Consider the following 43,280-nt stretch of genomic DNA (forward strand, 5'->3'; position numbering starts at 1 on the left):
TAGGCGCTTTCCGTAATACAGATGGAGCAAATAATCATGTGCATCGGCCATCATCTGGTAAGTGGTATGCTCCGTATGGAGTGAAAATATTCTTTTCTCTTTGTTATATATAATAGCCATAAATTAGGTCTCCTTTTATTTTACTGCTCCGTTTGCCACACCTGCTATGATCTGTTTCTGGCAAATAATATAGAAGATCAGAATCGGAAGTAACGCTAGCAGATAAGATGCAAAGGCCAGATTGTAATTTGTTCCAAACTGAGTCTGGAAATTCAACTGCGCAAGCGGAAGTGTATTCTGATCACCGGACATAATTACAAGCGGTGTCATAACGTCATTCCATGTACCAAGGGCTGTAAGGATTGCAACCGTTGCATGCATTGGTCTCATATTCGGGAAGATAATCTTCCAGTAAGTTGTCCATGTCGTGGATCCGTCTACATAGGCTGCCTCTTCCAGTTCAAGCGGAAGATTATTCAGATATCCTGCATATAACATTGTGTTCATCGGAAGATAAAATACTGTATAAAGTAACACCACACCGATCATATTTGCCAGTCCCATTTTTGCTGTCTGTTTTACAAGCGGCATCATCAAAATAGCGAATGGCACGAACATACCACTGACAAGATAAAGATAAATTCCATTATAGATCCGATTCTTTTTCTTGCTTCGTCCAAGTACATAACCGATCAGGGAATGTATCACGATCGATAATGCAATCGTTGTCAGTGTGATAAATAAACTGTTACCGAGAGAATGCCAGAAATCTGTCACCTCCATAGCTTCCTTAAAATTGCTCAGGCTCCAGTGCTGTGGAAAAGATAAAATTCCATGGATATCATTTGTCATCTCAGACGGCTGCTTAAATGCGATCATAACCGTCATATATAATGGGAACAGGATGGTTACAAGACCAAGGATCAACAGAATCGTAACCCCGATATTATATCGTTCCTTTCCTGTCTTAATCCCCTTTTCTTTATATTCTTTTCTGATCTGTCTCTGCGATTTTTTCATAACTGTTCCTCCTTCTTACCCAGGAAATGCATCTGTAATACAGATATCACTACGATTACAATAAAGAACACGACTGCATTTGCACTCTGGAATCCAAACTGTCCGCCACTCATACCATTGTTGTAGATGAGGTAGGAAATAGATTCTGTGCTCTGCGCAGGACCACCCTTTGTCAACGACATGATCTGGTCAAATACCATCAGGAAGTTCTTCATACAAAGAACTACATTAATTGTAAAAAACGGAAGGATCAGTGGGAATGTCAGATAACGGAATTTTGCAAATCCGGTTGCACCATCTAAAGATCCTGCTTCGTATACATCTTCCGGAACCGTCTGAAGACCGGATATATAAATGATTGTATTCATCGCGATCGACTGCCATGCACATACGACTGCGATTGCAAGCCAGGCCATTTTAGAACTTGCAAGCATACTGTTTCCCTCAAAACCGAGCATGATTGCGATCTGTGGCAGAATATAAGTAAAGAAATAGTTAAAAATATAACCAACAACCAGACCGCCTAAGATATTTGGCAGGAAATACAGTCCACGAAGACCGCTCTTAAAACGAATCTTGCTGTTTAATGCCATCGCAAGAATCAAGCTGACAACATTTACGATGATCGTTGTTACTATAGCCAGCTTAAATGTAAAAAGATAGGATGAACCAACTCTTGCATCATGAAAAAGATCAATATAATTCCGAAAACCAACCCACTCATAGCTGCCATACCCACGGAAATTGGTAAAGCTGTAAATCGCACCCTGAATCAAAGGCAACGTGTTGAATGTAAAGAATAATGCTACAATAGGAATTGTGATCAACATAAATGTTCTGGATTTTCCGGACATTTTCTTTTTCTTTTTAACAAACTTCATATCTTCTGTCTTTTTTGTATCCATTTCTATTCCTCCTCTCCGGAATGCTCCTGCTCATATTTGCGAACCTTTGTGATCAGGTCACGATTGTACCGTTTCCATTCCGTATCAAATTTCTTCAAAAACGCTTCTGTATCTCCATCTAACAGATAAGTCTGAATCATTGCATCTACTGCCATCTCAGATGGATAAAAATGATCTTGATAATCTGTCACGATTCCGTTGTCCAGATATTCCCGCATACCGTCTAACATAGATGCAAGCTTGAAATCACCTTTCTTACAAGGTACTGCGTTCTGATTGTCTATATAGTCCTGTACATTTTCATCCTCTAACAGGAAACGGAGGACTTCATAGGCTGCTTCCTTATTCGGACAGTCTTCCATCACGCAGAACTGAAGATCGACACCGGATGTCAAAACCATGTCCTCCTTATTGTTAGAAGACGGGAATACAAATGAATCAATATTGATATCCGGATTTACTGACTGAATCTGCGGTACAGCGTAGCTTCCGATCATATACATTGCCGACTCACCTTTTGCAAATGCTGTACAAGCATCATTATAAGAATATGCAACCGGATTGGCTTCCCCATACTGAAGCAGGGTTTTCATTTCTTCCGCAACCTGAACATACTGATCGGAAAATGTAGTTTCTCCCTTATTAACATCCTTACATACGGTCGGGGATGTCAATGAAGCTACTGCACTGTTCCATGGAGAAAGACAGGTCCATGTATCCTTGTAGCCCATATAAAACGGAAGAATTCCTTCTGCTTCAATCTCATCGCATAATGCAAGAAGCTCATCCCATGTTTCCGGGATTTCCCATCCATGTTCTTCAAACATATCCCGGTTATACAGGATACCGGCAGCATTTGCCACATATGGAACACTGTATGTTCCTTCTGTTGGAATAAATTTCAGGTTCTCACAGATTGTGAGATAATTCTCCTTAATATCTGCCAGTCCATCAAAATCAGAAATATCCATCAACATATCGGCATCAATAAAATTCGAATAATTGATGTCACCGCCAATACCAATGATATCCGGGTTATCTTCACGAACAAATCTGGTCTTCAACACCGTCATTGCATCGTTCGGAGAACTGATCTTCAATTCAATATCATCATGACTGGCATTAAACCGTTCCTCAACTTCTTCAAAATAAGAGGTTGCTTCCGGCTTGTACTGTACCAGTTCAATCACTGTTTTTCCGTCTTTGTTATTCTTGCCACACCCCGTCAGTAAGCAGAAACCAGTCATCATCGTAAGTACAAATAATGGTTTTTTCCATTTTAGCATAAATGCATCTCTCCCTTCTTTTACCTTCTTTATATAACATGCTTTTTTAAGTTATTTTCATTTTAACATATCATAATGCTTGTTAAAATATCGTAATATCGCCATTTTTATACCAAAATGCATTATTTTTGTCTCATTGTTGCATTCATCTAGCATTTTGGTATATAGTAGAAAACAGTAGAGTTTATATCGTGTATTTGTTTTAATTTTAGGAGGTTTTTTTATGCATGAATACCTTTTTTCTATATTTCCAAATGAGAAATTTATAGATCTTGGACTATATCAGTACGGATGGGAACGCTGTACACCGGCTCATCAGTTCGGACCGGCTGCCAGAACCCACTATCTGTTTCATTATGTCATCTCCGGAACCGGACTTTTAATGGCTCAGGATCAAAAAGGAGAGACTAGAAATTATTCGATCAAAAGCGGACAGGGCTTTCTTCTGTATCCGGGACAGATCAGCACCTATATCGCAGATAAGACTAACCCATGGGAATATGCCTGGCTGGAATTTGATGGATTACGGGTAAAAGAAGCACTGGACATTGCCGGTTTCTCAAAAAACCAGCCGATCTATCATGCCACCTCAAAGGAATACCGGGAAATCATGATGAATGAAATGCTCTATATTGCCAAGCACCCAGATGAACCGCCTTTTCACCTGATTGGTCATTCCTATCTTTTTCTGGATGCACTCATCCGTTCCACCTCCTCTACCCGGATGATAAAAACCGGTAAAATGAGCGATTACTATATAAAAGAAGCAATCAACTTCGTAGAGCAGAATTTTCCTTATGACATCTCTATCGAAGATATAGCTGCCTGTTGCGGCATCAACCGCAGCTATCTGGGAAAGATATTTCACAACTCCATTGGCAAAACGCCACAGGAATTCCTGATACACTATCGGATGTCCAAAGCAACAGAACTGCTGAAAATGACGAAATTATCAATTGCAGATATAGGAAATGCAGTCGGCTATCCAAACCAACTGCATTTCTCAAGAGCTTTTAAAAATATATATGGTGTCTCCCCAAAAAACTGGCGGGATCAGAATCACTAATATAGCATGAAACTCCGCAAGTCCGCATAACAGTTTTATTATTGTTCTAAGGTTTGACGTATTTTGCAATGGTAGCGGTTACTTCTTCCATGTCAAATGGTTTTGAAATATGTCCATTCATACCAGAATCCACGGAAGCCTTGACATCCTCCGCAAACGCATTTGCGGACAAGGCAATAATCGGAATCGAACTTGCGTCCGGTCGTTCCTTCTCCATGGCCCGGATCGTTTTCGCAGCCTGATGTCCGTCCATGTTCGGCATCATAATATCCATCAAAATAATATCATAAGTGCCTCGCGGATGATTTTTGAATCGTTCGACCGCTTCCTTTCCATCGGATGCCCGTGTCACAACCATGCCTGCATCCTCCAGCATCACCGTAGCAAGCTCGGCATTCAGATCATTATCCTCTGCCATAAGAACATTGACCCCTGTCAAATCACGATACACCGGTTCTTCTTGCTTTTGATGAATATCCTGCTCTGTCAACTCCAGCGGAATCTCCACTGTGAAAGTGGTTCCAATACCCTTTTTGCTTTCCACGTCAATTTTGCCACCCATCATGTGAACATATTCCTTTGTAATGGCCATTCCAAGTCCGGTACCTTTATATTGTGTTCTGGCACCGCTATCATCTTCTTGCGAAAATGGTTTAAATAGTTTTTTCTGAAACCCTTCACTCATCCCAATACCGTTATCTTTCACAATATAACGGACTATCATATGCTTGTCATCCTCTCCCGGATGACTGCTGATATCCAGGGTTATCATTCCACCATCCTTTGTGAATTTCACAGCATTACTGAGAAGATTCGTCAGAACTTCCCGAATACGTGCAGCATCTGCAAGAACATAGGGATTCTTTGGTCTATCACGGTATACTTCAAACTTCAAATCTCTGTTATAAAGAAGACCTTTCATGATTGCCAGAACATTATCTGTCAGTCCGGTAATATCCACCGGTTCAGGAGAAAACACTGCTTTTCCGCTCTCAATACGACTGAGATCAAGAACATCATTCAACAATGAAAGCAGATGATTTGAGCTTTCCCGTACCTTTTCCAGACTTCCATGAATATCTGCAACAACATTCTGGTGCAATGCAATATTGGTAAATCCAATGATGGCATTCATTGGCGTTCGGATATCATGGCTCATGTTAAGTAAAAATGTAGATTTTGCCTGGCTGGCAGCATCTGCTTTTTCCGCAGCCTCCAACAATAATTGCTTTTGCTTCCGTTCTTCTTCCTTACTTTTCTGGTATATAAAATAGGTGCTCAAACAGATCATCATCAACACCAATCCGACAATCGAGCCACAGATTGCAGAAATTTTTTTTGTTTTCACTACCATGCCATACGCAGACTGCATATCCATTTCCATACAGAATGCACCTACAATATCTCCCGTTCCATCCAGATTTGAACGTACCGGATAACAAGCCGTGAAAATCGGTCCCCAGGTTGTGTCCACAATATCTTGGGAGTACACGTTTTCTCCAGAGAGAGCCCTTTCAATATAGGGAATCATTTCATCCTCTATATAATCCCCAGGATGTCTTACATCCCCGGCATCTGGATCCAAGCCGTCCACTACATAGATCAGTTTTCCCTCTTCATCTCTCGTAGCAATGTAAATATATCTTGTAGAATTCAATGTCCGGATCTCATTGAGGTAGCAGGAAATATCCTTATAAAACTGTGTTTCTTCATCTGAACGATCCTTGATTTGTGAAAAATCTTCCCCTCCAATTTTTCCATCCACCAGTTTATGGACTGCATCTGCACTTGCTCGATCACGGGAGATTTCTGTTTCCAGTGCGGTCTTAGTATAGGCGCTTTGCAGAATAAATGTGTATGCTGCTATAGCCAGAATGATAGACAGTCCCATAATCACAAAGATCTTTCCTGATATTTTTTGTTTTACAAACCGTTTCTTTTTCTTCAAATGTATCTCTTCTTTTATTTTCTTCTCCATACAACTCCACCCTTTCAGAAATGCACACCTGAACATGGCTTTTCCAATATCTTCGTTATAATACTACGCGACATTTTCCGTTGCAACAGATTTTTTACATTTCTGCTTGCTGTCGATATACATTCATGATAACGATGGATATCATTAAACTTCTTCGTGGATGCCCACTCGTCAAGCATATATACAAGTTCATCCAATTTATTGCTCCTTCCGACAGCTATGTATTGGAAAAGGACAAAAAACACCGCCATGTTTCTTCAACATAGCGATGTCGTTTTTAACATTCATATTATTCAGTTGTTGTATCAATCAGCTTAATCAGACAAGCAGGCTGTTTGCATCCAGTAAAAATTCTTTCACACCCATCATCAAATAACCATTCTCATCATAACGAGGTTTCATACTCTTCTCGACAATAATAATCTTTTTGAAAGAATCCTTAGTGCGTTCAAATGACTTTGTTTCCTGCTCATACTTTTCTCTGTTTGGAATGGCATAAGCCGACTGAATATAATATTTCTTACTTCCCAGAGTAGCTATAAAATCAATCTCTCTCTGCACACGCACTTCTTTTCCGTCAGCATCTCTTTCCCTTGATTCCACAGTTCCAACATCTACCTGGTAACCTCGAAACCTTAATTCGTTGTAGATGATATTTTCCATAATATGCGTCTCTTCAATCTGCCTGAAAGCTAATCGTGCATTTCTAAGACCTATATCCTCAAAGTATATTTTATAAGGTGTACCAATATATTTTCTTCCCTTTACATTATATCTTTTTACACGGTTGAGGATAAAAGCCTCTTCCGCATAGCCAATATACTTATCAACCGTTGTATCGCATGTAGTCGTTCCGTGAACAGAATTCATTGTACTGGCTATTTTTCTAGGATTTGTTAATGTAGAAATTCCCGATGCAATTACATCCATTACCTCACCGAGCGCGCCATCATCCTGTACAGAATATCTAAGAATAATATCTCTAAGATATACATTCTTCATCTGTGAAATCAAATAGGTTGACTTCTGTTCCTCAGTTGTCATGAGTGCGACTGCCGGAAGCCCACCATACACAGAATAATCATCATAAGCATCACCTTTTTCGCCCTGCTTAAATGCATAATATTCCGAGAAGGATAAAGGCAGGACATGAACCTCATCTCCTCTACCTTCAAATTCTGTCAATATATCCTTTGATAAAAACTTGGAATTGCTACCCGTAACATAAATATCCACATTACTATTACGAAGGAACCCATTTAATACGGACTCAAATGCACCTAACTTCTGCACCTCATCTAACAAAAGATAATACATCCCATCCCCTTCTATCTGTGGCATTAACCAGTTAAGAAATTTGGAAGGATCTATTTTTCGGTCTTCTTTTTTGTTATCGAGAATAATAGGGTTTTCTCCTATTTTTACTAAATCCTGTGCTGTATCAAAAGCAAATTTAATAATATGATCTTCTGGTATATTTTCACTTTTCAAATGATTATAAAACAATGTATTTAACAGATACGATTTTCCACATCTTCGTATTCCGGTAATTACTTTAATAAATCCATTGTGTTTTCTAACAATAAGTCGCTCTAGGTATACATCTCTATTTATTTCCATCGCAACCTCCATTTAATATTTTTGCCGTATACGGTGCTTTTATTAATTATAGTATAACCGTCTCCAAAAATTTATGCAACCTTTTCATTTAATATTTTTGCCGTATGCGGCACTTTTATTAAATTAACTCTTTTTATAATCTTAAATATCATTCCTATTCTTGATATTCCCACTTCTCCCACATCCGAATGTCGGCGGTAACATCCCTAACATCCCGTAAACATACCATGTTAAAACACACATCCCCCACATTGCCCGGACATCAAATGTTGCGGTAAATCTTCCTATGTTATTTCCCACATCCCATGTTGTTTCTCACTCCTGCAAATCCCGTTCAGATACTGTTTCCGGCACATCTAAAAAATCAAGCACATAATTGTCAAGGAAAACATTTCCCGTTGCTCTTTTGGATCCTTCGATAGCAGGAGTCAATGGTTTCTGCGACAGCATATATCTTTCATAGTATCCGCTGTCAATCTGACGTTCCAATTCTCGTTTGCCAGATTTACCCTCATCAGATGTTATCTCCTTTTTACTTCCTTGGTAAAACTGTACATACTTCTCTATTCTCTGTATATGGTATATCAATCGCACCTATATACCACACGGGAAACACACCAGTCCTCTTCGCCTCTACCAAGTGTAATATTACAATTCTTTACAATTGGGAAACTGTACATAATCCAATTTATTATCCAATTTTGTTAAAGACTTTACCACCTACACTAAATCAGCTTCTAAAAGCTCACATAATTCAATCTCACGTCCACTTAACTTATACTTCAGCAAATTACTAATACGGTCATCACAGGTAATGAAAAATAACTGCTCCATAGTCGCTTTCGATGACATCTGATACTTAAGTAAATCCATGAACACAAGCATATTTACATCATCCATGCATGCAGTCAGATCATCGATAAAATATACCTTCATCTTTTCACGGTCATTTCTTGCATTGATGCCTGCAAAAAAATGAGCCAGCATAAAGACACTAATCTGACCATTACTTAAAATATTAACGATGTTCTTGCCTTTATCATCAACCAACGAGATACCCTCATTCTCCTGAACAATGTTAATTCCATAACTTGAATTAATTCTTGTCAGCTTATTATAGAACTTGCCAAGAGTTGGACCTACCTTTTCGTACTCATCTTTCGAAAGTTTCTCTACAATATCCCTAATGTCTTTTGCTCTCTGAGATGCAATATCTTTCAGCTTCTGAAGTTCTTCGATTTCCGCATCAAGGTTCTGATTCTTCTTATTAGCCTCCTCTAGCTTCTGATTCAGGTCAGATAAAGTCTGATTTGCAAGAATACTATCAATAGAATTGAGCTTTGACACAAGCACATCATAAGAAAAATTCCAAACCTCATAGGATCTGGTAACGAGATTTTTCACCTTTGCATATGTCTGCTGCACCGTCTCATTTTCAAACTCGTAACCTAAAACCGTCAGAATCTGCTGATAAGCATCTCTAATCTCCTGCTCTTTGGATTCTTCTAAAAGTGCACCCTCTACAGCAGCCAATAATTCCCCTACCTTTTCTGAACTCAATTCTTCTACATTGATCTCTTTTCTGGTTTTCTGTAATTTCTTGACCTCATCAAAATATGGCTGTATCTCATCCTTCAGGACTTTTAGATCGCCAATCTCAGTCGCTAATGTTTCCTTTTCTTTATCCACTACAGTTTTTGCGCGATTAATAATTTTCTGATAAAGAGCATCAATCTCTGCCTGTAACGAGGTCTTTTCTACTTCTTTTACACTAACAGTTTCTCCGTTCTGCCTGATATAATCATCGGCTTCCTTAAGAATCAATTTCTCCTCCATAGTAGCAAATGACTCCGAACCACAAACAGGACATCGAACAGCACCATTCTCTTTGAAAGCAGTATCTCTATGTTCAATCACCACTTGTTTATTTGCCGAAAGAGAAGATAGTAGCTTCAGCATCTTATTATTCTTGCTAAGTAACTCAATCTCGTCAGAAAGTTCCTTCACTTTTTTCTCTTTCTCATTAATTGCCTTCTTATCCGCATCAAAATCTGACTGCGTAAAACCTTCATTATCTAAAGCAATCACTGATTCACCATCCTGAAGAATCGTATCCTTCGAAAGAGACAAACTCTTCAATTTTCTAAATTTTATTTCAAGAGTTGTAATTGCATCTGTATTCTTCGAAAATCCAGCTTTCACTGCACGACTAATAGACTCTCCTTTCGTTTCCCAATAAGAAGCAATCTCTTTGATAACAGACTGCTGGCTCTTTAAAGCCTCATTTTCTACAAGTTTAGAAATTACTTCTTTTGCCACCTGATAACCACAGTTTTCCACTTCCGCTTTTTGCTCAGTTAACTCCTCCTTATTCAGACTAGCAATCTCCGTCGTCTCATCTAGATAAAAAATAATCTCAGGATATGAAATTTGCTTCGCATCCTTACGAGCTTTCGCTAACTGCTCTTCATGGGTCTTAATCACTTCCTGCGATACCTTCTGTTTTGACTTATCCTCAATATAGCGGTCCACATCCACAGCAAAAATATCTAGATTCTCCGCAATCTGTTTCTGCTCATCATAGTTTGTAATAAACTCACCAAAGAAATCCTTCATATCCTTTCTCTTTTTGCTTTGCACATTAAATGACTTCTGAACATCACAAAAATGAAAATTATAGAAACTATCTCCTACGTATTCTCGAATAAATTGTTTCGCTATTTCTTCATTTTCATCAATTGTAACCTTAGATACCCTTGGATTTAATTCATCGCTTGTCTGCTCTCTGCAAAGAATTGTCTCCTTTTCTCCGTCAACTAACCAAAGAACTACCCTAACTCTCTCCCTTGTTCCAGCATCTCGGTTCTTTAGAATGCCATCGGTATTGATCTTACGATCAGCATCATTGGTACTCCTGGTATCAAAAGCAGTTTTTAATCTTCCAATATTGCCTGTCAAACACCACTCAATAGCATCAATAGTTGTTGTCTTACCAACTCCATTTGCAGCAGAAAGAAGCACAACCGATTTACCATCAAAATCAATTGTTTTATCGCGAAATCCTCTGAAATTTACCATTCTAATCTTGCGAATAATCATCTTTCCAGCCACTCCTTAATCTTCTCATAATCCTGTACCTCAAAAGACTTATCTAGTACGCCTTCTTTTTCTTTTCTGTTCACTTTTTTCCGTTTCTTTTCCAGCAGTTCCAAAAGATCCTCATTCTCCGGAAGTAACTGACTCAGTTGTTTCATCCGCTCCTCATCTGGTGCAAATGCATCTACTGGAATCATATGGAATGGTAATTCAATAACCTCATCATCATCAATTACAATCTGCTCCTTATCTGCCATATCGCCCTTAATGATGATTTTTCTTGATATCAACAAATTGCCTTCTCTGCTCTTATCTGGAGTATCTTCGGAATAAACAATCAACTGCACAATATTATACTTTAATTTATGAAGCGCTTTTGATTTTCCATTAATAATCGTAAACACACGAATTCGATCATCCCAACAATCGCATAATGAATCAATCTCCTCCAAGTCTCCATCCAGAAGAAAAAACAATTCATCTCTCTGCTCGCTAATGAAAATACTTAATAACTCTTCCGGCTTATGATTTAACTCAAAAAAATCCTCTAGATCAATCTCATATTCAGAAGCGGTATCACCAACGAGAATATCCTTATAGCCACTTTTCTTAAACTCTTCCTGTAATATCATAACTATTCTCCCTCTTTGACACATTGCACAGAAAAGATGCAATGACTGCAAACATCCGTTTTGTCCCACTCACCCTCTCCAATTCCAATACAATCCATACATTCAATATAAAAACTATCTTCTCCAAGATCCACAACCGTAGGATTCTCATTTACGTTTGCCGTACTGTATTTATAATAGTTTTTACCTCGCATAAGTTTGCTATCCGCAAAGAACCATTTTCCAGGTCTTTGTGACATATTCACCATGCGTGCCACAATCCTTCGTTTTACACCATTAAAATCTCCCCCTGCCCTAGGAAGAATCACAGTACGATTTATGCATTTATCTTCAGGAAAATTTAGACAAATATATTCAGTTACCCTCGGAACCATGTAATAAAATGGATTTAGCAATTCCGAATGAGCAGAAATCTCCGTCACTTCATGCACCTTTTCCTGACAAATGTTTAGCATAATCTTCCACAAATAACTCAAAAAATTAAGAAAGTCCCTTTTACACTCGGCCATACAGCGCAATCTATCATCTACAATCGCTCCCTTATAGCCTGCAATCTTGCCAGCTTCTTCGACGCTTAATGTGTTCAATAATTGATACTGACCATCCACAGTCTTACTCATTTCATTTATCCATCGGATTGTATTCTGGTAAATCAAGTTCAACATATGAGTCTGTAGATCTGAAAGATCATTGTGATTAATAACCTCACCATACTCCTCACAAACAATGCTCACCAGATAACTTGCGATTGTCTGTTCCGTCCTCGTCTTGGTAGATTCCGCCATATATTGATCAAATTCTTTTTTATCTACCTTCATCTGATCAAAACAGGGATTAACTAACATGTAACGCCGCTGCATATACGAAATCGCAAGCCCCAGCAGAATCAACTTCCAACACTCATCGTTCCCATCCTTATCAGGATTCGGATAAGCTTTAGCTAAAGCTTCCATCAATTCCTCTTTATACTGATTGATATTCGATTTGTGGAAGATATCACACTTTGTAACAAACTCTTTCAGAGATTTCTCCGAGGCCATCGTTGCAAAAAGTTTTTCCTTCTGTACAGCCTTTTTATTCGATATATAAACATTTTTTCTTAGCCAGGTTTCCGAATCCACAGTATCTGGATAAGTCACTGACTTTGGAAGTTCATTTCCAAGGCCAATATACCTTTTCATCTCATCAAGCGTTGGTTTTTCAACCTTTGTCTCTCTATGAATATAAAGACTCGGGATTGATGTCAAGGTACTATGAAGCATCTGAAGACGGAGATACTGATAATAAAGATCTGTCGAAATCTCTTTCATATTCGGATTTGTGTTCGGATAATACTTCACTTGAATAAACTCAAATGTACCATTCTCGAAAAAAACATCTACATCCTCCAGATATTCTGAGCAGACATACTCGACTTGATTTTTAAGGAGACACATAATGGTAACATAATCCTGAAACAAAAATCCTCTAATCTTACTCGTGGCATCTCTGTCCTTATCACCATCATACATGACTGATAATTTATCTAATTCCATTTTTGTAAACACACTCACGAATCGTTCCCCCTTCTCCTCAAATCCAAAGTCATTAAGCATATTCTTTGATATGTAAACAAAGTCATCTGTTATCAAAATACTGCCGCTATAAAATGAAAATTATGCCAAGCATATTTTATAAAATCACAGTATAAAAGTAGCATAAAGCACTTCTTTGACATAGAATAAAAACATATTTATATACCTTTCATCTCATATGAAACAAGTCCATAGCAGACAATCTAAATGTTTTCCTATATCATCTGATAATATTTTAATGCTTCCACGATCGCATCCTCTTTCTCCTTTGGACACTGTGGCTGCTTCGCATTCCCTGATTTAGGCAAATTATAATTCTCTCGCTCTATAATTCCGCATTTAGCCTTCACCTGGGCGATATTCAATGAAGAAACCTTCATCCCGTCATTATGATCAGCCACATATTTCTTAATTTCCTCATACGTAGCCTTACTCTCCGCAGATGTAATGTCCATCTCATCCATATCAACAGTTACATTCACATAATGCTTCGCTTCATGTAGTTTGGACAAAAGGCATACCGTCTCCACATGTCCTGTTCTCGGAAACTGGTCGACACAGCACACCTTATCCACATGGTATCCGCGGTGAATAATCGTCTCCAAGTCGCGTGCCAGCGAGGTCGGCTTGCAACTGATATAGACGATCTCATCCACACCAAATGCAAGGATTTTCTCCAGTGCTTTCGGATGAATCCCGTCCCGTGGCGGATCGACAATGATCAGATCCGGTTTCTCATCTACAAGGTCGATTGCCTTTAACACGTCCCCGGCGATGAATTCGCAGTTAGAAAGTCCATTTGCTTTCGCATTTTCTTTCGCTGCCTCGACCGCTTCCTCCACGATTTCGATTCCGATCACTTTCTTCGAAACCGCTGCCATCATCTGTGCGATCGTACCGGTTCCGCTATACAGATCGAACACGGTCTTGTCGCCATCGAGCTTCACGCTGCCCCGCATGATATAATCGCGCGCCTTTTCATATAGCACCTCGCAGCCACCTGTGTTTGTCTGGAAGAATGAAAACGGCGAGATCTTGAATTTCAGTCCAAGTATTTCCTCTTCGATGTAATCCTGTCCATACAGAAGCTCCATCCGATCACTCTGCACGACATCGCCCAAAGCATCATTTTCCGTGTACAAAATACCTGCAATACTTCCCGTAAATGCATCGGACTTCTCTAATTCCAACAGCATTTCCACGAACTCCTGAAGCAACTGTTTTACATCAAATCCATATGTGTCCCACTGTGTCGATGTTACCAGATTGATCAGGAACTGCCCATTTGCACGCGACTGGCGCACAACCAGATTCCGCAGGATTCCCTCGTGGCGCATCCGGTGAAAGAACGGCACATTTCGCCCGGAGAAAAACGCGAGTGTCGCCGTGAGTATGCGGCTCCAGTCTGCGCCAATGATCTCACATCCATCGACTGTCAGGATATCATAGAAGCTTCCCTTCTGATGTAATCCAAGTGCTAATGGACCATCCTTGTAGGCGTCACCAAACGTGAATTCCATTTTGTTCCGGTACGCAGTCTGGCTCGGCGAACCAAGGATTCCTTCCCATTCATAATCCTTCGAATTGGAATCCTCCGCCAGAAGCACGCGGTCAAGTAATGCTTTCACCATGTCCGCTTTCAGCTTCAGCTGATTGTCATACGACATCGTCTGGTAGGCGCATCCACCACACGCACCAAAATAAGGGCAGGTCGGCTCTACATCCTCCAGCGGACTCCGCTCTAAGACTTCCAGCACCTTTCCCTCTGCCATACCGCTTTTCTTCTTTGTTACCATATATTTCACTTTCTGTCCCGGCAGGGCACCCTTGATTGTCACCTTGCGCTCATCCACCTGAAAGCTTCCTTTGTTTGGGAAATCATAACGCTCGATGATTCCCTCGCATACATCACCTTTTTTCACTCGACTGTCTCCTCATCATTCGACATACCTTAATTCGTATGTCACTTCATCTTCATCGTCAATTTCCATCACCATATATGTGTAACGGTAATCTGCCTGCCGCGGCTTCGAAATGCTGCCCGGATTCAAAATCGTAATATCGTCTGGATCTTCCTCCAGATATGGCACATGCGTGTGTCCATACATCGCGATATCGCAATCATTCTCCAATGCCGCAAACCGCAGCAGATCCAGCCGCATGTCCACCTGATACAGATGCCCGTGCGTTGCGAAGATACGATGTCCGCCAGCTTCGATCACATTTGCATTCAGAAGCTTCGCATCATAATCGGTATTTCCACGCACGATGTAGCATGGCACACCAGCCAGCGACTCAAGCTCCCGTGCATCCCCGACATCGCCCAGATGAATCAACATCTGGAATTCGCCGATTTCTTCCCGCACCTGCGCGATTGCAAGCTCCACGTTCTCATTTCGCCCATGCGAATCACTCATTATCAAAATCCGCAGCATAATTTCCTCCTTCGAGCCCTAACTACAGTACCTCGCGAATCTTTTCCAAGGCACGTCCACGATGACTGATCTTGTTCTTATCTTCCGGTGCCAGCTCCGCGGTTGTCTTCCCATACTCCGGCAGGAAGAAGATTGGGTCATAACCAAATCCATGTTCCCCGGCAGGCTGATACGCGATCATACCCTCGATCACGCCCCGGCGTGTCGTCACCGTACCATCCGGAAATGCAGCTGCAATCGCGCAGACAAACCGTGCTGTACGCTCCTCTTCCTTCGCATCTGCCAGCGCATCGATGATCATCTGATTCTTGATACTGTATGGTGTATCCTCGCCCTGCCATCTTGCCGAGTAAATACCCGGCGCACCATCCATGTAGTCTACCTCCAGCCCACTGTCATCTGCCAGGACCACACATCCTTCTGCTTCCTTTGTCTTGCTAATCGCCGTTGCTTTGATGATCGCATTCTCCTCAAATGTCTTGCCGTCCTCCACGATATCTATATCTATGCCTGCTTCCTTCATAGACACAATCTCGTACCCACAATTCGCCAGAATCATGCGCACCTCCACCATCTTATTCGCATTACCAGTTGCAAAAATAATCTTCTTCATCTGCCTGTATCTCCTTTTTCTTATTTTTCTTCTATTATTTATCTCTGATTGGAGCTAATCGTCATTTCCTGCTCGCTTTGCTCCAACTTCATTTTTCCAACTACTTTCCTGTTTGGAGCAAACATCCTTATCCTGCTCGCTTTACTCCTACTCCTTTTTTCCAACTACTTTCCTGTTTGGAGCAAACATCCTTATCCTGCTCGCTTTACTCCTACTTCATTTCACCAAGCACACCTTGAAGGTCACGAACACCAAAGCCTGCAGCCAGCATTCATGCAAACCGCAAAAATATGTAGATGCATGTATCTTCCAATCTGTACATGAACTATATGATATGTTTGGAACTTAGAAGTCGTTAGTGTTCTGTACTTCATCAGCAATGCCTGAACACGATGTTCAGGCAAGCTGCCACTGAGCCACGGATGGCGAATTGGCAGCGATTGCGTGTGTCTTCGATAACGCAAATCAGAACACTTACTACTTCTTAGTTTCAATACATTATATAGGAATGTACCGATTGGAAGATACTTGCATCAAACACTATAGCGGCGGTTTGCATAATCACTGCACCCTCTTGTTCGTAAACGCCTTCAAGCACACATTGCATTTCTCACTCGTCTCCGCCCGGTGCCACATCTCTCCATACAAACTGATGTAGCCCTCGCCGTCACTGATATCAAAGCTTGCCGTCCGCTCATCCGCATTGTACTCAATCGCGATCGGATGCACCGCGCCCGGCGTCTTGATCTTCACCACAACCGCATAACGCTCATTGTCATCGAGTTCGATTTCCTCCGGGAAATCCACCGTGTAATACCCGGCATGCTGCATGCTGCCGGACGTCACAAACTCCCGGTTCTTAAACGAGTCCACACCATCAAAATGCCGCACGACACACACTTCAAACTCCGTATCCTTATCCGTCGCATAGAAAGAAACGGCTGCCAGATTCTCATTTTTTCCTGCCTCGTAGACATTGGAAAAATACGCATCCTCCTTGGAGAAACCAAGCTGTCCAACCCAGCCAAGCTTATCCGTCTGGTAGATCTTATCATAATTATCCTTATCTCCAATCCGCGTGTAAACAACCGATTTCCGGCAGATCTTCGTATCATAATAGGATACATAGAAATATCCATCATCGCCGAATTCCTCGCCCCAGCTGTTCTTGCAGATAAAGGCACCGTCGCCCTCCGGCTGGATCGTGAAATTCTCTTTCGGGAAATTATCATCCCAGCCAACGACAACGACATCATGGTTCGGCGTCTCATCACCATCATAATAATACGCCGCATACTCACTCGAATAATACATGGAATAACTGTCCACATATTCCAGCGCCGAATAAATCGATGTCTCGATCGCGCCATACCGGAAAATCGCACTCTTGATCGTCTCGTCCTCACGTCCGTTGATGATCAGAGCCTCCTCCAGATGCTTCTCCGCGGTAAGATTCGGATCACTCATGCCATCGCCATACGGATCATCCTTCTCCAGTACCGGTCCCTGCCAAGCCGCCAGATACGCGATACTCATCGTATGCTCGCCGCCACTGTTCACATCCAGTGCATAACTGTTACACATCGACATGTGATCGACTGAGAAAATATCCTCTTCCATCGGAAGCAGCGTCGTCTCCAGCGCACCAAGCGATGCAAATGCCCAGCACGTACCATATCGTCCCTGATCACGCACCGGTGACACGCGCCCATAATCACGCATATCGTATTTCTCCGGCAATGGCGTCTCATCCGGCAGCCGCGCCAGATCGACCCATTTCTGATCGACATAATAATCAACCTCGTAGTTCAAATATTCTGCGATTTTGTCAATTGGCACCATCAGCTTGTCCTCTGCCTCATTCACATAGACCGCATCTCCCAGCTTTACCTCCGTCTTCTTGTTAACGGTCGCCTTGTCCGAACCCACGGCAAGTGAAATGCTGTTGTCACCCTTCATGATCAGGACATTACCATCCGGATATCGCTGTACCGAGCACAAAAGCAGACTGCGCAGAAACTCACCTTCCACCATCAGATGCATGTTGTCACTCACATAAAATGTATAGCCAAACTCCTCCGTGCTTCCGCCACCAACCGTGATAATCACGTCATCTCCGTTCATGCGGGAACGGATATTTGCCGCAAATGCATCACTGCATGTCGCGAGCGCATCCGACTCATCAATTGTCTTGACAGGATTCCTTCCTAAAAAAAATGTAATTGTCACCAGCGCTGCAACCAGCACCGGAAATATCCAATATCGTTTCAACCCTTAACGCCCTTTTCTATTGTTCTTTCGGCTCCTTATTCTTAGGTGGCTTCGGTCCCATAAACTGATAGAAATAGGACTTGAGCATGCCATTGTAGATCTTACGGTTCCTGTCTGCCTTTCTTCCGATATATTTCTCCGCATCCTCATACGAAGTAATCAGGTACATCGACCAGTCCGGAAGGTTCGCGAAGCTCTCCCCGATTGTCTTATAGAGTGCCGGTAATGCTTCCTTTTCCTCCAACCGTTCACCATATGGCGGATTCGTGATGATAAAACCATAATGCTTCGGATGACGCAGATCCTTCACATCACGTGCCTGAAAATGGATATAATCTCCGACTCCGGCTGCCTTCGCATTTGCCATCGCACATTTCACAATCTCCGGGTCTAAATCATAACCCTGTATATTCATCTGCACATCGCGGCGGATCATATCCTCCGCTTCATCATACGCGTTGTACCACACCTTCTTCGGCACGACCTTGCCCCAGCAATCGGCAGTGAACTCCCGCATCATGCCCGGTGCGATATTGGCACCGATCATCGCCGCCTCAATCGGAAATGTACCGCTGCCACAGAATGGATCGACCAGCACACGATCTTTGTTCCACGGTGTCAGCATCAAAAGCGCTGCCGCCAATGTCTCTGAAATCGGTGCCTTTCCGACAAGTGTACGATATCCACGCTTATGCAGTGAGGTACCAGATGTATCCAGACCGATCGACACCCGATCCTTGAAGATAAACACGCGGATCGGATACTCGTCCCCATCTTCCTCAAACCGCTCCACGCGATATGTCTGCTTCATGCGCTCCACGATTGCCTTCTTCACGATAGACTGGATCGCACTTGCAGAAAAAAGCGCACTCTTATTCGTTGTCGCCTTCGTCACCCAGAACTTTGCATCCCGCGGAAGAAACTCCTCCCACGGAATTGCCTTTGTCCCTTCAAACAGTTCGTCAAAATCCGTAGCCCGGAAGCTACCCATCTTAAGCAGGATTCGCTCTGCTGTCCGGATAAATATATTCGCACGGGCAATCGCGGTCACGTCCCCACGGAATGTGATTCTTCCATCCTCCACGGTCACGATCTCATAGCCCAAATCTAATATCTCACGCTTTAGCACCGACTCCAAACCAAAATGGCACGGTGCAATCAATTCATACATATTTTCCATGCTTGTATTTTTGCCCTTTCTTCCCCTGTTCCGATTTTTGAACATACTTAGTTGTATTGTAAATTTATCTTTGTACGAAGTCAACAAAATCGAACAATTTATTCTTACATTTTGCACATGTAAATTTTACCAAATCCTGCTAATGCCGGGTTTTGGTCAGTGCCCCACGATATCCGGAGATTCCGCCCACCGTGTTGATGACCTTATACCCCTTCTCTGTCAATATCTTTGCAGCCAGCGTGCTGCCTCCCCCGTTTGCGCAATAAACCAATATCACCTTCCCCTTCGGAAGAGAAATATTGCCTGCCTGTATTTCTTCCAGAGGCAGATTTATCGCCATCGGAATGTGACTTTTCGCAAATTCTTCGCTCGTTCGAACGTCAACGATGATTCCTCCATAGTTAAGAGCCTCACTCAGGATGTTCCGAATATTAATATTATGAAATCGCATCGCTCCGCCTCCTTTCTTCTTACTAATAGGATATGCGAAGCGTGGGGATTTGTGTCTACATAAAAAGAGGACCGCTGTGCGGTCCTCTCGGAGGGGGTTTTAGTAACAGTCTGTACTGTTACTTGAATTATTTTTCTGGCTGTTCTTCTGACTATTCTTCATCTTGCTGTTGGAAGCAGTTTCCTTATTGGACTGATTGCTTCCTGTATAATTTGTCTGCTTGTTCTTCTGCTCGTCTGACTGATAATTCTTTCCTGCCATAACTAATCTCCTTTTTGTTCGCAAGTTCCCCTGCTCTTGTAATTTGTTACATAGAGAAGTATACCCAGTCCACAGAATTTCATTCAGCCAAAATCAAAAAATTCACAAACACAAAGCAAGCACAGTTTCATGAATTGCAATCCCTATCACAAACACAGGATTGCATCTACGCAAACGTAAATCGGGTTGTGGATAATATTGATTTAATCGCAGACCATTGGAGCACATCAGCACTTAACGAACAGTGTGACAATTCAAAGAATTGGTACACCGTGAGTTTAGTGCCTGCTATGTGTGGAAGTGAGCGAGAGCGCGTCTGCGTGAAATCAGATATTATCCACAACCCGAACTACCTCTACATACATGCAATCCGTACGTTTTGACAATTTATTGCAATTCATTCAAACTTGCAAACCGATACCCCTCTGCCTTCAGGTTTGCAATCACCTTTTCCAGCGCCCCAGCATTCGATGACGATACGTTGTGCATCAGAATGATTGCCCCGCTGTGATGATATTTATTGAAATGGTCGATCACGAAATCAACACCCGGCTGGTTATTCACATCGAAATCCATATATGCCATGCTCCAAAAAATAGTTTTGAAACCAAGGTCCTGGGTGATTGCCAGTGTCCGTGCGCTATACTCACCGCATGGCGGCCTTAGGTACGGGTCCATCGCATATCCCGTTGCCTCTTTCATATAATCCGCGCATCCATTGACCTCCTGCACAATCTCCTCATAGGACTTATCTGGCATGCATATATGATAGATGGTATGATTTCCCACCTGATGTCCTTCCTCCTTCATTCGTTTCACGAGATCCACATTATCCCGTATGTACGTCTGTGTCACGAAAAAGCACGCAGGAACATCTTCCTTTTTCAAAATGTCCAGCATCTGCTCTGTATATCCATTCTCATACCCACAGTCAAACGTCAGATAGACGACTTTTTCATTCTTTTCTGAAGCATTCTGATCCAAATAATACGCGTCGTATTCGGATATATCGATCGTATCATCACACCCGCTTGGTCCATGGTTCATATCCCGTCGGAACCACCAGGAAAGCTTCGTGTTATTATAATTTTGATATGCTTCTTTTTCCTTCAGATGATTTTCAATCGGGTATGTCTGATACCGGCAGAAAACCTTCCTGCACTTGTCAAACATACTTTGTATCGGCTTCGATTCACTTCCATCTATTTCCGCTGTAGAAGCTCCATATGTAACAACGCAAAAACTGCCAACTACCAGGCAAATCAGAATCCCTGCAAGGCAAACCACTCCTTTCCACCTGCAGCCTAAAACACCAACACACCTTGAATCATTTTCTGTTTCATTTCCTACATTATAGTTTCCCATCAAGAAAAGAACTCTGCCAAAAAGCGATTGAGTGTCTCCTCACTGGCGGCACTTTCTTTCTCCTGCATTGTCCCGCCTGCGGAGTCTTTCCCGGATACTTCCGTCTGTGGAGCTTCTTCGTTGTCAGCAGGTTCCCTTTTCTCCGCCGACATTTCCTGTTTAACTACAAATGGACGTACCGTAGCGGTTGTCTGCTCCCGCGGTTTCGGAATCCGTTCGAGATACCCACGGATATTCGCTTTCAGGATTTCCACCTTATTATTTATTACCAATATATGATCAAGCACGAGTAAACATGCACAAACAAGAATACTGTTCGCCAAGAAAAACTGCATGTCCGGACTGCCTCTCCAGCTCGGATCATAATAGAGGTACGCCCCCGCCATCGTGCCACAGACAACAAGCGACAGCACAGTTCCGCTCCGGTTCCAGAATTCCATCGGCCGCGTCAGGAATTTTAGTCCCCGCACAAAACTCTCTGCATACGCTTCCTCATCGCCTCCGCACAATCCAAAGCCTTTTTTGTTTTCATATTGCCGGCACATATTACGAAGCTTCTTTCGTTTTGTCTCTCCCAGATTTCCCGATGCACGCACCATTTTACTCATGTAAGCATTTGCCAGTATCTTCAAAAGCACGCCCAACACTCCTAACCCCCAAAGTATGTAGACCCCGGTTGAAACTTCCATGATTTTTTGCAGCATACAAAATCCCCCCATTAAGATTTTTTGGAACGACAGCCTTTCTTCTCACTGTCTGATGGCGATTATAGAGAACGTGAACTTCAGAAATCAACCCCCGTTCGGTCGTAAAAATCCCTGCAAATATGACAGAAAATATGGGTTTAAGGAACTTTATATTTATGCTATAATAGGAAAGCTAAACAGAGAAGCGTTTATTATTACACACGAGAAAGGATGATACACAATGACATATAAGACAAAAGGGACCTGCTCCCAGATGATAGAGTTTGACATCACAGACGGCAAGGTGCATAATGTGAAATTCACAGGCGGCTGCAATGGTAACTTAAAGGGCATCGGACAGCTTGTGGAGGGCATGGATGCAGAGGAGGTTATCAAGCGGCTGGAAGGCACAACGTGCGGATTCAAGAGCACATCCTGCCCGGATCAGCTTGCACAGGCATTAAAGCAGGCTCTTCACGCATAGGTTAAAGGTATAAGTAGGAGGATTAACCATTCATGAAGCGTATTATATTAACCGGTGGCGGAACCGCCGGTCATGTAACACCCAATATGGCTCTCGTTCCAACCTTAAAAGAGCGCGGATATGACATTCAATATATCGGCTCTTATGACGGAATGGAGAAAAAACTGATCGAAGATATGGGCATTCCATATCACGGAATTGCAACCGGAAAGCTGCGCCGCTATTTTGATCTGCGCAACTTCTCTGATCCATTTCGCGTGATTAAAGGCTTCAACGAAGCGAAAAAACTGATGAAGGAGTTAAAGCCGGATGTTGTATTTTCCAAAGGCGGCTTTGTCTCTGTCCCTGTTGTTCTCGCCGCAAGTGCGAAGAAGATTCCATGTATTATCCATGAATCCGATATGACACCGGGACTCGCAAACAAGATCAGTATTCCAAAGGCATCCAAGGTATGCTGCAACTTCGCAGAGACAATGGAGAATCTTCCTGCAGGAAAAGCAGTTGTGACAGGTACACCGATCCGTCAGGAATTATTTGCAGGTGATGCCGTAAAGGCAATGACCTTCTGTGGATTTACAGAGGTGCGTCCAACCCTTCTGGTGATTGGCGGAAGCTCTGGAAGCGTGCGTGTCAATGAAGCAATCCGTGCCTGTCTCCCAGAGCTGACAAAGAAATACAATGTCATTCACCTCTGCGGAAAAGGAAATATCGACGAAAGCTATGTTGGAACCGGGCATTATGTGCAGTTTGACTATATTAAGCAGGAATTAGCTGATTTGCTTGCCCTCGCTGACATCGTAGTTTCCCGTGCCGGTGCCAATGCAATCTGTGAACTTTTGGCACTCCGCAAGCCGAGCGTCCTGATTCCATTGTCGCTTGCAGCAAGCCGGGGCGACCAGATTTTAAATGCACAGTCCTTCGACAAACGTGGCTACGCCAAGCTGTTGTTAGAGGAAGACCTTACAAATGAAACACTACTTGCCGCAGTTAATGAAGTGTACGAAAATCACGATCACTACATCAAAGCAATGGAACTTTCTACGAAGTCCGACGCCATTACAATGATCTGCGACATGATTGATGAATTAGCAGCCAAATAAAAACGAAAATCCCCTGAACCATGCTCTACTCTGTTACGACCAGGACCTGATTCAGGGGATTTATTTTTCTCATTCTTTATACCGGCGTTCTTGAAAAACGCTCTTTTATTTTCTCGATACCATCCAACACCAGCGGATTCCGGAACAGTATCATAATCAGGAAATACCCGATTGCACCACCCACCACAGTCAATGAAATCATCAGAATATCGGAACACTGACTACGTGCACACCAATTATAAATTCCAATGATTGGAAGACATGCTACCAGGCTCTGCCCTAGCTGCCAGCCAAGCTTCGTGACCGGATACATATGCCGTCCCTTGATGCTTGCATAAAGGAAAATCGCCAGTTCTGCTACGACTGTACTGACCGCAGCTCCGAATTTGCCGTACATCGGAATCGTCAACGCATTTAAGCAGACATTCGTAACAGCTCCGATCACAACACCGGTGGAAGCCCATCGATCCTTCCGATGCACGATAAACAACTGATTGATCAGAAAACTGTTAAATGTTGCAACTATCACATTTAACATCAACACCTGCATCGTGGATGTAACACCCAGATATTTGCTGCCTGCAAACAAATGTAACACCTGTCTGCTCAGACAGAACATACCGATTGCCATCGGAATATTGAACAGCAATATTAACCGTGCCGTCAGATCGTTCAGCTTTTCCGCCTGTTCCTCATCCCGTTCCATCATATACGCCACGCGAGGGCGAATAACCGCATACAGCGCACCAAAAAACGAAGTCAGCACCGATGCAATCTTAATTGCCGCCGCATATAATCCGACCTCTCCATCATCCCCGGTGATATAACCAAGCATGGATCGATCCATAACCAGATACACCGCCGACGCTACATCTAACAGGAAAATATAGGACATCGGTTTTAAATGCGTCCGCAATTTCTTACTGATCCGCAGCTTGAACTTCACGTATTTTCTTGCCCGGATAAAATTCATCACATTTGAGCCAACGCTTGAAATCACAAGCGTCAATGCGTAAATCATATAATCTTCTTCGGATTTCACGCATGTAAAAAGCAGCACGACTGATATAATCTGCATGATAAAAGATCGTATCGTAATATACTGATATTCCTCGTAAATCGTAAATAACCATTCTACGCCAATGGCAGATAAAATAATCGTTGTCGAGAACAACAGCATCAATGTGCGATACCCGGCAAGCTTCGGGATCGCAAGTGCCGCAAAAAAAAGAACATATGCAATGCCGGATGTCACCAGGTTGATGGAAAGCATGTCACTTGCAAATTCATCCATTTTCTTTCGGTCATCCCGAATTCTCGCACCTTCCCGCACTGCATACCCGCCGATACCAAATGCCTGTAATAACGTAAAGTATGTCATGTTGGCCTGTGCATAATCAACCTTGCCCAGGGCTTCCGGTCCAAGCACTCTGGACGAATACGGGAATGTAATGAGTGGTATGATCACCCCCATCATCGTCCGCATCATATTAAATATAAAATTGACACCCAGGGATCGTTTTTTCTCCAAATCTATATTTCCTCTGTATATGTAATCTTTCCCAGAAAAACAGAAAAGCTGTCACAACACGTAACAGCTTTTCTAAAATAATTCTTTTTCCAACTGGAAGATGAAACTGTCAAGCAGCTGCATACGCTTCGTATATTCTGCTCTGGCTGCATCTGTCTTGCATCTTCGAATCTTCGGTTTGTTATTTCTATAATAATTCTTGATCCGATAATAGGCTTTCTTATAGCTTGCCTCATCCTCACAAGCTGTCGCCATGGAATCCCACAGAACACTGATTGCACCGACCTCATCAAGCAGATCCGCATCCATCACGATCTTGCATTCCAATGACAAATCTGCATCCGAATCTTTATCCTCGTGAATCATAATAATCTCTCCCACACGTCGGATCGTCTCCGGATCAATACCAATGCTATCCATGTATTCTACAGCAAGTTCAGCACCAACTTCCCCATGTGGACGATTATCATCCCATCCGATATCATGAAGCAGCGCTGCAAGTACAATCACATCCAGATCTCCACCAAGCTTTGACTGCAACTTGATCGCCCAACGGTACACACGCATCGTATGTTCAAACCGGCTGCGGAATGGATAATTCGAAGGTCTGCCGTTCTCCGAAGTCATCTTCTTCACATATTCAATTACTTCTGCATAATTTACACTCATGCCGTCGTTTTTGCCACCCGATTCTTTTGTTCTTCCCAAAGTTAAGTATCATTTACCTATTCAAAATGATACCATTTTTTTACCAAAAATACCACATGTATTTTATATTTTTTTAACCGTGCGGCTGGTGTTGTGAAGCTCTCATGAGCGTTACCACGGCAGTTAACTCAGTCCCGGCTGCCTCGCGGCGCACAGAAGGTTCTACTTAGTGCTGCTTCGTTCCCGACCTGACACGGTTCATAGATTCCTGTCGCGCAAGACCAGAACATCAACGCCACTTACCGTGGGCAGCCTCACAAGAAGACAACCCGAAACCAGCCATCACCCCCTCTGTAGCGGATTGAGGGTACAGGGCACCGCTATCTCCCCGGCTGCACGGAAATTTTATAACAAGTCCACGCATATCCGTCCTGAATTCTACATCTGATAAAATCCATATCGACAGATACTTTTATAGTATATAAAAATAATTATGTAAAGTCAAGACATCCCATTATTTTCTTTGTCTGCTGCCTTCTTTTTTGCACGCAGCTCCACAAAAAAGCCGGACATCATCCTGGAACACTCCGTCTCCAGAATCCCTCTGGTCACTTCCACCTGATGATTAAACTGTTTCATATCAAGCAGGTTCAGAATCGATCCTGCACAACCCGCTTTCGGATTCATGCACCCGATCACAACCTTTGGAATCCGAGCCTGCACGATGGCTCCTGCACACATCTGGCAGGGCTCCAATGTCACATACATCGTACAATCTTCCAGACGCCAGTCGCCTAATACTTTGGATGCTTTTTTTATAGCCATAATCTCTGCATGTGCAAGCGTTGTCTTGTCCACATTCCGTCGGTTGTAGCCACGTGCGATCACCTTTCCCTCATAGACGATTACACATCCAATCGGCACATCGCCATTCGCAGCTGCCTTCTTCGCAAGTGTAACCGCCTGCCGCATATATCGTTCATCCTCACTTAATTTCTTCATTTTGTACCTCATTCCCATATCATTTTATTGTGTGTTCCCATAAAATGTACTATACTGACTTCATGGTTGCTTCACACACAACCATCCTGTGTTCCGCAGTCGCAAACACGAGAAAGGAGACGTCCATGGGACCACTGATAAAATATACAAATCGTTTAATTCTGCGCGTAGAAAACGAATCAAAATCTAAACAGGTCTTAGAGCTCTATCTGCGCAACCGCGTTCCTTTCGAGCAATACGAACCAACCCGTCCGGCATCCTTTTACACACAGGACTACCACCGGTCTTCCCTGCACCGTGAATACATCGCCTACACGATGGGAACTTTCCTGCGCTATTACATCTATTTAAAAAATCGTCCGGATAAAATCATTGGTGCCATCAATTTTAATATTTTCCGTACCTCCCGTGAACCATATGCGGAGATCGGATACAAGATTGATGCCCTCTATCAAAACCGTGGCATCGCATACGAGGCCTGCGAAGCAGCTCTCTATGTACTCGAACATGACTATCAGATTCACCGCGTGGATGCCCGTATCCATCCGGAAAATATCGCGTCCATAACCCTTGCAACAAAACTCGGCTTCCGTCCATTGCAGTTTGAACCACAAAGCGCAAATATCTTAGGACACTACGTAGATCTGATGCGATATATGAAGCTTCTTTAAAACTATGGGATTATACTATCACATATAACGTGAGTGTGTGTCTTCCTCACCACGTTCCACGACTTCAGACACCCAATAACCAAAATTCCCGGTCAAAATCTTCGTCTTCCGCACCGGAATAAAAACGCGGAATCCAAACATATTTGCCAGATACCTCTCTTTGTTCGTGAAGATTCCCGGCACACCGATTACATGCAGTTCTGCCTTATTCATCCGCACAGTTCCGAGCATAAGATATTGATATTTGTAATATCCATGCGCAAGGAAACTGTTCACTCCCAGTTTCCAGTTCGCCATATCTAATCTCCCGATATCCTGTGGCGCAATCTTCACGCCGTCCACAATCTGGCTTCCTGCAAAAAGCGGTAGCTTGGGGTACGTTGTAAGCATCTCCCGATATCCATCTTCTAGGTTTGAAGGAATCGGTATCTGGGGAATTTCCTCAACAGATTCTGTGTGCGATTTCATTCCCGCACCCGCATACTCAGTCATCCGCGGCATATCCGTTTCCTGTATTATCTGACCTTTCGGTTCAATATTATCTCCCCACTCATTCCCGGCTGCAGATCTCTGATTCTCCTCCGCCATAACCGGAATCTCCAACTTCCCTGCGTATTCTGTCTTGTCCGCAACCTGCACCTGCCGCAGGTCATACTGCTCCGGCGTCCAGATCCCGGCCAGGATCTCGCCATCATCACATATAAAATACACACCCTCATATTCCGGAAATGCCACGCCGTCCCCAAGCGGATTGTTCCACGGAAGCTCTACACTCGTCAGGATTGTATCGCGTTCCCCCGCCGCAAACTGCATGGTGGTAAAAGGCTTCGCCTGCCCATGCCACAGCAAATATGCATAACATGTACACGCATATTCCTTATACATTTTCATCCCCATTCGTATTCTTGTCACATCTGTATCCCTGTTGCTGATTCTCTGTACTTTGATGAATCCGGCAATCTCACATCGCACATACTCACGATACCGGTAAATATAAGACACCCATCTTCTCTGCTGCATCACAGACCACGCTCCCCCTTCATGTTTCTTCGCAGAGATTGCACGTCATGCTGCACGGATATATCCCCATACATCGTGCATTTTCACAATCTCCTGACAATACGTACTATATATGTATGCAGGGGTTCGTCTGTTTAGCACCAAATTATTGCGACATAATATACAATTATACGGCACCTGACTACATTTTCCATGTCCGGATGCCAACATATCTGCACTCCGCCTATTCGCACAGCAGATCGGAAAGCTCCGCAAACTGCGCAAGTGTCAGTGCTTCGCCGCGGATACTCTCGGAAAGTCCCATCTTCCGGAGAGCTTCTACAACCGCATCCTTGCCAATTGAGAGCTCTGCCGAATTGTTGATGCCGTTTTGCAATGTTTTCCGGCGCTGATTGAACGATGCACGGATCAGCTTGAACATGAATTTCTCATCCTTCACGACGATCTTCGGCTCCGAATGTCTCGTCAACCGAATCACCGCTGAACCAACATTCGGACGCGGCATGAAACAGTTCGGCGGCACATTTGCCACGATATACGGCTCCGCATAATACTGCACCGCAAGCGACAATGCGCCATAGTCCTTTCCACCCGGCCCTGCCTGCATCCGCTCGGCAACTTCTTTTTGCACCATAACCGTAATCGAGGTTGCCGGAATATGGTTTTCAAACAGTCCCATGATGATCGGTGTCGTGATGTAATACGGAAGATTTGCTACAACTTTCACCGGTCTGCCACCGGTCAATGCCGCGATATCCACCTTCAGAATATCCTCATTTACAACCGTGACATTATCGTACTCGGCAAGCGTCTCGGCAAGGATCGGAAGCAGATTCTTGTCGATTTCCACCGCAAATACTTCTCCCGCAGCCTCTGCTAAATACTGCGTCATCGTACCAATACCCGGTCCGATCTCCAACACGACATCATCCTTCGTAATCTCCGCTGCCCGGATGATCTTCTCGATCACATGCCCGTCAATCAGAAAATTCTGACCGAACCGCTTCTGGAACGCAAAATTATATTTCTGTATGATCTCTATTGTAACCTTCGGATTGCTAAGCTTTTCCATTCTATCTCCATTTCTCTACATCTGAATTTTATACATCTGATGCGCATTTTTCCATGTTTCTGCATACACCTCGTCCACGGAAATCTGCTTGATATCGGCAATCGCCTGTGCCACGTAGGTAAGCTTCGAGGAATCGTTGCGCCTGCCGCGGAACGGCTCCGGTGTGAGGTACGGCGCATCCGTCTCAAGCACAATATGCGACAGTGGGATATATGCAACCGCTTCCTTCAGTTTCCTCGCATTCTTAAATGTTACAACACCCCCGATACCGAAGTAAAACCCCATATTCAGGAAGTCCCGTGCGCTCTCCTTCGAATACGAATAGCAATGGATCACACCGCCGATCTCCTCTGCACGGGATTCCTGCATGATCCGGATTGTATCCTGTGCTGCATCGCGGCTGTGAATAGCAACCGGAAGCTTCAACTCTCGCGCAATATCCATCTGCCCGGCAAACCATTTGTGCTGCAATGCCTTGTCTGTTTCTTCATAATGATAATCGAGTCCGATCTCGCCGATTGCCACGATCTTCTCGTGTCCTGCAAGTTCCTTCAACCGCTTTACATTATCCGGATTCTCCAGTTCTGCAACTTCGGAAGGAAAAATGCCGACCACGCCATACATGTTCTCGTATTTTTCTGTCATCCGCACCGTCTCTTCACTCGCGCTGATATTCGTTCCGATGTTGGTCACCGCACGTACACCCTGTGCCTCAAATCCCGCCAGAAGCTGCTCACGGTCTGCAGCAAAGCTTTCATCATCATAATGTGCATGTGTATCAAATATCTGAATCATCCATTTATCCTAGCCTTATCATAATAATTGCGTTTATTTTACCCTACACCGGGTGTTCATGCAACCCTGACCGCAAATATCTGCCAATCTAGGATTTTCTCCCGCCAGATCTGCCACAATATTCACATTATTCATGAATTTCTTTGGTTCGACTATTGAAATCCCTCTGTAAATTCGGTAAAATGGACATTAGGTATACGTTACGTATAAGGAGGAGCATTTTATGACTATAAATGATTATTTAGATATGGAAGCACTTGATAATATCTTAGAGCAGTGGGCGGCTGCAACACATATGATTGCCGTTGTTCTTGATGATGAAGGTAACTTCCTTTCCAACAAGCTTGGATTTTCCAGAAATAATGTAGAAGCATTTGGCGAAAGCATCGAAGTTGATGATGTCGAGGTTGCAACCGTCGTTGGTGGACCTCTGGATGAGGATACAGACGAAGAGGTTGTAGAAGCTGCTGCCGCTATCCTGGTTGCTGCTGTTCAGAACCTCTTGGAGGCCGGTTACCGCAAGAAGAAGTATGAAGAGGCTATCGCCTCCTTCAACGAAGAGATCGCCGGTGCGGCTGCTCTGATCAAGGAGCTTGCCGGAAAATCACAGGGATTAAAGAAGATTGAGAATAAGCAGAATATCCTTGCACTGAACGCTTCCATCGAAGCTGCACGTGCAGGCGAAGCCGGACGCGGATTCACCGTTGTTGCGCATGAGTTCGGTAAGATGGCACATGAATCAGGTGTGATCAACGACTCCATTCAGAAGACTTTACAGAAGCTTGATGCATCCATCAAGAGCTATGAAGCTGAATAAACAGCAGGGATTTGAGGATGTGAAAACTTTTTCACAATTAGAACATATTTTAGACACAATTTATTGTTATAGTATGCATTGTAAGAGCTTTTCATATATTTGAATCCTCTCTCCCCTCAAACAAGTGGCGAATTAATTCCCTCCCCGGTTTTTCTCGCCACTTGTTTTCTGTTTATTCCTAATTCACTCACATTGAATTTAATTTGTGAAACGCACATGAATTTGCGTATATTATACCCGCCTCCGTTTCTGCAAATATACGATGTATTGGAACTAAGAAGTACTAGATGTTCTGATATACATATTATACCGTACGCAACCGCCGCCAATTCGCCATCCGTGGCTCAGTGGCGGCTTGGTTGAACATCGTGTTCAACCATTGCTGCATACTTACAGAACATCAAGAACTTCTAAGTCCCAAACATATCTATATTTACAGAAACGGAGACGGGTAAATACACAAATTCAAAGTGCGTTTTCACAGATAAATCAATATCATCAATGAAAGGAAATATATCATGATTAACGAATTCTACAAGGATATGACAGGAAAAGGTTCTATCATTCGCCAATTTTTTGATTATGCTAACAAAAAAGGGGCCGAAATCGGCATGGAGAATATCTACAATTTCTCTATCGGAAATCCATCTGTTCCTGTACCACAGACATTTACCAATCGTATGATCGAACTGTTGCAGACCGAGGATCCGGTGAAGCTGCACAGCTACAGCCCATCGCTTGGACTTCCTTCTACGAGACAGGCGGTTGCCGATTCTTTGAATAAACGTTTTGGCATGAACTACACGATGGATCACATCTTCATGACGAGTGCGGCAGCCAGTGCGCTGGCACATGCACTTCGCTGTGTGACAAAGGACGGCGATGAGGTTATCACCTTCGCTCCGTACTTCCCGGAGTATGTTCCATATGTGACAGGTACCGGTGCCAAGCTCACCGTGATTCCCGCGGATATTACTACATTCCAGATTAACTTCGAGGAGTTTGAGAAAGCCCTGAATCCAAATGTTCAGACAATCCTGATCAACTCTCCGAACAATCCTTCCGGTATTGTATATTCAACTGCCACGATCACGAAGCTGGCAGATATTCTGCGTGCAAAAGAGAAGGAATATGGACATCCGATCTACCTGATCTCCGATGAGCCTTACCGGGAGATCGTATTTGCCGGTGTGGACGCACCATTTATCTCCAAGTTGTATGAGAACACGATCTGCTGTTATTCCTTCAGTAAGTCTGTATCTCTGCCGGGTGAGCGTATCGGTTACATGGCTGTGAACCCAGCCTGCGAGGATGCGAAGCTTCTGGTACTTATGGCTGGTCAGATCTCCAGATTTACCGGTCACAACTGCCCGCCTTCCATCATCCAGATGGCTGTGGAGTCTGTGCTTGACCAGACAAGTGACCTGTCAATCTATGAGACGAACAAGAATATTTTATACAAAGAACTGACACGCATCGGCTACGAGATTGTCGAACCGGGCGGAACCTTCTACATGTTCCCACGCGCCTTGACGGAAGATGCAAATGAATTCTGCTGGCGCGCAGCCAAAGAGCTGAACCTGATCATCGTACCGGGTGACAGCTTCTTATGTCCGGGACATTTCCGCATCTCCTACTGCGTGACAACGGATATGGTCGAAAAAGCCATTCCACTCTTTGAAAAACTTTACAAATTATATAGATAATTTCCTGGATTTTCGGTATAATGAAGTTTGGTTTATAGGAGATACATAATTAGGAGGGCAAAAATATTATGGCAGAAGAAGCTGGCACTAGTAAAAAGCCAAAGAAATACACGGGGATCCTGCTTCATCCAACCTCACTTCCGGGGCCTTACGGCATCGGTGAGCTGGGTGCAGGCGCTTATAGATTTGTTGATTTTCTGGAACGTTCGGGATTGAACACATGGCAGGTACTGCCGCTCGGACATACCGGATTTGGAGATTCTCCATATCAGCCTTTCTCTGCATTTGCGGGACAGCCGCTTATCATCAGTCTGGATCATCTGAAGGAGCTGCATCTTCTCTACGATGAAGACTTCCGGGATATGCCGGCATGGAACGCGGAGCAGATCAACTATGGCGAGTTGATTGAGTTTAAGACAGGTCTGTTGAAGCTTGCTTATTCCCGTTTCCACGACGAATCTTTATCTGATGGTATCCATGATAATCCGGAGATGAAGCAGGCGTACGATAATTTCTGCGAGACATCTGTCTGGCTGGAGGATTACGCATTGTTCATGGCAGGCAAGGACTATCATCAGGGCATGCCTTGGTACATGTGGGAAGACAACCTGAAGAAACCAACCAAGAAGCAGAAGGAAACCTGGGTGAAGAAGCTCGATACCGAGATGGGCTACTACAAATTCATCCAGTTCCTGTTTTATTATGAATGGACAACCTTGAAGAAATACGCAAACGATAAAGGCATTTCCATCGTGGGCGATATCCCGATCTTCATGGCTTGGGACAGTGTGGATGTATGGGCAAACCAGAGCCTGTTCCAGTTAGATTCTAAGGGATACCCAACCGTCGTTGCCGGAGTTCCACCAGACTATTTCTCAGCGACCGGGCAGTTGTGGGGCAACCCACTATATAACTGGAAGAAGCATACCGAGACCGGTTATGAGTGGTGGCTGAATCGTATCCGTTACCAGCTGACACTCTGTGATTTCCTGCGAATCGACCATTTCCGTGGATTCGATAAATATTGGGCGATCCCTTATGGCGAAGAAACCGCCATCAACGGTAAATGGGTGGAAGCACCGGGTGTAAACTTCTTTACACAGTTAGAGGCAACCCTCGGTTATCATCTTCCGATTATTGCTGAAGATCTTGGTGAAATCGATGATTCGGTTATCGAGCTTCGCGACAAATTCGGTCTGCCGGGCATGAAGGTATTGCAGTTTGCATTTGAGAATCCGGAGGAAAATGATTTCCTTCCACACAACTTTGTTCGTAACTGTGTCTGCTATACAGGTACACACGATAACGATACAACCCTCGGCTGGTACAAGCACGCATATGAAGCTTCCAAAGACAAGCTGCGCCGCTACTTCTCAACCGATGGTTATGACATCTGCTGGATCATGATCCGTGCATGCTTCGGCTCTGTTGCCAACATGGCGATTGTACCAATGCAGGATGTATTATGCTTAGATTCCTGGGCGCGTATGAACACACCGGGTGTCGGAGAAGGAAACTGGGCATGGAGATACAAAGAAGACGCACTGACACATGAACTTGAAGCAAGATTATATGAAACCTGTAAAATGTTTGGACGATAAGAGGTGTATCTATGAAGACATTGGGAGTTGGAATCGTACTGATGGTGGCACTGTTCTTCTGTCTGCCATACCATCTATACATGAAACAGCTATGGAAGAAAAAACCTGAGAAATCATGGGAAAAAGCACGCAAGTTTGTATCCGGCTTCTTCCGGTTTGAACTGAAACTGTCCGGCTGCAAAGTAAACGTCATCGGAGAAGAAAATATACCGCAGGATGGACCGGTGTTATTCGTCGGCAACCACCGCAGTTATTTCGATATTCTGATCTATCATGAGGCAATCGGCAAGCCGCTTGGCTTCCTTGCCAAAAAAGAAATGGAAAAGATTCCGCTTCTGCCACTTTATATGCGGGATATCGGATGTCTGTTCTTAGACAGGGACGATATCAAGCAAGGCTTATCCGTAATTAAACAGGGAACAGAGTACATGAAACAGGGACATTCGATGGTCGTATTCCCGGAGGGAACAAGAAACCAGACCGACACACTTCTGCCATTTCGCGAAGGCGGATATAAGATGGCAGAAAAATCGAAATCCCCGATTGTCCCGGTATCGATCTGCCGTTCCGATCTGATGCTTGAATCTGCACCGAAGAGACGGATTCACAGCCACAACGTAACGATTGAATTCGGAAAGCCAATCTATCCTTGTGAGCTTCCTCCAAAGGAACGCAAGGAGCGATATGCAGAATTTCCACAGCTTATACAGGATATGTATGATAAAAATAACATTTAGAGGAGGATTTGAACCATGCCTTGGTGGTTAATCATGATTATTGTCATCGTGGTAGCACTTGCGATTATGTTCGTGTTATACAGAGTCGGTGACAAGCTACAGAAGAAACAAAGCGCACAGAGAGAACAGATGGCAGAAGCCGCTCAACCGATGAATATGTTGATCATCGACAAGAAAATGCTGCCGATGAAAGACGCCGGACTTCCGAAAATGGTGATGGAACAGACACCAAAGCGTTATCAGAAAGCAAAGCTTCCAATCGCGAAGGTCAAGGTTGGTCCACAGATTATGAACATGATCTGCGACGATGCGATTTTCGATGAGCTTCCAACCAGAGGCGAAGTTAAAGCGATGGTCAGCGGTATCTACATCATCAGTGTCAAGAGCGTCCGCGGCAAGAAGGTAACGCAGGAAGAAGAAACCGGTAAGAAGAAGAAAAAAGGTAACTGGCGTACACGTATGCGGAAGCGTCAGGTTGAAATGCAGAAGCAGTTAAACGCAGAAATGCTCGAGAAAGCAAAATCCAAGGGCAAAGACAAGCCTGTTGAGAAGTCCAAGGAAGAGCTTCGTCGAGAGAAAGAAAGAGCGAAGAAAATCAGTGACAAGATGTAATAAGCAACCGGCAAATTTGAAAGATATTATCGGTTCCTTTACACCATTTCTGGTCGCTGTGTTGGCACAGTATGTATTAAACTTTATCGACATTGCAATTCTTTTCTTTAAGAATATGCATTCTGATGAGAAATCAAACAGTGACAATACGATTGGCAAGATTTTACAAATGGATTATAACCAGCCCATGAATCAGGCATACCTCGTGCTTGCACAGCATATCGTATTTCTGATTTGTTTCGGAATTTGGTACTACCGCATATTTTATCGTGGAAATATCGTATCTGAAAACGAAACTTCTGAAGATAATACAAAAGGACGCATGAAAAATATTTTTTCATGCGTCTGTTCTATACGGACTCCATTTTTATTGCTTGCCGGTGTTGCAATCCAGATCATGGTGGACGGAATTCTGAATCTGGTAAGTCCCCTCTTCCCGGATACATTTGCAGCCTACTACGACCTTGTATCCAAGGCGGTCGGTGTAAACCGTGCAGTTCCGATGATGATTGCAACCTTTGCGATTGCCCCGATCGGCGAAGAATTGTTCTTCCGCGGTGTGATCATGGGGTATGCGAAGCGCTACATGCCACCTGCCATAGCTATCCTGTTTCAGGGTGTGCTTTTCGGGCTGTACCATGGCAACATCGTACAGGGCATCTACGCATGCATCTTAGGATGTCTGCTTGGATTTGTGGCTTACAAAGCGGACACACTGCTTGCAAGCATGATCCTACATTTCAGCATCAACCTAAGTGTGCTGTTCATTCCATCTGTATGGTTTGAGGACACGTTACGATGCAGTATCATTACGGCTGGCGCGTTGGTGCTTACGGTGCTGTTCGTATGGCTGGCGATGAGAAAGAAGAAAGAAAAGAGAAATACAGAAAAATAAAAGAACCGGATGGATTTACATGTTTGTTGTAATCCATCCGGTTTTCTATGCTTACTTAATCATCTGTATGGCATACCTAATCCGCTAAATTATGTACATGCACCTTCATCTTCCGCTCCATCGGCGACTCATTCCCCATTTCCATCGTATATTGCAGTGCAAGACGTAAGGAAAATTCCTCTGCCAGAACTGCTGCCTCATAATCGATACCCTCTGCCGTGTGCAGGAAATGCTTCGTCTGCAGGGTCACCGGAATCGAGCCATAACCGGTTGCATATTTCGTGTGATGCGTTAAGCCATGCTCATATACGAAGTCCGAATTCAATTCGCCACACCGCGTCACACGGAGCCGATTGTCGGAGAACAGCATCGTACAGCGTGTCTTGTGTCCATCCCCGGACACATCCTCCACGTAAGTAAGCTTCATGCCCTGTTCCGTCATGCTTGCCAGCGCAGTTGCCTGCGAGCGCATCACTTCACCGGTCTCCACATCTACATTTTCAAACTCAATGACTGCTTTCATTATGGACGTTCCTTTGCCATCTCGATCAGAGTCTCTACCAGACTCTCAATCGAATATCCCTTATCCTTCCAGAGCATTGGATACATACTGATGGAAGTAAAGCCTGGTAATGTGTTGATCTCGTTAAATACGATCTCGTTCGTATCCTTCTCCAGGAAGAAATCTACACGGGAAAGCCCGAATCCATCCAGCGCATTGAAGATTGCAACCGCGTCCTTCTGCACTTCTGCCTCTTTTCCGTCCGGAAGGTCAGCACCGATCACAGTCTTCGACTCTGCATTGTTGTACTTGGCATCGAAATCGTAGAATTCTGCTGCCGCAAGAATCTCACCCACGCGGGATGCTTTTGTACCCTTGCCATAGCCAAGGACAGCGCACTCGATCTCACGACCGACGATCGTCTCCTCAACCAGAATCTTATAATCATGCTTTGCAGCTTCCTTCAGTGCAACAACCAATGCTGCACGGTCATCTGCCTTGGAAACACCCTTGGAAGAACCTGCCTTGGATGGCTTTACAAATACAGGATAAGAAAGCTTTGCTTCCACGCGGGCTGTCACCTCGTCGATATCATCCAATTGTTCTGCCAGCACCGGCACATAAACAGCCTGACGGATTCCAAGTGTATCAACGACCAGCTTTGTATAGAACTTATCCATAGATGCAGCCGAAGCAAACACACCACATCCGACATATGGGATATCTGCCATCTCGAACAATCCCTGAATCGTTCCATCCTCACCATACATGCCATGCAATACAGGGAAAATCACATCGATCGGCTGCACCTTCATCATATCGTCCTGCGAAATGATAAGTCCGCCCTTTGTATCCGGGGAAATGATTGCAGAAACGGAACTTTCCTTCCAGCTTCCATCCTCGATGCTTGCGATATCTTCTACAAGCTTCCACTCACCGTCTTTTGTAATTCCGATCAGGAACATGTTGTATTTCTCAAGATTTACTGCTTTGGCGATTGTAACAACTGACACGCAGGATACTTCATGCTCAGATGAGCGGCCGCCAAATATAACTGCCAGATTCTTTTTCATGGTTTTTGCCTTTCTTTATGTATTATTTTTATCGCATTTTGCATAACCATCTACTCTTCCAATCAGCATTTCAACAATTACTATTCTGCGCAGACTCGCTCTCGCTCAGAGAAACACATAGCGGTACTAAATTCGCTGCACCAGCCAAATAGCTGGCACAGCTTATTAAGTACCGATGTGTTTATATGGTCTGCTTAAGAATAGTAATTATTGAAACGCATAATTCACATACCTGTAATGGTTATGCAAAATGCAATGAACATACTGATATATATTCAAACTTCTTAATCTCCATATCTAATTATTATAGCAACTTAGAAGGTATCCTGCAACCATTCAAGAATCTTTAATCTTACTTTAACGTTATCCCCTTTTGCATCCCGCTTCACAAATAATTTCTCATAGCTTTCTTCGTCGAGTGCCTGTGCGAGCTTCTGTGCATCTTCCGAATCGACAACCGCGCCTGCATCCATCGTGTAGCACATCATCGGATACAACATGCACCAGAAATTCTCACCTTTTGCCGCGCCGATATCGACGCGGAGTGCCCGGTAGGTTCCCGCCGGAAGCACCAGCTCGCCGTATTCCCGGATGGGGAATTCCTCTCTGACAACATACGCAGAGATTGTATAATCATACCCCGCCTCATCTACAACCGCTCTCGCAGTCTGTCTGATATCCGGCAGCTTCTGCATGATATACCGCAGTGCTGCTCCATCATCCTCCACCGTTTCCAGACCATCTGCAAGCTCAGCCAGCACCGCATCCCGCACTTCGTATTTGAGTGCAAGATCTTCCTCGCTGTCACTGTTCGCCCGCACATGGAACCGCACGATCACATTCTCCGGACTCCGGATTGCGTCCTCGTAGACATCCGCATACATACCATCTGTATTCCCTGATGCATTATACCCATCCGCACGATTGTACACTTCGTTTGCATCATCCGCATGCCTGTACTCCCCCGCAGAACCATCTGCATTACCGTACATACCATCTGCCGTCTCCGTACCACCTGCACAGATTCTCTCCATAGCAGCATCTCCAAACACAGCTTCAAACTCTGCCTGATCCTCATCACTTATTTTCTGACCTGCAAATAGCATCTTCATATTCCCCTCGCGAAACAGACTGACGACATCACGTACACTCCCGCCTCCGGCAATATGCAGCACACTCGTAAGTAAGATCCCGCCACATATTCCAAGCAGGATTCCGACCATTGCACCTTTTAGAATCTTATACCCCATAACGAACTCCTCCATCGAAAGTTGATTTCGTTACAAGCTTTCCCTTCCGTAAGCAGCTTTAATCATTTCCCGCAAAATATATTTCGCGCCATCCGTTTCCATCATGACCGGAATTGATTTCGAGATTCCCGATCGGTGCCCAAGCTCCAGCAAAAGCGGATGTATCTCCTGTCCCGTCATATCCGCCGCGATCTGCTTCATATGCCCGAAATCCAACTGCCGCTCGTTCTCTCTCCGGTACAGATCTGCCGCCATCTCCAGACTGTCCGCCTGCACATGGTATAGCGTCTGCTTAATGCTGTTTTCCCCTTCGTACCCGGCGATATCCGCAATCACAAATGTAAACTGATACCCGTCCTTTGCAGTCTCCACCTGCATTTCCAGCACATAATCCCGGTATTCCAACGTTTCCTTTTTCTGCTCTGAGGCAGTGAAATCATTCTGTATGAATTGTCTGCCGAGCTTTTCATTCCCAATCCATACACTTCCAACTGCAGCCAGCACAGTCAGACAGACAAACCCGATTCCCCATTTCACACGTTTTTTCGTCTTCACCCACATGACGATCAGAGGAAATATTATGCCGATTGCAAGATCTGCATACAGGAAATACCGCATGCCATATTTTACGACCGATTCAAACTGCATTCCATATGCAAACAGACATGCAAATGCGGACATCACGACGAATGTCAAGGCACGACCACATTTATGCTTTACTTCACACAGCGAATACAGAAAGTCCCGCGTCTGGTGTAGATAACCGCTCACAACCGCAAATACACCGATAATCCAGAACGCCATCACCGGATAGTCAAGCCGCGCCACCGCCCCGCCCGGAAAAGACGCCGCTTCCATCACATTGAACGATGCCGTCGTGTCACTTGCCGTCCAGCCATAGCCAAGGATTGCCACGATAAACAGATACGCAAATACAATGGTAAATAAGACCCAGACAAGCAGCCAGATTCCCGCCATTCGGTCTTTCTCCTTCACACATGGGCGGCTGTAGAGCTGCAATTCCAACGGCGACAATGCCAGAAGAATTGCATACGCGCCCTTGAACACGCCCGATACCTCCGACTGTGAGGTGATTCCCTGCATGATTGCGCCAACGTCGATATTCGATACCGAGAATACAACGATCAATATGAGTGGCACGACCATCCATCCAAACAGCAGTTCAAACATCCGTCCGCGACCTTCCATCGTTTTGGACGCGCCATACAATGTAATTCCAAGAAATGGCAGGAAGATCCACCATACGGAGAAGCTTTGCAGCAGATAGCGTTGCAAAATCATGGAGAAAAAGACCGCGATAAGTGTCGCACGCAGCAAATACCGCAAGGCATACAATACATCCAATATACCGGCAGTCCATCCCATATGATTCCGGATCGCATTGATATAACCGCACGGGACAAAGTCCGCAAGAAAAAACATCAACGCGCCATAGAACACGACAAATGCAAGCCCGACCACCAGTGCCAGCACATGATATTTCCCCGCAAGCGACAATGTAATATACGGAATCATCATCATGCTGATCGTGACACATTCGAGATAGCTCATGCGGAACCATTGCCGTTTGGAGATTTTACCGTCCGCCAGATTCATGATTTTCTTCCTCCTCTCCTGTTGACTTCGTCACATGGGGTTTCAGCCTCATCCGTTCCTCCTCGCGTGCAAAGATCGGGCGTTTCCGCATCCACGAGATTGGTGCCCGTAGCATGAAATCCTGATTTGCATAGGCACGCTTGCCATTTCCGGCGACAATCGGATACATATACGGGATTCCGAAGCTCATCAGCCCCGACAGATGCACCGCGATTACCAGAAGCGCCAGAATATATCCATACAAACCCCAGATGGCAGACGGAATGATCACGAAGAATTTGAGCAGGCGGAACACCGATGCGAACTCTTCATTTGGAATTGCAAAGCTTGCAATCGCGGTCAATGCTACAACGATCACGACCATCGTGCTCACGATGCCCGCCTCCACCGCAGACTGCCCGACGATCAGGCCGCCCACAATACCAATCGTGTTACCAAGCGGCCCCGGCAGACGTATCCCCGCTTCACGCAAAAGCTCAAACAGAAATTCCATCAGGATTACTTCCACGACCACGGGAAATGTCACCATGCTCCGCGCTGACGCAATCGCATACAGAAGCTTCGTCGGGAGAATATCACTGTGATACACAGTAATCGCGATATAAAGTCCGGGCAGGGACACCGCCAGAAATGCCGCGATATACCGGATGATCCGCGCAAATGTCCCAACCGCCCAGCGATTGTAATAATCATCGGACGTCTGCAGCAGCATGTTCAGATTACACGGTGCCAGTATCACCTCCGGAGAGTTATCGAACACGATTGCCACTCTGCCTTCCGTGATACCGGCTGCCACCTTATCCGGTCTGGTTGTCGACTGAAATGTCGGAAACGGTGAATACCAGTTCTCCATCAAATGCTGCGCCATCCCGCTATCATAGATGGCATCAATATCATAGCGATGCAAGTCCTCCCGCACCCGCTTAACTAACTCCTCCGTCGCTACATCTGCCAGATACACAAGCGCATAGTCCGTCCGCGTGCGTTCTCCGATCGTATCCTGCTCCACACGCAATTTTGCATCCTTGATCCGTCGCCGGATCAATGCGGTACTCTGCCGGAACCCCTCATTGAAGCTGTCCTTCGGTCCGCGCATACCCGCTTCCGTATCATTTTCAGAGATTCCCCTAAGTGGTAATTTCTTCGACGACACGATCATTGTCTTCGCATACCCATCAATGAAGATTGCCGTATCGCCCTTCAGGATTGAACCGACGGTTTTGTCAAAGGATGTTTCCTCCTTGATATCCGCCGTCTGAACCTCCTGATATAAGATGCTGTCCCAAACATCCTTCGCCGAGTTTCCACGCCATTCGTACGAAATCGGCTTCAGGATTGTCTCCTCGATCATGCCGTTATTCGTCAAGCCATCGATATATACAACATGCATATACACCACGCCCTCCGCCCGCTCCATCGCGAAAGACTTCTGCACTACATCTCCACAGTTTTCAAACAGGATGCCAAGCACCTTTTTATTTTCAGCTAAGCTCCGCCGCAGAGGCACCTTGAGCTTGTTGTTATCATCATACAGATCTTTCCAGTCCATAAAAAAACCTCCAAACTATACATAAGCTAGTATGTATGGTTTAGAGGTTTTTATGCAGAACCGCATGTGCCGTTGCTGTGTCAATATAAACAGTACAACAAGTTAAGGCACTATCTAATGTTGTTTCTGAAGATGATGGATAATTTTAAGTTATCCGTT

40 protein-coding genes and 1 other RNA gene (1 of these 41 cut by a window edge) are annotated in these 43,280 nt (G+C 44.2%); 10 read left to right on the plus strand and 31 right to left on the minus strand.

The features are described 5' to 3' along the window. The 4 genes in view from ACZQK9_RS06835 to ACZQK9_RS06850 are tightly spaced (at most 15 nt apart) and all read right to left on the minus strand, a layout consistent with a single transcriptional unit that may run on beyond the window. Positions 1-120, minus strand: the start of a protein-coding gene (locus tag ACZQK9_RS06835; RefSeq protein ID WP_483270083.1) for an alpha-galactosidase. Its footprint begins 2,058 nt before the window's first position; only the first 120 of its 2,178 coding nucleotides appear in the window; it begins with the start codon at positions 118-120; its stop codon lies off the left edge, out of view. A gap of 15 nt (positions 121-135) precedes the next feature. Continuing rightward, positions 136-1,020, minus strand: a complete 885-nt coding sequence (locus ACZQK9_RS06840; protein ID WP_483270084.1) for a carbohydrate ABC transporter permease — start codon at positions 1,018-1,020, stop codon at positions 136-138. After that, complete coding sequence (locus ACZQK9_RS06845; protein WP_238297551.1) at positions 1,017-1,925, minus strand: carbohydrate ABC transporter permease; 909 nt, start codon at positions 1,923-1,925, stop codon at positions 1,017-1,019. The genes ACZQK9_RS06840 and ACZQK9_RS06845 overlap by 4 nt, the downstream gene beginning before the upstream one ends. 2 nt (positions 1,926-1,927) lie before the next feature. Further along, positions 1,928-3,211 (minus strand): ABC transporter substrate-binding protein, encoded by a 1,284-nt coding sequence (locus ACZQK9_RS06850; RefSeq protein ID WP_483270085.1) that lies wholly within the window; start codon positions 3,209-3,211, stop codon positions 1,928-1,930. A 223-nt stretch (positions 3,212-3,434) separates the two neighbouring features. On the opposite strand from ACZQK9_RS06850, the gene ACZQK9_RS06855 reads away from it, so the two are divergent. Next, a complete protein-coding gene (locus ACZQK9_RS06855) occupies positions 3,435-4,277 on the plus strand; it encodes an AraC family transcriptional regulator (RefSeq protein WP_118671153.1) in 843 nt (280 codons plus the stop codon). 46 nt (positions 4,278-4,323) lie between these two features. Here ACZQK9_RS06855 and ACZQK9_RS06860 read toward each other — a convergent pair whose 3' ends face one another. The 15 genes from ACZQK9_RS06860 to ACZQK9_RS06930 all read right to left on the minus strand — a co-directional run bounded on the left by ACZQK9_RS06860 (position 4,324) and on the right by ACZQK9_RS06930 (position 22,457). Then, on the minus strand, positions 4,324-6,255 hold the full coding sequence (locus ACZQK9_RS06860; RefSeq protein WP_483270086.1) for an ATP-binding protein: 1,932 nt from the start codon (positions 6,253-6,255) through the stop codon (positions 4,324-4,326). Positions 6,256-6,269: 14 nt separating this feature from the next. Further along, positions 6,270-6,452 (minus strand): hypothetical protein, encoded by a 183-nt coding sequence (locus ACZQK9_RS06865; RefSeq protein ID WP_483270087.1) that lies wholly within the window; start codon positions 6,450-6,452, stop codon positions 6,270-6,272. Between the two features lie 121 nt (positions 6,453-6,573). Continuing rightward, a complete protein-coding gene (locus ACZQK9_RS06870; RefSeq protein ID WP_483270088.1) occupies positions 6,574-7,875 on the minus strand; it encodes an ATP-binding protein in 1,302 nt (433 codons plus the stop codon). 720 nt (positions 7,876-8,595) lie between these two features. After that, complete coding sequence (locus ACZQK9_RS06875) at positions 8,596-10,986, minus strand: ATP-binding protein (protein ID WP_483270089.1); 2,391 nt, start codon at positions 10,984-10,986, stop codon at positions 8,596-8,598. Then, complete coding sequence (locus ACZQK9_RS06880; RefSeq protein ID WP_483270090.1) at positions 10,971-11,603, minus strand: hypothetical protein; 633 nt, start codon at positions 11,601-11,603, stop codon at positions 10,971-10,973. Before ACZQK9_RS06880 ends, ACZQK9_RS06875 begins: the two co-directional genes overlap by 16 nt. Before the next feature lie 2 nt (positions 11,604-11,605). After that, positions 11,606-13,156: a hypothetical protein gene (locus ACZQK9_RS06885; RefSeq protein WP_483270091.1), complete on the minus strand. Its 1,551-nt coding sequence runs from the start codon at positions 13,154-13,156 to the stop codon at positions 11,606-11,608. 236 nt (positions 13,157-13,392) lie between these two features. Next, positions 13,393-15,099, minus strand: a complete 1,707-nt coding sequence (gene rlmD, locus ACZQK9_RS06890) for a 23S rRNA (uracil(1939)-C(5))-methyltransferase RlmD (protein ID WP_483270092.1) — start codon at positions 15,097-15,099, stop codon at positions 13,393-13,395. 15 nt (positions 15,100-15,114) lie between these two features. After that, entirely contained in the window at positions 15,115-15,612 is a 498-nt protein-coding gene (locus ACZQK9_RS06895) for a YfcE family phosphodiesterase (protein ID WP_483270093.1), read from the minus strand. Positions 15,613-15,634: 22 nt separating this feature from the next. Then, entirely contained in the window at positions 15,635-16,225 is a 591-nt protein-coding gene (gene rdgB / locus ACZQK9_RS06900; protein WP_483270094.1) for an RdgB/HAM1 family non-canonical purine NTP pyrophosphatase, read from the minus strand. A 561-nt stretch (positions 16,226-16,786) separates the two neighbouring features. Then, positions 16,787-18,496: a lectin like domain-containing protein gene (locus ACZQK9_RS06905; RefSeq protein ID WP_483270095.1), complete on the minus strand. Its 1,710-nt coding sequence runs from the start codon at positions 18,494-18,496 to the stop codon at positions 16,787-16,789. A 16-nt stretch (positions 18,497-18,512) separates the two neighbouring features. Next, complete coding sequence (locus ACZQK9_RS06910) at positions 18,513-19,676, minus strand: THUMP domain-containing class I SAM-dependent RNA methyltransferase (protein ID WP_483270096.1); 1,164 nt, start codon at positions 19,674-19,676, stop codon at positions 18,513-18,515. 139 nt (positions 19,677-19,815) lie between these two features. Further along, entirely contained in the window at positions 19,816-20,127 is a 312-nt protein-coding gene (locus tag ACZQK9_RS06915; RefSeq protein ID WP_118374535.1) for a rhodanese-like domain-containing protein, read from the minus strand. A 99-nt stretch (positions 20,128-20,226) separates the two neighbouring features. Next, the gene (locus tag ACZQK9_RS06920) at positions 20,227-20,388 is read right to left on the minus strand and encodes a hypothetical protein (RefSeq protein ID WP_178017424.1); all 162 of its coding nucleotides are present in this window, start codon (positions 20,386-20,388) and stop codon (positions 20,227-20,229) included. Between the two features lie 387 nt (positions 20,389-20,775). Beyond that, entirely contained in the window at positions 20,776-21,675 is a 900-nt protein-coding gene (locus tag ACZQK9_RS06925; RefSeq protein ID WP_483270097.1) for a polysaccharide deacetylase family protein, read from the minus strand. 77 nt (positions 21,676-21,752) lie between these two features. Continuing rightward, positions 21,753-22,457 (minus strand): hypothetical protein, encoded by a 705-nt coding sequence (locus ACZQK9_RS06930; RefSeq protein WP_178017421.1) that lies wholly within the window; start codon positions 22,455-22,457, stop codon positions 21,753-21,755. 223 nt (positions 22,458-22,680) lie between these two features. Here ACZQK9_RS06930 and ACZQK9_RS06935 point away from each other — a divergent pair, with 223 nt between their 5' ends. Both ACZQK9_RS06935 and murG read left to right on the plus strand, forming a co-directional pair. Next, positions 22,681-22,923 (plus strand): TIGR03905 family TSCPD domain-containing protein, encoded by a 243-nt coding sequence (locus ACZQK9_RS06935; protein ID WP_178017420.1) that lies wholly within the window; start codon positions 22,681-22,683, stop codon positions 22,921-22,923. Between the two features lie 32 nt (positions 22,924-22,955). After that, positions 22,956-24,023, plus strand: coding sequence for an undecaprenyldiphospho-muramoylpentapeptide beta-N-acetylglucosaminyltransferase (gene murG / locus ACZQK9_RS06940; protein WP_483270098.1), 1,068 nt, complete (start codon positions 22,956-22,958; stop codon positions 24,021-24,023). A 76-nt stretch (positions 24,024-24,099) separates the two neighbouring features. Here murG and ACZQK9_RS06945 read toward each other — a convergent pair whose 3' ends face one another. The 4 genes from ACZQK9_RS06945 to tadA all read right to left on the minus strand — a co-directional run bounded on the left by ACZQK9_RS06945 (position 24,100) and on the right by tadA (position 27,204). After that, positions 24,100-25,554 carry a flippase gene (locus ACZQK9_RS06945; RefSeq protein WP_483270099.1) on the minus strand — a complete coding sequence of 485 codons (1,455 nt, stop codon included), beginning with the start codon at positions 25,552-25,554 and terminating at the stop codon, positions 24,100-24,102. 72 nt (positions 25,555-25,626) lie between these two features. Further along, on the minus strand, positions 25,627-26,223 hold the full coding sequence (locus ACZQK9_RS06950) for an HD domain-containing protein (protein ID WP_178017431.1): 597 nt from the start codon (positions 26,221-26,223) through the stop codon (positions 25,627-25,629). Positions 26,224-26,339: 116 nt separating this feature from the next. Next, positions 26,340-26,602, minus strand: an RNA gene (ffs, locus tag ACZQK9_RS06955) — signal recognition particle sRNA large type. 101 nt (positions 26,603-26,703) lie between these two features. Beyond that, entirely contained in the window at positions 26,704-27,204 is a 501-nt protein-coding gene (gene tadA, locus ACZQK9_RS06960) for a tRNA adenosine(34) deaminase TadA (protein WP_483270100.1), read from the minus strand. A gap of 125 nt (positions 27,205-27,329) precedes the next feature. Between tadA and ACZQK9_RS06965 the strand changes: the two genes are divergently transcribed. Beyond that, the gene (locus ACZQK9_RS06965; protein WP_483270101.1) at positions 27,330-27,875 is read left to right on the plus strand and encodes a GNAT family N-acetyltransferase; all 546 of its coding nucleotides are present in this window, start codon (positions 27,330-27,332) and stop codon (positions 27,873-27,875) included. 18 nt (positions 27,876-27,893) lie between these two features. On the opposite strand, the gene ACZQK9_RS06970 is transcribed toward ACZQK9_RS06965, so the two are convergent. The 3 genes from ACZQK9_RS06970 to ACZQK9_RS06980 form a co-directional block, all read right to left on the minus strand. Further along, the gene (locus ACZQK9_RS06970) at positions 27,894-28,895 is read right to left on the minus strand and encodes a DUF6128 domain-containing protein (RefSeq protein ID WP_483270102.1); all 1,002 of its coding nucleotides are present in this window, start codon (positions 28,893-28,895) and stop codon (positions 27,894-27,896) included. A 223-nt stretch (positions 28,896-29,118) separates the two neighbouring features. Next, complete coding sequence (rsmA, locus tag ACZQK9_RS06975) at positions 29,119-29,967, minus strand: 16S rRNA (adenine(1518)-N(6)/adenine(1519)-N(6))-dimethyltransferase RsmA (protein WP_216507674.1); 849 nt, start codon at positions 29,965-29,967, stop codon at positions 29,119-29,121. Between the two features lie 15 nt (positions 29,968-29,982). Then, complete coding sequence (locus ACZQK9_RS06980; protein WP_483270103.1) at positions 29,983-30,762, minus strand: TatD family hydrolase; 780 nt, start codon at positions 30,760-30,762, stop codon at positions 29,983-29,985. A 223-nt stretch (positions 30,763-30,985) separates the two neighbouring features. On the opposite strand from ACZQK9_RS06980, the gene ACZQK9_RS06985 reads away from it, so the two are divergent. From ACZQK9_RS06985 to ACZQK9_RS07010, 6 genes are all read left to right on the plus strand, one after another. Further along, the gene (locus tag ACZQK9_RS06985) at positions 30,986-31,579 is read left to right on the plus strand and encodes a methyl-accepting chemotaxis protein (protein ID WP_483270104.1); all 594 of its coding nucleotides are present in this window, start codon (positions 30,986-30,988) and stop codon (positions 31,577-31,579) included. Between the two features lie 518 nt (positions 31,580-32,097). Next, positions 32,098-33,285, plus strand: a complete 1,188-nt coding sequence (locus tag ACZQK9_RS06990) for a pyridoxal phosphate-dependent aminotransferase (RefSeq protein WP_483270105.1) — start codon at positions 32,098-32,100, stop codon at positions 33,283-33,285. A gap of 68 nt (positions 33,286-33,353) precedes the next feature. Further along, positions 33,354-34,886: a 4-alpha-glucanotransferase gene (gene malQ, locus ACZQK9_RS06995; protein WP_483270106.1), complete on the plus strand. Its 1,533-nt coding sequence runs from the start codon at positions 33,354-33,356 to the stop codon at positions 34,884-34,886. Between the two features lie 11 nt (positions 34,887-34,897). After that, positions 34,898-35,623: a lysophospholipid acyltransferase family protein gene (locus tag ACZQK9_RS07000; RefSeq protein ID WP_483270107.1), complete on the plus strand. Its 726-nt coding sequence runs from the start codon at positions 34,898-34,900 to the stop codon at positions 35,621-35,623. A gap of 15 nt (positions 35,624-35,638) precedes the next feature. After that, positions 35,639-36,235, plus strand: a complete 597-nt coding sequence (locus tag ACZQK9_RS07005) for a hypothetical protein (protein ID WP_483270108.1) — start codon at positions 35,639-35,641, stop codon at positions 36,233-36,235. Next, positions 36,222-37,130 (plus strand): CPBP family intramembrane glutamic endopeptidase, encoded by a 909-nt coding sequence (locus ACZQK9_RS07010; RefSeq protein ID WP_483270109.1) that lies wholly within the window; start codon positions 36,222-36,224, stop codon positions 37,128-37,130. Before ACZQK9_RS07005 ends, ACZQK9_RS07010 begins: the two co-directional genes overlap by 14 nt. A 76-nt stretch (positions 37,131-37,206) precedes the next feature. On the opposite strand, the gene ACZQK9_RS07015 is transcribed toward ACZQK9_RS07010, so the two are convergent. From ACZQK9_RS07015 to ACZQK9_RS07035, 5 genes are all read right to left on the minus strand, one after another. After that, positions 37,207-37,653 carry a YwiB family protein gene (locus ACZQK9_RS07015; RefSeq protein ID WP_483270110.1) on the minus strand — a complete coding sequence of 149 codons (447 nt, stop codon included), beginning with the start codon at positions 37,651-37,653 and terminating at the stop codon, positions 37,207-37,209. Beyond that, complete coding sequence (locus ACZQK9_RS07020; protein ID WP_483270111.1) at positions 37,653-38,705, minus strand: D-alanine--D-alanine ligase family protein; 1,053 nt, start codon at positions 38,703-38,705, stop codon at positions 37,653-37,655. Before ACZQK9_RS07020 ends, ACZQK9_RS07015 begins: the two co-directional genes overlap by 1 nt. Positions 38,706-39,019: 314 nt before the next feature. Continuing rightward, positions 39,020-39,955, minus strand: a complete 936-nt coding sequence (locus ACZQK9_RS07025; RefSeq protein ID WP_483270112.1) for a stage II sporulation protein R — start codon at positions 39,953-39,955, stop codon at positions 39,020-39,022. A 30-nt stretch (positions 39,956-39,985) separates the two neighbouring features. Next, complete coding sequence (locus ACZQK9_RS07030; protein WP_483270113.1) at positions 39,986-41,572, minus strand: GerAB/ArcD/ProY family transporter; 1,587 nt, start codon at positions 41,570-41,572, stop codon at positions 39,986-39,988. Next, the gene (locus ACZQK9_RS07035; RefSeq protein WP_483270114.1) at positions 41,553-43,121 is read right to left on the minus strand and encodes a spore germination protein; all 1,569 of its coding nucleotides are present in this window, start codon (positions 43,119-43,121) and stop codon (positions 41,553-41,555) included. The genes ACZQK9_RS07030 and ACZQK9_RS07035 overlap by 20 nt, the downstream gene beginning before the upstream one ends. Positions 43,122-43,280 lie beyond the last annotated feature (159 nt).

This window comes from Wujia sp. (genome assembly GCF_056872695.1).

Coding starts and splice junctions, on each gene's coding strand:
- ACZQK9_RS06840 (WP_483270084.1), bottom strand. CDS start 1,020: ATGAAAAAATCGCAGAGACAGATCAGAAAAGAATATAAAGAAAAGGGG.
- ACZQK9_RS06845 (WP_238297551.1), bottom strand. CDS start 1,925: ATGGATACAAAAAAGACAGAAGATATGAAGTTTGTTAAAAAGAAAAAG.
- ACZQK9_RS06850 (WP_483270085.1), bottom strand. CDS start 3,211: ATGCTAAAATGGAAAAAACCATTATTTGTACTTACGATGATGACTGGT.
- ACZQK9_RS06855 (WP_118671153.1), top strand. CDS start 3,435: ATGCATGAATACCTTTTTTCTATATTTCCAAATGAGAAATTTATAGAT.
- ACZQK9_RS06860 (WP_483270086.1), bottom strand. CDS start 6,255: ATGGAGAAGAAAATAAAAGAAGAGATACATTTGAAGAAAAAGAAACGG.
- ACZQK9_RS06870 (WP_483270088.1), bottom strand. CDS start 7,875: ATGGAAATAAATAGAGATGTATACCTAGAGCGACTTATTGTTAGAAAA.
- ACZQK9_RS06880 (WP_483270090.1), bottom strand. CDS start 11,603: ATGATATTACAGGAAGAGTTTAAGAAAAGTGGCTATAAGGATATTCTC.
- ACZQK9_RS06895 (WP_483270093.1), bottom strand. CDS start 15,612: ATGCTGCGGATTTTGATAATGAGTGATTCGCATGGGCGAAATGAGAAC.
- rdgB (WP_483270094.1), bottom strand. CDS start 16,225: ATGAAGAAGATTATTTTTGCAACTGGTAATGCGAATAAGATGGTGGAG.
- ACZQK9_RS06910 (WP_483270096.1), bottom strand. CDS start 19,676: ATGGAAAATATGTATGAATTGATTGCACCGTGCCATTTTGGTTTGGAG.
- ACZQK9_RS06915 (WP_118374535.1), bottom strand. CDS start 20,127: ATGCGATTTCATAATATTAATATTCGGAACATCCTGAGTGAGGCTCTT.
- ACZQK9_RS06920 (WP_178017424.1), bottom strand. CDS start 20,388: ATGGCAGGAAAGAATTATCAGTCAGACGAGCAGAAGAACAAGCAGACA.
- ACZQK9_RS06930 (WP_178017421.1), bottom strand. CDS start 22,457: ATGCTGCAAAAAATCATGGAAGTTTCAACCGGGGTCTACATACTTTGG.
- ACZQK9_RS06935 (WP_178017420.1), top strand. CDS start 22,681: ATGACATATAAGACAAAAGGGACCTGCTCCCAGATGATAGAGTTTGAC.
- murG (WP_483270098.1), top strand. CDS start 22,956: ATGAAGCGTATTATATTAACCGGTGGCGGAACCGCCGGTCATGTAACA.
- ACZQK9_RS06950 (WP_178017431.1), bottom strand. CDS start 26,223: ATGAGTGTAAATTATGCAGAAGTAATTGAATATGTGAAGAAGATGACT.
- tadA (WP_483270100.1), bottom strand. CDS start 27,204: ATGAAGAAATTAAGTGAGGATGAACGATATATGCGGCAGGCGGTTACA.
- ACZQK9_RS06965 (WP_483270101.1), top strand. CDS start 27,330: ATGGGACCACTGATAAAATATACAAATCGTTTAATTCTGCGCGTAGAA.
- ACZQK9_RS06970 (WP_483270102.1), bottom strand. CDS start 28,895: ATGCAGCAGAGAAGATGGGTGTCTTATATTTACCGGTATCGTGAGTAT.
- rsmA (WP_216507674.1), bottom strand. CDS start 29,967: ATGGAAAAGCTTAGCAATCCGAAGGTTACAATAGAGATCATACAGAAA.
- ACZQK9_RS06980 (WP_483270103.1), bottom strand. CDS start 30,762: ATGATTCAGATATTTGATACACATGCACATTATGATGATGAAAGCTTT.
- ACZQK9_RS06985 (WP_483270104.1), top strand. CDS start 30,986: ATGACTATAAATGATTATTTAGATATGGAAGCACTTGATAATATCTTA.
- ACZQK9_RS06990 (WP_483270105.1), top strand. CDS start 32,098: ATGATTAACGAATTCTACAAGGATATGACAGGAAAAGGTTCTATCATT.
- malQ (WP_483270106.1), top strand. CDS start 33,354: ATGGCAGAAGAAGCTGGCACTAGTAAAAAGCCAAAGAAATACACGGGG.
- ACZQK9_RS07000 (WP_483270107.1), top strand. CDS start 34,898: ATGAAGACATTGGGAGTTGGAATCGTACTGATGGTGGCACTGTTCTTC.
- ACZQK9_RS07005 (WP_483270108.1), top strand. CDS start 35,639: ATGCCTTGGTGGTTAATCATGATTATTGTCATCGTGGTAGCACTTGCG.
- ACZQK9_RS07015 (WP_483270110.1), bottom strand. CDS start 37,653: ATGAAAGCAGTCATTGAGTTTGAAAATGTAGATGTGGAGACCGGTGAA.
- ACZQK9_RS07020 (WP_483270111.1), bottom strand. CDS start 38,705: ATGAAAAAGAATCTGGCAGTTATATTTGGCGGCCGCTCATCTGAGCAT.
- ACZQK9_RS07025 (WP_483270112.1), bottom strand. CDS start 39,955: ATGGGGTATAAGATTCTAAAAGGTGCAATGGTCGGAATCCTGCTTGGA.
- ACZQK9_RS07030 (WP_483270113.1), bottom strand. CDS start 41,572: ATGAATCTGGCGGACGGTAAAATCTCCAAACGGCAATGGTTCCGCATG.
- ACZQK9_RS07035 (WP_483270114.1), bottom strand. CDS start 43,121: ATGGACTGGAAAGATCTGTATGATGATAACAACAAGCTCAAGGTGCCT.